Origin of the sequence: Roseateles sp., assembly GCF_019237615.1 — a bacterium.
Lineage (GTDB): Bacteria > Pseudomonadota > Gammaproteobacteria > Burkholderiales > Burkholderiaceae_C > Pelomonas.
Genome location: NZ_JAFAGT010000060.1, coordinates 53933 through 111603, shown reverse-complemented (window position 1 = coordinate 111603; position 57671 = coordinate 53933). Strand labels below are relative to the sequence as shown.

Here is a 57671-nt window from a genome sequence, read left to right as displayed (position 1 = left end):
CCGTCGTCGAGATGGCGACGATGAGGAGGGCCGAGGTGGTGGCGATCTTGACGGAGTTCCACAGCCAGCTCAGCACCGGGAAGGGCGGCTGCACCAGGCTGCCGTCGGCGGCCTGGTACGGGATGCCCAGGGCCAGCTTCCAATGCTCCAGGCTGATCTCGGCCGGGATCAGGCTGCCGGTGGCGAAGTTGCCGGGGCGCAGCGAGATGGACACGACGGCCAGCAGCGGGAACAGCGTGATGGCGATGAAGACCCACATCACCGCATGTGCGGCGAGCGTGCGCCAGCGGGCCTGTTTGCCGAGGACGATTGCCATTATTTTTGAGCCCTTGCAGACAGCCGCAGGTTGACCAGCGACAGCGCCGCGACGAGGAAGAAGATCAGCGTCGAGATCGCCGCGGCCAGGCCGAAGTCCGATCCCGAGTCGCGGAACGCGATACGGTAGGTGTAGCTGACGAGGATGTCGGTCTGGCCTGCGGGCAGCTTGGTGGACAGGAAGTCCGGCCGACCGTCGGTCAGCAGCGCGATCAGCACGAAGTTGTTGAAGTTGAACGCGAACGCGCTCACCAACAGCGGCGCCAGCGGCTTGATGATGAGCGGCGCCGTGATCTTGAAGAAGTTGGTCGCGGGGCCGGCGCCGGCCAGCGCCGAGGCCTCGTACAAGTCCTGGGGGATGGCTTTCAGCAGTCCCGAGCACAGAATCATGATGTAGGGGTAGCCCAGCCAGACGTTGACGATGACCAGCATGGTCTTGGCCAGCAGCGGGTCGGCGAACCAGGCGGGCTTGACGCCGATGAGCGCGTCCAGGATGGCGTTGATCTCGCCGAAGTTCTGGTTGAACAGGCCTTTGAAGACCAGGATGGAGATGAAGCCCGGCACTGCATAGGGCAGGAACAGCAGCGTGCGGTAGGTGGTGCGAAAGCGCATGCCCTCCCAGTTCAGCATCACCGCGAACAGCATGCCGATGGCGGTGGCGAACAGCACCGTCAGGGCCGAGAACAGCACCGTCCACGCGAAGATGGACAGGAAGGGGCCGCGGAACTCGGCATCGAAAAGCATGCGGGCGTAGTTGGCCGTACCGATGAAGGCCTTGAAGCCGGGCTGCAGCGTCTCGCCGCCGCCCGTCTCGACGCGAGACGGGCCGCTTCCGAGCGCCTTGCCCCCCTCGGGGGCATTGGGGGTGCGTTCGAAGAATCCGGTGTCGCGGTTGGGCTTGAACACGGCGCCATCGGCCGTGCGCGTCAGGCTGTTGTCCGCATTCGCCGTCCACTGCGGCCTGACGGGGCCGAACTCGCGCAGGCCCAGGTAGTGCAGCTCGGTCTTGTCGGGCAGCACGAGGACCAGCCGTGCCAGCGCTTCGCGGTGCTTCACCAGCTCGACCAGGGGCAGGGAAGCATCGGCGGGCGAGTTGCCGGCGTTCGCGGCAGCGAGGTCCACGCGCAGCTCCCGGCCGGCGCGCAGCGCCAGCGGCGGCGACACCCAGCGCGGCGCGGCCTCGCCTTCGGCATGCAGCGCAAGGCGGTATCCGGCACCGCTGGCATGCAAGCCGTAGCCCAGCACCTGCGCCTCCACGGCGTCGTGCTGCTCCAGCAGGTAGTCGCGCACGCGGCTCTCGCTGAGCAGATGGGCGCTGGAGTAGTTGGTGAAGCCGATCTGCGCCGTGTAGGCCAGCGGGAAGGCGATAAACACCAGCATGCCGGCCACGCCGGGGAAGAGGTAGCGCCAGGCCATGCCAGCGCGACTGAGGTAGACGTAGAAGCCGGCCGTGAACAGCACCAGCACGCCCGCGGCCCAGGCGGCCTGGCCGGTGGTGTAGATGGCGAAGACGAGGTAGAGCGTCGCCAGGATCGCGGCGGCGGTGGCGGGCCAGCGCAGCCAGGTCGCCAGCTTCTCGGTCAGCGAGGGCGGCAGCGTCGTGTAGCTGCCCCGGCCCAGGGCGGAGGACAGGGCGTTCATTTGTTCAGCAGCATCCGTGCGGCGGCGCCATCCAGCGCGTCCTTGGGGGATTGCAGCCCGTTGGTGATGGCCTCCAGCGCCGCGTCCATCGCGGTCCAGAAGCGGCCCACCTCGGGGATGTTGGGGATGGGGGCGCCGTTGCGGGCGTTGGTCATGCTCGCCTCGATCAGCGGGTTGACCGACAGCTCGGCGTAGAAGGCCTTGTTGGCCGGCACGCCCAGCGAGACATCGGCGTCCAGCACCTTCAGTGCCTCGGGCCGCATCAGGTGGTTCTCAATGAACTCCTTGGCGAGGTCCTTGTTCTTCGATGGCGCCGCGATCATGCAGCCCAGCACGCCGACGAAGCTCTTGCTTGGCTGGCCGGGGATGACGGCGGGAATGGGGGCGACGCCGAAGTCAACCTTGGCCTTGCGCGCGTTGTCCCAGGCCCAGGGGCCGGAGATCATCATGGCCACCTCGCCTCGGGCGAAGGCGGACTCCATCTCGGCGTAGTTGGCGCCCTTGGGCATCTGGCCGTTGCGGATCAGGCCCTCCAGCACCTGCGCGGCGCGCAGCGCCCCAGGCGCGTTGACGTGCACCTGGCGTGCGTCGAAGTCGCCCTGCGCGTCGCGGCCGAAGATGGTGCCGCCAGCGCCGGCCAGCAGCGGCCAGGTGAAGAAGCTCTTGTTGTAATGCCAGAGGATGGCACGCTTGCCCTGCGCCTGCAGCTGCTTGTCCAGCGCCACGACCTCGTCCCAGTTCTCGGGCGGCCGCCTCACCAGCGCCTTGTTGTAGATGAGGCCGGTCGTCTCGATGGCCAGTGGATAGCCCCAGATGCGCCCGCGATAGCTCATCGCGGCCCAGGCCTGATCCTCGACCTCAGCCTTCAGCCGGGCCGACGGGCGCAGCGGCGTCAGCAGACCGGCCTTGGCCCATTCGCCGACGCGGTCATGCGGCCAGCAGAAGATGTCGGGCCCCTTGCCGGCGCCGGCCGCCTGCTGGAACTTGTCCGTCGGGTCCACCGGATGCTCGACGACGACCTTGACGCCCGAGACCTTCTCGAACGCATTGCCGACCTGCTGCAGGCCGTTGTAGGCCTTGTCGCCATTGATCCAGACCAGCAAGCGCGGCGTTTCGGCGAGCGCCGGCGCCGCGGCCAGCATGGCTGCGGCCCACAGTGCGCCCAACTTCATGCCGACAGCTCCGGCGCGGCCAGGCGGCGCATGGCGCGGCCGTCGGCGTCGAACAGATAGAGCGCCTCGGCCGGCAGGTGCAGGTCCAGCGCCTGGCCGCTGCGCAGGCGGTCAACGCCATTGCGGCCTTCGAACTGGCAGGTCAGCGGTTCCTCGAGACCGGGGTAGGGGCAGTAGGCGAAGGTGACGCCGCCCAGCGATTCCACGAAGGCCACCACGCTCTGGAGCCGGTTGCCCTGACCCTCGGTGCGGATGTGCTCGGGGCGCACGCCCACGGTCACCGGGGCGCCGAGCTGCGCGGCGCCAGCGTCCACGAAGGCGCGCAGCACGACGTTGCCGCCCTTGAGCTTCACGTCGACATGGCCCGCGCCGATGGCGACCAGCTCGCCCTGGAGAAAGTTCATCTTGGGGCTGCCGATGAACCCGGCCACGAACAGGTTGCAGGGATGCTCGTACAGCTCCAGCGGCGAGCCGACCTGCTCCACCTTGCCGGCCGACAGCACGACGATGCGGTCGGCCAGCGACATGGCCTCCACCTGGTCGTGTGTCACGTAGATCATCGTGGTCTTCAGGTCCTCGTGCAGCTTGGCGAACTCGTAGCGCATGCGCACGCGCAGCGCCGCGTCGAGGTTGGACAGCGGCTCGTCGAACAAGAAGACCTCGGGCTTGCGTACGATGGCGCGGCCGATGGCGACGCGCTGGCGCTGGCCACCGGACAGGTCCTTGGGCTTGCGGTCCAGCAGGTGCTCGATGTGCAGGATGCGTGCCGCGTTGCGCACGGCAGTCTCGATCTCGGCCTTGGACACCTTGGCCAGCTTGAGCCCGAACGCCATGTTGTCGTACAGGTTCATGTGGGGATAGAGCGCGTAGGACTGGAACACCATCGCGATGCCGCGCTCGGCGGGCGGCACGTCGTTGACGACTCGCCCGCCTATGGTCAGCTCGCCGCCGGTGATCTCCTCCAGGCCGGCGATAGAGCGCAGCAGCGTGGACTTGCCGCAGCCGGACGGGCCGACGAAGACCATGAACTCGCCGTCGCGGACCTCCAGGTCGATGCCATGCAGGATGCGGGTGTTGCCATAGGCCTTCTCCACGCCGGTCAGTCGAACGTCTGCCACTTCCTAACCTTTCTGTCGCCGGTCGTTGTGCGGCCGGCCTGTCTCTTCGAGCGGTCCGAACTTTCTTCTATCCGCCCATGTTTGTAGACAATATACATTTCATCTCGACCTATAACAACAGAGATTGAACGCGTAAATTCTTGTGAAACCGTTTTAAATCAATGAGTTGCAAAACTTGCCGGGTTTTCCCGATGTAGTCAAACTACACAACAGGGCGGAGCTGCCCGATACTTGGGCCAGCGCTGCCGCTCGGGTAGCATTCTTGCCCCCGTCGCTGGGGGTCGGCACTGATGAACACCCCAACCCGCCTCGGCTCCGCGCCGCCCGTGCAGCGCAGGCCCAAGGCTGCCACCGCGATGAAGAAGCCGCCCGCCCTGTCGCCCGAAGACCAGGCCTTGCGCACCGCCTTCGAGGCGGCCTACGAGCGCGAGCTGGCGCAGAGCAGCCATGGCGCCACACCCCAGGCCGCCCTGCATGCCGCGGCACAGGCCTGCCGCGAGACGCTGGCCCGCCGCTGGGCCGCCACGCAGGCCGAAGACGCCCGGCGCGGAGACAAGGCGCCGGTGCGCCGCGTGCACTACCTGTCGATGGAGTTCCTGATGGGGCGCGCGCTGTCCAATGCCCTGAGTGCGTTGCGGCTGGTCGAGCCGCTGGAGGCCAGGCTGGCCGAGCAGGGCCTGGCGCTGGGCGACGTGCTGGAGCGCGAGCCCGACGCCGCCCTGGGCAACGGCGGCCTCGGCAGGCTGGCGGCCTGCTTCCTGGACAGCTTCGCCGAGCTGGAGCTGCCGGCCTTCGGCTACGGCCTGCGCTACCGCTACGGCATGTTCTCGCAGGCCATCCAGCAGGGGCACCAGCTGGAGCAGCCCGACGACTGGATGCGCGACTCGCCCGCCTGGGAGCTGCCGCGCCACGACCTGCGCTATCCCGTCGGCTTCGGCGGTCGTGTCGAGGCCGACGCCTCGGGGGTGCGGCGCTGGATGCCGGCCGACAGCATCGAGGCCCAGGCCTTCGACTTCATCGTGCCGGCCCACCACAGCGCGCGGGTGTCCACGCTGCGCCAGTGGCAGGCCATGGCCGCGCCCATCGAGTTCAAGCCCTTCAGCGAAGGTGACCATGCCCGCGCGGCGCGCCACCAGCTGCAGGCCGACGCGCTGAACTGGGTGCTCTACCCGGACGATTCCACGGAGGCCGGCCGCGAGCTGCGCCTCAAGCAGGAGGCCTTCCTCGTCAGTGCATCGCTGCAAGACCTCATCGCGCGCCATCTGCGCGAGTTCGGCTCGCTGCACAACCTGGGCCGCGCCAACGCCATCCACCTCAACGACACCCATCCGGCTCTTGCGCCCGCCGAGCTGATGCGCCTGCTGCTGGACGAGCATGGCCTGGGCTGGGACGAGGCCTGGAAGATCACCCGCCAGGCGGTGGCCTACACCAACCACACGCTGATGCCCGAAGCGCTGGAGACCTGGCCGGTGCGCATGTTCGAGCAACTGCTCCCGCGCCATCTCGAGATCGTCTACGAGATCAACCAACGCTTCCTGGACGAGGTGCGGGCGCGCTTCCCCGGTGACGACGCGCTGGCCGCGCGCGTCTCGCTCATCGACGAGGGCCGCCATGGCGGCGAGCGGCGCGTGCGCATGGCGGCGCTGGCGCTGGTGGCCTCGCACCGTGTCAACGGTGTGGCCGCGCTGCACTCTGCGCTGATGGTGCAGACCATCTTCGCCGACTACGCCCGCCTCTGGCCCGAGCGCTTCCACAACGTCACCAACGGCGTCACGCCGCGCCGCTGGCTGCAGCAGGCCAACGCGCTGCTGTCCGCGCTGCTGGACGGGCGTATCGGCGACGGCTGGAGACGCGACCTCGCCGAACTGGCCGAGCTCGGGTCGCTGGCTGCCAACCGCGAGCTGGGCGAGGAATTCCTGGCCGTCAAGCGTGCCAACAAGCAGCGCCTGGCCGCCGTGATCCGCCGCGAGCTGGGCCTGGCGGTCAACGTCGACAGCCTGTTCGACGTGCAGATCAAGCGCATCCACGAGTACAAGCGCCAGTTGCTCAACCTGCTTTACGTCATCAGCCGCTACCAGGCCATACGCGACGACCCCGACGCGAACTGGGTGCCGCGCACCGTCATCATTGCCGGCAAGGCCGCTTCGGCCTACCAGATGGCAAAGAGCATCGTGCGCCTGGCCCATGATGTGGCCCGCGTCGTCAACAGCGACTCGCGCGTGGGCGACAAGCTCAAGCTCGTCTTCCTGCCCAACTACGGGGTCTCGCTGGCGGAGAACGTCATCCCGGCGGCCGACCTGTCGGAGCAGATCTCGACGGCCGGCACCGAGGCCTCGGGCACCGGCAACATGAAGTTCGGCATGAACGGCGCCTTGACCATAGGCACCTGGGACGGCGCCAACATCGAGATGGCCCAGGCCATGGGCGTGGAGAACATGTTCGTGTTCGGCCTGCGCGCCGACGCGGTGGCCAAGATCAAGCAGCTGGGCTACGACCCGCGCCTGTATGTCGAAGAGAATCGCCAGCTCAAGCGCGTCATCGATGCCATCGCGGCGGGCGTCTTCAGTAACGGCGACACCGAGCGCTACCGCGCGCTGGTTGACAGCCTGCTGCACCGGGACGTCTACCTGCTGATGGCCGATTTCGCCGACTACGCCGCCACCCAGGCCAAGGTCGATGCGCTGTTTGCCGACCGCGCCGCCTGGGCCGAGCGCGCGCTGCGCAACATCGCCGGCATGGGCCCGTTCTCGTCCGATCGCACGATCGCCGAGTACGTGGAGCATGTCTGGTCCGTGAAGAGTCTGAACCGCTGATGCTCAACGAAGCCGACCTCGACGCCCTGCTGGCGGGCCGCCACGCCGATCCCTTCTCCCGGCTGGGGCTGCACGCGGACGAGGCGGGGAGGCTGTGGGCGCGCGCGCTGCTGCCCGGCGCGACGGACGTGGCGCTGCTCGACGCCGACAGCGGCAAGCGCCTTGTCGAGATGGCGCAGCGCCGTCCCGGCTTCTTCGAAGCCCAGGTGCCGCGCCGCAAGCACCGTTTCGACTACCGGCTGGCGGTGCGCTGGCAGGGCGGGGAGGGTGACGAGGCGGTGTATGCCGACCCCTATGCCTTCTACCCGCAGCTGGCCGACGAGGACCTGACGGCCTTCGCCGAGGGGCGCAACTTCCGCCCCTGGCTGAGCCTGGGCGCGCACCTGGTCCAGCATGGCGAGGTCAGCGGCGTGCGCTTCGCGGCCTGGGCGCCCAATGCACGGCGCGTCAGCGTGGTCGGCAGCTTCAACAACTGGGACGGTCGCCGCCACGCCATGCGGCTGCGGCATGCGGCCGGCGTGTGGGAGATCTTCGTGCCGCATGCGGGCGAGGGCGATCTCTACAAGTTCGAGATCGTCAATGGCAACGGCGCGCTGCTGCCGCTGAAGGCCGACCCCTACGCCCGCCGCGCCCAGCTGCGGCCCGAGACGGCCAGCATCGTCGCACCCCTGCCCGAGCCCACGCCGCTGCCGCGCCAGCGTGAGCGCGCCAACCAGCGCCACGTGGCCATCAGCGTCTACGAGGTGCACGCCGCCTCCTGGCGCCGCGGCGTGGCAGGCGCCAACGAGGGGTTTCCAACCTGGGACGAACTCGCCGAGCAGTTGCCCGCCTACGCGGCCGACATGGGGTTCACGCATGTGCAGCTGATGCCCGTCACCGAGCATCCCTTCGACGCCTCCTGGGGCTACCAGACGCTGGGCATGTACGCGCCCAGCGCCCGTTTCGGCCCGCCCGAGGGTTTCGCGCGCTTCGTCAAGGCCTGCCACGAGCGGGGCCTGGGCCTGCTGCTGGACTGGGTGCCGGCGCATTTCCCCATGGATGCCCATGGCCTGGCCGAGTTCGACGGCACGCGGCTGTACGAGTACGCTGACCCCAAGGAGGGCTTGCATCGCGACTGGAACACGCTGATCTACAACTTCGGCCGCACCGAGGTGCGCGAGTTCCTGATCGGCAGCGCGCTGTACTGGATAGAGCGCTGGGGCGTGGACGGCCTGCGCGTGGACGCAGTGGCCAGCATGCTCTACCGCGACTACTCGCGGCCCGAAGGGCACTGGATCCCCAACCTCCGCGGCGGCCGCGAGAACCTTGAGGCCATCGCCATGCTGCGTGAGATGAACGAGCATGTGGGCGAGATCGCGGGCGCCGTCACGGTGGCCGAGGAGAGCACCAGCTTCCCCGGCGTCTCGGCGCCCACCTATGCCGGCGGCCTGGGCTTTCACTACAAGTGGAACATGGGCTGGATGAACGACACCTTGCGCTACATGGCCGAGGACCCGATCAACCGCCGCTGGCATCACGACAAGATGACCTTCGGCCTGATCTATGCGTTCAGCGAGAACTTCATGCTGCCCATCTCGCACGACGAGGTGGTGCACGGCAAGGGCTCCATGCTCGGCAAGATGCCGGGCGACGACTGGCAAAAGTTTGCCAACCTGCGCGCTTACTACGGCTTCATGTGGGGCCATCCGGGCAAGAAGCTGCTCTTCATGGGCCAGGAGTTCGCGCAGCGCAACGAATGGAACCATGCCGAGGCGCTGCCCTGGGGCCTGTTGGAGGACGATCGCCATGCCGGCGTGCAGCGCCTGGTGCGCGACCTCAACAAGCTCTACCGCGAGCATGCGGCGCTGCACCGGCTGGACTGCGAGAGCGGCGGCTTCGAGTGGATCAGCTCGCACGACGCCGAGCATTCCATCTACGCCTGGGTGCGCCGCGACGGCACGGGCCGCATGGTGCTGGTGGTCTGCAACATGACGCCCGTGCCACGCGAGGGCTATTCGCTGGGCGTGCCGGACGGCGTCACGGCCTGGCGCGAGGCGCTGAACACCGACTCGGCCTACTACGGCGGCAGCAACATGGGCAACGGCGTCGCGGCCGCGGGCCTGCCGGTGCAGGCCCAGCCGGCGCATGGCCGGCGCCTGTCCATCACGATCAACCTGCCGCCGCTGGCCACGCTGTTCTTTGTCCCGATCTAGTCCCGGCTCGAATGGCGCACCTGCCTGACCTGCATCCCGGCTGGCACGAGCCGCTGGGCGCGCTTGCCCGTGATGGCGGCGTCAACTTCGCCGTCGCCAGCGAGCACGCGACGCGCATCGAGCTGTGCATCTTCGATGCCGAAGGCCAGCGCGAGCTGCGCCGCTACGCGCTGTGCGGCCCCTCTGATGGCGTCTTCCACGGCTTCCTGCCCGGCGCGGGCCCCGGCCTGGTCTACGGCCTGCGCGCCCATGGCCCTTATGCGCCGGAGCAGGGCCAGCGCTTCAATCCACACAAGCTGCTGCTGGACCCGTACGCCCGCGAGATCGTCGGCCACTTCGACTGGCGCGCCGAGCACCATGGCTACGAGCTGGGCCATCCCGACGGTCCGCGTTCACTGGACATGCGCGACAACGCGGTGCAGGCGCTGAAGGCGCGCGTGGCGCCAATGCCCGTGGCACCCGCCCGCGCCCACCCGCCGCGCCGCGCGGCCAGCGACATCGTGCTCTACGAGGTTCACGTCAAGGGCTTCAGCAGGCTGCTGCCCGGCGTGCCCGAGGACTTGCGTGGCTGCTACGCCGGCCTGGCCCATCCCGCGGCCATTGCGCACTTCCGGCGCCTGGGCGTCACGACGCTGTCGCTGCTGCCCATCCAGTACTGCATCGCCGAGCCCCATCTCGCCGAGCGCGGACTGCAAAACTACTGGGGCTACAACACGCTGGGCTTCTTCTGCCCGGATCCGCGATGGGCGCAGGCCACCCACCGCGACGACCCGACCGCCGTGACGGCCGAGTTCCGCCACATGGTGGATGGGCTGCACGAAGCCGGCCTGGAGGTGGTGCTGGACGTCGTCTACAACCACACGCCGGAGGGCAACGAGTTCGGCCCCACGCTGTCCTTCCGTGGCCTGGACAACGCGACCTGGTACCGGCTGGTGTCCGAGGACCGCAGCCGCAGCGAGAACCTGACCGGCTGCGGCAACACGTTGAACTGCGCCCATCCGCGCGTGACGCAGTTCGTGCTCGACTCGCTGCGCTACTGGGTCGCCGAGCTGGGCGTGGACGGCTTCCGCTTCGACCTCGCGCCTGTGCTGGGCCGCACCAGCCAGGGCTATGACCCGGGGGCCGCCTTCTTCACGGCGCTGCGGCAGGATCCCGTGCTGGCCGGCGTGCACCTGATCGCCGAGCCCTGGGATGCCGGCCACGACGGCTACCAGCTGGGCCGCTTTCCCGGCCGCTTCCTGGAATGGAACGACAAGTTCCGTGATGCGGTGCGCGGCTACTGGCTCGGTGCGGGCGTCGGCCGCGGTGAGCTGGCGCGGCGCTTCATGGCGTCCAGCGACGTCTTTCACCATGGCCAGCGCAGGCCCGCCGCGTCGGTCAACTTCGTCGCCGTGCACGACGGCTTCACGCTGGCCGACCTGACGAGCTATTCGACCAAGCACAACCAGGCCAACGGCGAGGACAACCGCGACGGCCGCGACGGCGAGCTGTGTGCCAACTTCGGCGCCGAGGGCCCGACGGCAGACGCCGCCATCAACGCCACCCGCGAGCGCGTGCGCCGCGCGCTGCTGGCGACGCTGCTGCTGGCCCAGGGTACACCCATGCTGTGCGCCGGCGACGAGATCGCCAACAGCCAGCGCGGCAACAACAATGCCTATTGCCAGGACAACGAGACGGCCTGGCTGAACTGGCCCGAGGCCGACGACCGCATGACCGAACTGGTAGCCCAGGCGTTGGCCTTGCGCGCCGCCGAGCCGCTGCTGCGCCACCCGCGCTGGTTCGCCAACGCACCGGGCGATGCCGGCATCGCCTGGTACGGGCCCAGCGGCCGCGAGATGGCGCCGCATGACTGGCACGACGCCGGCCAGCGCGCCTTCGGCGCCCAGCTGCGCGAGGCCGGCGCCGACGCGCCGCGGCTGATGATCGTCTTCAACCCCGAGCCCGAGGCCTTGCCCTTCCTGCTCTGCAACGGTCCCTGGCGGCTGGTGCTCGACAGCAGCGGCGAATCGGCCGCGCCCCTCGTCCTTCCCGGCCAGCCACTGAACGTGCCGGCCCGCTCACTCATCGTCTTGCGCCACGTATGAACCTGAACCAACGCTCGTCCGGTGTGCTGCTGCACATCACCTCTTTGCCCGGCCCGCATGGCATGGGCGACTTCGGGCCCGACGCCTACCGCTTCGTCGACTGGCTGCAGGCCGCCGGACAGTCCATCTGGCAGCTGCTGCCCACCACGCCCATTGGCCCCGGCGACAGCCCCTACCAGGGTGTGTCGGCCTTTGCCGGCAGCCCCTGGATGGTGGCGCTGGAGCCGCTGGTCGCCAAGGGATGGCTGGCGCAGCCCGAGGTGCCGCCGTTCAACGGCGAGCAGGTCGACTACGGCCGCGTCACGCCCTGGCGCGAGCAGCAACTGCGCGCTGCCGCCACCGGCTTCTTCGCGGGCGGCAGTGCGGTGGACCGTGACGCCTTTGCCGCCTGGTGCGAGGCGCAGCAGAGCTGGCTGGACGACTACGTGCTCTTCATGGCCATACGCTCGCCGCTGAACGGCCAGCCATGGTGGACCTGGGCCGACGGCCTGAAAACGCGAGAGCCCAAGGCCCTGGCCAAGGCCCGCAAGCAGTACGCCGACGAGATCGCGTTCTGGCAGTTCGTGCAATGGCAGTTCGACCAGCAGGCCGGCGCGCTGAAGGCCTACGCCAACGCGCGCGGCGTACACCTGATGGGCGACCTGCCCATTTTCGTCGCCCACGACAGCGCCGACTGCTGGTCGCGCCCCGATCTCTACGCCCTCGACGAAAGCTTCCAGACCACCGTGGTGGCCGGCGTGCCGCCGGACGACCTCGGCCCGCTGGGCCAGCGCTGGGGCAATCCGCTGTACCGCTGGGACAGGATGGCCGAGGAGGGCTACGCCTGGTGGACGGCCCGAATCCGCCGCGCACTGAGCCAGGCAGACGTGTTCCGCATCGACCACTTCCGCGGCTTCGCCGGCTACTATGAGATCCCCGGCGACAGCCCCGACGCCACGCGCGGCCGCTGGGTCACGGGTCCCGGCATGGCGCTGTTCGACGCCATCAAGGCTGCGCTGGGGCCGCTGCCCATCGTCGCCGAGGATCTGGGCTTCATCACCGACGACGTGCACGCGCTGCGCGACGGCTGTGGCTTCCCCGGCATGAAGATCCTGCAGTTCGCGTTCGGCGCCGAGGCTGACCACGAGTTCCTGCCGCATACCTGGCCTCGCGCGTCCGTGGCCTACACCGGCACGCATGACAACGACACCGTGCGTGGCTGGTGGGACCAGGCCAGGCCCCGCGAGCGCGCATTCGCGGGCTCCTACCTCGCCTGCGGCGAGCACGACGTGCACTGGGCCATGATCCGCGCCTGCGCCAACTCGGTGGCCAACATGGCCGTCTACCCGCTGCAGGATGTGCTGGGCCTGGGCAGCGCCCACCGCATGAACATTCCCGGCGTGCTGGGCGGCAACTGGGGCTGGCGCTTCCGCTGGGACTGGCTGGGCAGCGAGCCCACGCGCGTGCTGGGGCTGATCACGGCGGCGGCGGGGCGGGGGCCGTTCGGGCTGCTGAAACTGCCGGGCTGATTTGCCTGCGCGCCTGCAGTGGATCGGGCGGCGCAGCCGTACGTCCTCACGCCACGCAGGCCGGCAGGTTCTTGCCAGGGCGATGGCCACGCACAAAATAATCATGGCTTCACGTCATTGGGTTGAGTCGCTGCTTCGTGGCGAGGGCGGGGGAAGTTCTTCTTGTTCGTGAGGGTTCCGGGATGCTGAGTGCTGCAAGCCGCGCGGATGCAAGGCTTCGTGGTTGGGGTGATGTCGGTTTTCTCTGACTTCACGTGGGCGCCAGCGATCAAGACGTGTAACACCTGTGCTGCTGCGCCAGGCCGCGCCGTCGCCTAGCCAGCAGCCTGGCCCGTTGACGGGCACCAAGGTGCGTTCTACGCCGGCAAGTAAGGCCCTCTCCAAGGCGATCGAGATCCCTCAGCCGGACCACGCCGCCGGGATCGACAATGGGGCGCAATAGACGCTCAATATCCAACCGCGCTGCAGTCGAGGCTTGATGTCCGCCAAGAAGTCCGTTGCTTCCTTCAAGTGAGAAGCTGACACCGGCAAGTTCGTCGTGAACACCGTCGAGGCGGGGTCCGCCACGTCGACGGTCACATTTGGCGCTTTCAGTGTGAGCGCGGCACGGCCCAGGGTGGTTGAGTTCAGGCGCAACGTCACGACTTGCCGAGCTGCTTTGGCCCGCGCGGTGCCCAAGCTCAGCAAGCCTGGTGTCGTGGTCAAGAAGTTGGGTTCCGTGCCGTTGTTCCGGGCGCTCCCCCAAGACCCGAGCCGGCTCATTCGCGAAGTCAATGGCGAAGCCGTTGTTGGAAGGTTCATCAACGTTGGGCTTGCGCAGCGAGGCGCTCGGAGCTGCCGTGGTTGCCGTCGAACGGCACCGCGTTGGTTGGGTGGGGCGCTCCTGCGCTCCATTTCGGCCTCAGGGCGGCCTGTGTCGCTCACTCACTGGTCGGCTGGGGGGCATCGTGCCAGTGCAGCACCCTCTACAGGTGGAAGTGGCCCTCGGCTTCCGGCTGGTAGAGCAGTTTCCCGATCCGGACCCGGCAAGTCCTGTCGGGCACACGCCAGTCGATGACGTCGCCTTCCCGGTAACCCAGGATCGCGGTGCCTATGGGGGAGCAGACCGACAGCTTGCCGGTGCTGTCGTCGGCATCCTGCGGGTAGACCAGGGTCACTTCCATGTCCTCGTCGTCCAGCCGCAGCCTGGCCCTGGAATTCATCGTGACCACATCGCGTGCCACCTGCTGCGGGGCGACGACGATGGCCCGCTCGACCTCGTGCGCCAGATCGGCATGGCTTGGCTCGCGCGCGATGAGGCTTCGCAGCCGGATCCTGTCGATTTCAGTGATGTAGATGGTGGCCGGATCCGTCGCCGGATCCTCGCGCAGCAGCGGCAGGCAGTGCTCGCGCGTGGCGGCAAATGTCTTCAGCGTCGGAGTTTCGCCGGCGAACTGGAAGCCGCAGCGTTGGAAGGCCTTCAGCGAACGCGTGTTGTCCGCGTGGATCTTGGCGATGAGCTTCTCTGCCCGCATGTCGAAGAAGGCCAGCTTCATGGCCTCGCGGATGGTGCTGGTGCCGAGATGTCGGCCCCAGTTGGCGCGGTCGCCGATGACGAGGACCATCTCCCAGTCGGGGCCTGTCTTGATGAGGCGGACAAAACCCACGGGCACGTCATGCTGGTCGCAGGCCATGAAGAACCGGCCGCCCTGGTTGAACAGATGCGTCAGGATGGGCAGCTGGACCCTGCCCACGAGCTGTTCGATGAACCGCGAGACGTGGCGTGAATCGCTCAGGTAGCGGGTGACGTTCTCGTCCTCCAGCCAGCCCATCAGCGTGAATGCGTGGTCGCGGGTGATCTCGGGGCACAGAGATATGAAAGGCTTGTTCATCTTCACCACATCGGGTTGCAAGAATGAAAGCCTTTCATGGCCATGATGGCGACGACGGTTCTTTCGGGACGCCTGCATTCTAGGCGGTGTGCCCCGACGGCAAGGGTGCTTCAGCGCTCGATGTCCAGGATCAACGGCCTGCGCGCCGGTGCGATCAGGCGTTCGCCCAAGGTCTGCAGCTCGCCGCTGAGCACGTCGCGCGCCCGCGCACCGGCGGCCACGCGCTCCGGGAACCGGGCGATGGGCACGGCCACCGGCCTGTCCGTCTTGTTCAACACCACCATGACCGTGCGGTTCGCGTCGTAGCGGAAGAACACATAGACGCCGTCCACCGGGGCGTACTGCATCAGCGCGCCGTCGTGGATGAGGCGTTCGCCCTTGCGCCAGCTGAAGAGGCGACGCACCCAGTCCTGCATGTCGCGCTGTTCGGCCGTCAGGCCGGCGCCGGTGAAGGCGTTGACCTGGTCGCCGGGCCAGCCGCCCGGCATGTCGCTGCGAACCTTGCCGTCGTCGCGCTCGACGGGGCTCTCCATCAGGATCTCGCTGCCATAGAACAGCTGGGGGATGCGGCGCGTGGTGGCGATGTAGGCCAGTGCGATCTTCGCCAGGCCCACGTCGCGCCTGAGCAGCGAGAACAGCCGCGGCGTGTCGTGATTGCCGTCGAACAGCACGAGGTTGGCCGGGTCGGGGTAGACGAAGTCGTGCGCCAGGCCTTCGTGGAGCCGGGTCAGCCCGGTGAAGGCACCGTCGCCCTCGGTCAACGCGGCCAGCAGGCTCGAATTCATCGGGAAGTCCATCATGCTGGGCGTCGACGACACATAGCCGTCGTGGTTGCGTTTGCCTCGCTGCCAATAGGCAACGACGGCCGGGTGCGCGCTCCATTCCTCGCCGACGATGTTGAGCCGCGGGTACTCCTGCATCACGCGGGCCGACCAGCGGCTCAGGAAGTCGCGGTCGGAGTAGGAGTAGGTGTCGGTGCGCAGGCCCGACAGGCCGTATCGCTCTATCCACCACAACGTCATCTGCGTCAGATAGGTCGCCAGCTCCGGCCGGCGCTGGTTCAGGTCGGGCATGCCGGGCACGAACCAGCCGTCGGTGAAGCGCAAGCGGTCGCTGGGCGCAGCGTAGGGGTCTTGCAGCGTCATGCGCGCGTGGTGCGTCTCCATATAGCCCTGCGGCCATTGGTTGACCCAGTCCGGCGCGGGCAGGTCGGCCATCCACCCATGGTTGATGCCGATGTGGTTCAACACCACATCCTGGATGACGCCCAGGCCCCTGGCCCGAGCCTCGGCCACGAAGGCGCCGAAGTCGTCGTTCGTGCCGAAGCGCGGGTCTATCTTGTAGAAGTCCGTTGCCGCATAGCCGTGGTAGCTGTACTGGTCACTGTCGTTCGCGATCAGCGGCGTGGGCCAGACCTGCGTGAACCCCAGACCGGCGATGTAGTCCAGGCGGCGGCGCAGGCCGGCCAGGTCGCCGCCATGGCGGCCGTTGGGGTTGCCGCGGTCGACGCCTTCCTTCATGCCGGCCCGGCCCAGGTCGGCGCCCTTGGCGAAACGGTCCGGCACGACCAGGTAGATCGCGTCCCCGGGGCCGAAGCCCTGGCGCCCGGCCGAGCCCGGGTCGCGAGCCAGCAGCGGGTAGCGCAGCGTCTGGCTGCCCACGCTCAGCGTCAGCTCCCCCGGCCTGGCGCCGGGCGTGACGTCGAGGTCCACGAACAGGTAGTTGGGGCTGGTCGCGCGGTGGCTGGCCTTCAGCGTGACGCCGGGGTAGGGCGCCAGCACGGGCTTGGCATCGGCGATGCCGGCGCCGTGGATCATCAGCTGCAGCGAGCTGTCGCGCATGCCGATCCACCAGTTGGGCGGTTCGACGCGGTGGGGGGCAGGGCTGGTCTCGGCGGCCAGCGTGGGCAGGGTCATCAGCAGGGCGGTGGCAAGGGTGATCAGGGGCTTCATCGCGCGGCCAGCCGGTAGATGCGCACGGACAGCGGCGGCAGCGTCGTGCGGCCCGGCGCGGCGGCGCCGGGCTTGGGATGCAGCATCCGCGCGCCGGCCGGCAACTCGAGGGCGGCCGGCGTGTCGCCGTAGTTGATGGCGACGAGGACGCGCTCGCCGCCGTGAACGCGCTGGAAGTGCCACAGCTGGCCGTCGACCTGGTCGGCCTCGTAGCGGCCCAGCGTCAGCGCCGGCGACGCGCGGCGCAACGCGATCAGCTTTCGGTAGAAGTTGAACAGCGAGTCCGGGTCACGCTGCTGGCTCTCGGCGTTGTGACGGCTGCGGTTCAGCGACAGCGGGCGGAAGGGCTGGGCCGCGGTGGTGAACCCGCCGGAGGGTGTCCAGCTCATGGGCGCGCGCAGCGGCTCGTCGTGCCTGCCGTCTATGCCGGCCTGGCCTATCTCCTCGCCGTAGTAGACGAAGGGCGTGCCCGGCAGCAGCAGATAGCTCGCCGCCGCCAGCCGGTAGCGGGCCTCGTCGCCGTGCAACTGGTCCCAGACGCGCTGGCCGGTGAAGATGTCGTGGTTGTGCAGGAAGGTCGCCATCGTGGGCGACATGCTCCGGTAGTAGTCGGCCACCTTCTGCACGGCCGTTGCATCGCCCTTTGCCGCCTTCATCAGCTCGTAGTTCTGGTTGAACGCGAAGGCGCCGCCACACAGCTCTGGATTGCCGTAGGCGATGGGCTCGGCCGTGGCCTCGCAGACGACGTAGCGGCCGGGGTAGCTCTTGATGAGGTCCTGGAATTGCCTGGTCAGCGCGCGGCTCTCGGGCTGGTCGTTCCAGTCCTTGGCGCTGTTCTCGATCAGGTGGGGCACGGCGTCCAGCCGGTAGCCGTCCAGGCCGCGGTTCAGCCAGAAGCGCAGCGAGTCCTCGTGATAGCGGACCACCTCCGGGTTGCGCAGGTTGAAGTCGGGCATGTGGGGCCCGAAGGTGCCGAAGAAGATGTCCGGCGAGCCGGGCTTGATGGGCGGCAGGTCCTTCCACTCGCCGGTCCACGTCCACGGCTGCCACGCTGCGTCGTACCAGGGAAACTTGCCCCAGATGTCCCAGCCCGGGCCAGGGTCTGGGTTCCAGACGAACCAGCTGCGCCAGGGGCTTGCGCGGTCCGCCACGGCCTGCTGGAACGGCGGGAACTGCCAGGACGCGTGATTGATGACGTAGTCCATGACGATGCCTATGCCGCGCTTGTGGGCCTCGCGGATCAGCGCGTCGAAGTCGGCCAGCGTGCCGTACTGCGGCTCGATGCCGCGGTAGTCCGTCGTTGCGTAGCCATGATCGTGGTCCGAGCTGGCGGTGATGGGCATCAGCCACAGGCCGCTGATGCCCAGCTTCTGCAGATAGTCCAGGCGCCGGGTCAGGCCGCGCAGGTCGCCGATGCCATCGCCGTCACTGTCCTGGTAGCCGCGCACGAAGACCTCCATGAAGACGCCGTGCTGCCAGTTCGCTGGCAGCGTGCTCGCCTGCGGCTGGGCGGGGACCGCGCGGGTGTCGATCTGGGCCTGCGCGAGACCGGCGGCGGCAAGCGCGAGGGCGGGCAAAAGCATCTTGTGCATGGCGGTGGCGGCAAAACGGCTGTCGAAGTCGTCTGTGTAATCAAACTACCAAACAAATGTCGTCGAAGAATAGCGCCATGCCGAGCATGTTCTACACCATGGTTTCCATTGATGTAGTTTTGCTACTATTGAGGCAATAACAAGGAGACATGCATGCCACTTCGTCACCTGCTGCCGGTGCTGCTGGGCCTGGCACTGGTCGCCGGCGCGGCGCGCGCGGCCGATCTCGACGACTGCAATGCCGAAGTGCCCACGCCGGCCGCCGCCGTGCGACCCGTCGCCGAGGCCTACTGGTTGGACGGTCACCGGCTGCAATGGCCGGGGCTGGTGCTGCAGCCCGGCGAGCAGGTGCGCCTGCATCACGCGCATGCGGCAGGCCTGCGCGCCACGGTGGGCGAGGGGGTGGTGGGGGCCGACGGTGCAGTGGCCTTGCAGCCGAGCGCGGCCGCGCCGCCGGAGCGCCTGCGCTTCATCGGCGCCGGACCGCGCTTCGCGGTGCCGGCCGGCGTGCCGGTCGCAGAGCTGCTGCGCGAGCAGTTGCTGCTGGTACACGAGGCGGAGGACGGCCGTGTCATCGCCGCGACGGGCATCCAGATCGCTGGCGCGCTGGACGATCTCTACGCCGCGGCCGAGCAGGTCGACGACCTGGGCGCCCATCGGGCGCGGGCCCAGACCCGCTTCGCCGTCTGGGCGCCGACGGCCCGGCGAGTCATGGTGTGCCGCCATGCCGATCCCGAAGCGCCGGCCGTCGCCGCCGAGGCGATGCGCCTGGACCCCGCCACGGGTGTCTGGCGCGCCGAACTCGAGGGCGACCTTGGCGGCCAGGCCTACCGCTATCTGGTCGACGTCGTCACGCCCACCCATGGCCGCGTGCTCAATCTCGTCACCGATCCCTACTCCGTCGCGCTGACGGCCGATTCGCGGCTCAGCGTCGTCGCCGACCTGGCTTCGCCCGCGCTCAAGCCCCGCGGCTGGGACCAGGCGCCGCGGCCCGGCCGCGTGAAGGCCGCGACCGACCAGATCATCTACGAGCTGCACGTGCGCGACTTCTCCATCGCCGACGCCAGCGTGCGCCCGGCCTGGCGCGGCAAGTACCTGGCCTTCACCGAAGCCGCATCCCAGGGCATGCGGCACCTGAAGGCACTCGCGAAGGCGGGCCTGACCGACGTGCACCTGCTGCCCGTCTTCGACATCGCCAGCGTGCCCGAGCGCGGATGCAGGACGCCCAAGGTGCCCGACGCGCCTGCCGACAGCGAGGCCCAGCAGGCCGCCGTCATGGCCCTGGCCGCCGAAGACTGCTTCAACTGGGGCTACGACCCCTGGCACTTCAACGCACCCGAGGGCAGCTATGCGACCGACCCGCTCAGGCGCGTCGTCGAGTTCCGCCAGATGGTCATGGCCCTGCACCGGGCAGGCCTGCGCGTGGGCATGGACATGGTCTACAACCACATGGCCGCCGCCGGCCAGGCCCGCAAGTCGGTGCTGGACCGCCTCGTGCCGGGCTACTACCACCGCCTCGACGCCCGCGGCGAGATCGAGCGCTCCACCTGCTGCGACAACACTGCCACCGAGCACCGCATGATGGCCAAGCTGATGATCGACTCGGCGGCGCTGTGGGTGCGCGAGTACCACATCGACTCCATGCGCTTCGACCTGATGGGCCACCAGCCGCGCGAGGCTATGCAGAGGCTGCAGCGGCGGGTTGACGCCGAGGCCGGCCGGCCGGTGCAACTGCTGGGCGAGGGCTGGAACTTCGGCGAGGTGGCCCATGGCGCGCGCTTCGTGCAGGCATCGCAGCTGAGCCTGAACGGCAGCGGCATTGCCAGCTTCAGCGACCGCGCGCGCGACGCGGCCCGCGGCGGCTCGGCGGGCGAGGGCGGCGATGACAGTGTGCGCCGCCAGGGCTGGCTCAACGGGCTGGTCTACGCGCCCAACGCGCTGGCCGCGGCCGGGCCCGAGGAACTGCTCGCGGCGGCCGACATGATCCGCGTCGGCCTGGCCGGCTCGCTGCGCGGCTTCGAGCTGACGACTTGGCGCGGCGAGACCCGGCGCATGGACGCCATTCCCTATGGCGACCAGCCCGCCGGCTTCGCGTCGGAGCCGGGCGAGGTCGTCAACTACGTCGAGAACCACGACAACCAGACGCTTTTCGACGTCAACGCGCTCAAGCTGCCGCTGTCCACCTCGCGCGAGGACCGCGCACGCGTGCAGGTGCTGGGCGCCGCCCTGGTCGCCTTCAGCCAGGGTGTCGCGTACTTCCATGCCGGCCAGGACATCCTGCGCAGCAAGAGCCTGGACCGCAACAGCTACGACAGCGGCGACTGGTTCAACCGGCTGGACTGGAGCTACCGGAGCAACCACTTCGGCAGCGGCCTGCCGCCCCGGCAGGACAACTACGGCAAGGACGGCCACGACTGGGCGCTGGCCCGCGAGCGCCTGGCCAACCCCGCCATAGCCCCCGGACCGGCCGAAATCGTCTGGGCGCGGGACGTCTTCCGCGACCTGCTGAAGATACGCGCCGGCACGCCGCTGCTGCGCCTGCAGAGCGCGGCGGAGATCGGTAAGCGCGTCAGCTTCCCCGGCAGCGGCGCCGGCCAGAACCCGGTGCTGGTCGCCACGCGCATCGACGGCCGAGGCTTGGGTGGGTACCGGGCGGTGCTGACCCTCATCAATGTCGCGCCGACCGCGCAGGCGCTGGCGCTGCCGGCCGAGGCCGCGGCGCGCTGGGTGCTGCACCCCGTGCAGCGCCACGGCGCCGATGCGCGTGTGCGCGACGGGGCGCGCTTCCGGGCCGGCCGATTCGAGGTGCCGGCCCGCAGCGCGGCGGTTTTCGTGCTGGACTGAGCACCCCCGCGAAGGCGTGCGGGATGACTCAAGACAGGCGAGCGGGGCAGGACTAAGCTTGTGTCAGGAGACTGACATGAAACACGTCCATGCCCTGGTCACTGCATTGGCGCTTCTGGGCGCGGTTGCCGGCCTGACGGGTTGCGCATCCGAGCCCAAGGACGCACCTACCACCGACGTTTTCGTCGATACGGCCTTCCGGCCGCCCAGCGTGCGCATCGATGCTCACGAGGCCCTGGCGATGAGCCCGGCGATGCAGCACTTCGCCGAGACCGAGATGGCCAGCGAGATACGCCTCAAGGGCCTGCGCGACGGCCTCATCGACGCCCTCTACACCAAGGGCCGCCTGCAGCTGGACTACGACGCCGAGACCACGCGCACGGCCGCCGAGGCCTTCGACGCCAAGCGCGGCAACTGCATGTCGCTGGTGCTGATGACGGCGGCCTTCGCCCGGCACCTGGGCATGCCCGTGCGCTTCAACAGCGTCTACCTTGAAGAGAGCTGGACGCGCGCCAACGGCATCTTCTTCGTCGCCGGCCACGTCAACATCAGCCTCGCGCGGCCACTGAGCACCCAGTCCCGCGTCGTCTACGGCGACCCCGAGCTGCTGACCATCGACTTTCTGCCGCCCGAGCAGGTGCGCAACAACCGCAGCCGCGTCATCGACGAGTCGACCATCCTCGCGATGTTCCTCAACAACAAGGCCGCCGAGGCGCTGACCGTGGGACAGGTGGACGACGCCTACTGGTGGGCCCGCGCGGCCATCCTGACCGACGCGCGCTGGCTGTCGGCCTACAACACGCTGGCCGTGCTCTACCGTCGCAAGGGGCTGTTCGAGCGCGCCGAGTCCACCCTGCGCCTGGTGCTGCAGCGCGAGCCGGCCAACACCCAGGCCATGTCCAACCTGATCCTCGTGCTCAGCGACACCGGCCGCCGCGAGGAGGCCCAGGTCTACGCCACCCAGCTGGCCCAGCTGCAACCCGTGCCGCCCTACAAGTTCTTCGACGAGGGCGTGGCGGCGATGCGGGCCGGTGAGTTCGCGACCGCTCGCCAGCTGTTCCGCAAGGAGGTGGCGCGCGCGGCGTATGTGCCCGAGTTCCACTTCTGGCTGGGCCTGGCGAACTACGGCATGGGCGACATGGCCGGCGCGCGCGGCGAGATCGCCAAGGCGCTGGAGAACAGTTCGACGGTCAAGGATCGCGAGCTCTACGGCGCCAAGCTGGCCTGGCTCAACGACCTGCGCGAGCAGCAGCGCCAGCAGCAGCGCACACCACTGCGCGGGGCGGCGGGTTCCTGAGGTCCTAAAGCGGCGCCAGCCCGTGCCGGGCCCGGGCCCGAGCGCAGGCCTCGTCGCCCAGGCCCATGGGCGCACGCTCGCCGAACTCGCGGCAAGGCGAGGGTCGCCATTCGTGGATGCCGCAGGCCGCCTTCTCGCCCACCCGGCCCTGCAAGGCCGCGCAGCGCGGTTGGGCGTGGTCGGTGCCGCGCATGCGCACGAGGCGGCCGGTCAGCTCCACCGCCAGCCCGTCCGGCACGCGGCCGCCCTCGCTCTCCAGTTCGCTGCGATCGAAGTCGACGCGGAAACTGGCGCAGCAGGCGCCGCAGCTCAGGCAGGGGTTGGCGGACATTCAGCCCAGCATGCCGGACTCGAAGCCATGGGCCGGCAGGTCCACGCGCGGCGCGGGCGTCCAGCCCGGCTTGCGATGCTCGGCCACGACGTTGGTGTAGATGCCGCCGCGCACATACCATTTGGCCGTGATGCGGATGAAGCGCGGGTCGGTGACCTTGACGATGTCGTCCAGGATCTTGTTGGTGACCTTCTCGTGGAAGGCGCCCTCGTCGCGGTAGCTCCAGAAGTACATCTTCAGGCTCTTGAGCTCGACGCAGAGCTCGTCCGCGATCATGTCGATCGTGAAGTGGGCGAAGTCGGGCTGGCCCGTCAGCGGGCAGTGGCAGGTGAACTCGGGCACCTGGAACTGGATGACGTAGTCGCGCTCGGGATTCGGGTTCGGGAAGACCAGGATGTCCTTGCTGGGCTTGCTCGGCGGATTCTTGGGCACCTCGCGCATCTTGGGCTTCTTCTTGGGGGCGGGGGCGGGGGACTTCTTGGTGGCCATGGTGCAAAGGCTTTCTGAGAGGGGGCGAATGCTATCATCCGACCCCGTCAAAGCGCCCGTGAAAGGCGCTTTTCTTTAGCCAAATCAACGGCTTACGCGCCTCCTTCATGCGGCTGAATTCGATCAAGCTCGCCGGCTTCAAGTCCTTCGCCGAACCCACGACCTTCCAGCTGCCAGGCCAGCTCGTGGGTGTCGTCGGGCCGAACGGCTGCGGCAAGTCCAACATCATGGACGCCGTGCGCTGGGTGCTGGGCGAGAGCAAGGCCAGCGAGCTGCGCGGCGAGTCCATGCAGGACGTCATCTTCAACGGCAGCGGCAACCGCAAGCCGGCGGGGCGCTCCAGCGTGGAGCTCGTCTTCGACAACCAGTCCGCACGCGCCGGCGGGCCGTGGAACCAGTTCACCGAGATCGCCGTCAAGCGCGTGCTGACGCGCGACGGCACCAGCTCCTACTTCATCAACAACCAGCCGGTGCGCCGCCGCGACGTGCAGGACGTGTTCCTCGGCACGGGCCTGGGGCCGCGTGCCTACGCCATCATCGGCCAGGGCACGATCTCGCGCATCATCGAGAGCAAGCCCGAGGAGCTGCGGCTGTTCCTGGAGGAAGCGGCCGGCGTGTCCAAGTACAAGGAACGCCGCCGCGAGACCGAGAATCGCCTCAAGGACACGCGCGAGAACCTGACGCGCGTCGACGACATCCTGCGCGAGCTGAACGCCAATCTCGAGAAGCTGGAACGCCAGGCCGAGGTCGCGGCCAGCTATCGCAGCCTGCAGGACGCCGGCACGCTGAAGCTGCACCAGCTGTGGTGGCTGAAGCTGCGTGACGCCGGCAACGAGGCCACGCGCGTGAAGGCGGCCCACGCCGAGGCGCTGAACGCGCTGGAGTCGCGCACCGCCGAGCTGCGCGCCGTCGAAGCCGAGCTGGAGGAGGTGCGCCAGCAGCATTACGCCGCCGGCGACGAGTTGCATAAGTCGCAAGGCCGTTATGCAGACGCCCAGCTGGAGGTGAGCCGGTTGGAGGAGCGCATCCGCTTTGTCGTCGAGAGCCGTACGCGCGCCCAGGCCCGCCTGGCCGAGCTGCATGCTCAGGACGGCCAGTGGCGCGAGCGCATCGCCCAGTCCCAGGCCGAGCTGGAAGGCATCGCCGAGCAGATCGCTGGCGCCGACGAGCAGAGCGAGATCCTCGCGGCCCAGGCAGAGGAGCAGCAGGCCCAGTTGCCGCAGAGCGAAGACGCGCTGCGCGCCGCGCAGGCGCGTGCCAACGAGCAGCGCGCGCTGGTGGCCCAGGTGCAGCAGCAGATCCAGGTGCTGGCCGCAGAGAGTCGCAGCGTGGACGAGCAGGCCCGCGCGCTGCGCCAGCGCGAGGACCGGCTGACGGCCGAGTCACGCGCCCTGGGCGCGCCGGACCATGAGGCACTGGAGACGCTGAAGGCCCGCAGCGCCGAGGCCGACGAGGCGCGCGACCTGGCGGACGCCCGCCTGCACGAGCTGGCCGAGCATCTGCCCCAGCTCGAGGAGCAGCGCCGTCAGGCCCAGCAGGACGCCAACGCCCAGCTCGCCAGGCAGTCTGAGCTGACCGCCCGCCTGGAGGCGCTGAAGGCGCTGCAGGAGAAGGTGCAGACCGAGGGCAAGCTCAAGCCCTGGCTGGCCAAGCATGGACTGGATGGCTTGCAGGGGCTGTGGACCAAGCTGCACATCCAGCAGGGCTGGGAGAACGCGTTGGAGGCGGCGCTGCGCGAGCGCATGGGCGCGTTGAGCGTGGGCCGCCTGGACATGGTGCGCGCCTTCGAGGCCGACGCGCCGCCGGCCCGCCTTGCTTTCTATTCCACGCCGGCGGGTTCAATAGCCAACACCCACGAGACACTGCCCAAGCTGACCTCGCTGCTGAAGCTGGACGATGCCGGCCTCGTCGCGCTGCTGAACGACTGGCTGGAGGGCGTCTACACGGCGCCTGACCTGGATGCCGCATTGGCGGCGCGCGGCCAGCTGACGCATGGTGAGCTGATCCTGACGCCGCAGGGCCATGCGGTGGGCCAGTTCTCGGTGGCGTTCTACGCGCCCGACTCCGAGCAGGCCGGCCTGCTGGCGCGGGCCCAGGAGATCGAGCAGCTGACGACGGCCCAGCGCGCCCAGAACCTGATCGCCGACGAGGCCCGCCTGTCGCTGGGCCGCGTGGAACACCAGTTCAACGATGCCAACGGCCGCCTCGCCGCGCTGCGCCGCGAGGCCAGCGAGACGCAGACGCGCGCCCACCAGATCCATGTCGAGCTGCTGCGCCTGAGCCAGCAGGCCGAAGCCAGCCAGCAGCGCCGCACGGCGCTGGACGCCGAGCTGGCCGAGATCGCCGCGCAGCAGGAGGGGTTGCAGGAGCGCCGCGCCGTCGGCGAGGCGCGCTTCGAGGAGCTGGACATCCAGCTCGGCGACGCCCAGCAGCGCCATGCGGAGCTGGAGGACGGCACCATCGCCGCCGAGCGCAGATTGGCCGACGCCCGCGAGCAGCTGCGCACGCTGGAACGCCGCTCGCAGGAGGCCCGCTTCGCGACCCAGACGCTGGCCGCCCGCCGCGGCGAGCTGCAACGCGGCATAGCGACGGCCGACGCACAGATCGCAACCATGGCGACGTCCGCCGCCAGCCTGCAGGCCGAGCTGGACACGCTCAACGACGCGGCCGCCCAGGCCGGCCTGCAGGACGCGCTGGCCGTGAGGCTAGAACGCGAGCAGGCGCTGGCCGCCGTGCGTTCCGGCTACGACGACCTCTCGCTGCGGCTGCGCAAGGCCGACGAACAGCGCATGACGTTCGAGCGCAGCCTGGACCCGTTGCGCGAGGCCATCACCAAGCTGCAGCTGGAGGAGCAGGCTGCGCAGCTGGGTGGTGCCCAGTACCGCGAGCAGCTCGAGGCGGCCGAGGTCGACCAGGAAGCACTGGCGAAATCCATCGAGGACGGCGCCGTCAAGCTCTACGGCCTGCAAGGCGAGATCGACCGCATCAACCGCGAGATCGCCGCCCTGGGAGCCGTCAACCTCGCGGCGCTGGACGAGCTCACGGCGGCGCGCGAGCGCAAGACCTTCCTCGACTCGCAGTGCATCGACCTGAACTCGGCGATCAAGACGCTGGAGGATGCGATCCACAAGATCGACCTGGAGACGCGCGACCTGCTGGGATCCACTTTCAACCAGGTCAACGACCACTTCGGCCGCATGTTCCCCGAGCTGTTCGGCGGTGGGCAGGCGCGGCTGGTGATGACGGGCGAAGAGATCCTGGACGCCGGCGTGCAGGTGATGGCGCAGCCGCCGGGCAAGAAGAACAGCACCATCCACCTGCTGTCGGGCGGCGAGAAGGCGCTGACCGCCATCGCGCTGGTGTTCGCGATCTTCCAGCTGAACCCCGCGCCGTTCTGTCTGCTGGACGAAGTGGACGCGCCGCTGGACGATGCCAATACCGAGCGCTACGCGCGGCTGGTGACCAAGATGAGCGCCGGTACGCAATTCCTCTTCATCTCGCACAACAAGATCGCGATGGAAATGGCTGAACAACTGATTGGCGTGACCATGCAGGAGCAGGGCGTGTCTCGCATCGTCGCGGTCGACATGGACAAGGCGCTGGCAATGGCGGAGGCGGCATGAGCCTCACGCTGACAACGCTGCTGGCCATCGTCGGCGGCCTCGTGCTGGCGGGCGTCATCGCCCATGGCGCCTGGACCGCCCGCAAGGCCGGCCCCAAGCGCGCGCTGCCGCCATTGGAGGAGCCGCATTTCGACGCGCCGCCCGTGTCGACCGACGTCGCTGCCGAGGTCGAGGAACTGGAGGTGACGCTGCCTGCGGTCGCCCGGCCGCTGCGTCGCCCGTCGGCGCGCATCGACGCACTGATCGACGCCATCGCCACGATCACCGTCGAGCAGCCGGTGACGGGCGACCTGGCGCTGCAGCACCAGCCGGGCAGCCGCCGTGCCGGCACCAAGCCGCTGCAGATCGAAGGCCTGAATGCCGCGAGCGGCGACTGGGAGCTGCCCGCGCCGGGCCAGCGCTATGGCGAGTTCCAGGCCGGCCTGAAGATGGCCAGCCGCAGCGGGCCGCTCAACGAGATCGAGTATTCGGAGTTCGTGCAAAAGATCCAGGCCTTCGCCGACGGCGTGGGCGGCTTCGTGCAGTTTCCCGACATGCTGGACGTCGTCGCCCGCGCCCGCGAGCTGGACCAGTTCGCCGCCAGCCATGACGCCCAGCTGGCGCTGCTGCTGCGCGCCAAGGCGACGGCCTGGACGCCTGGCTTCGTGCAGCAGTCCGCCGGGCGCCATGGCTTCGTGGTCGGCTCGCTGCCGGGCCGCCTGGTGCTGCCCGCGGGCGAGGAGGGCGCCCCGCCGGTGCTGACGCTGCAGTTCGACGCCCAGGCCGCGCTGGCCGAGGACCCCGAGGCCTTGTCGCTGCGCGAGTTGACGCTGGCGCTGGACGTGCCGCAGACCGCCGCCGAGCAGGAGCCGTTCGCGCTCTGGCAGGAATCGGCCCGCGCGCTGGCCCGCGACCTGGAGGCCGAGGTCTGCGACGACCGCGGCCAGGTGCTGGGCCTGCACGCCTTCGCCGCCATCGACGTGGAGCTGAAGAAGCTCTACGCGGCGCTGGCGGAGCGTGATCTCGCCGCGGGCTCGCCCGCCGCCCGAAGGCTGTTCTCCTGATGGCGATGTCGCTGCTGCTGATCAGCCTGCTGATCCTCGGCAGCGCCTTCTTCTCCATGGCCGAACTGTCGCTGGCGGCGTCGCGGCGGCTGAACCTGCAGCAGCGCGCCGATGCCGGCGATGCGCGTGCCGCCAAGGTGCTGGCCGTTCAGGAGCACCCGGGCGACTACTTCACCGTCGTGCAGATCGGTGTCAATACCGTTGCCATCCTGGCCGGCATCGTCGGCGAGGGCGCCTTCACGCCGCATTTCGAGGCCACGCTGCGCCTGGTGATGGCACCGGAGCCGGCCGCGACGCTGGGCTTCGCTGCGTCCTTTGCCAGCATCACGTCGCTGTTCATCGTCATGGCCGACCTGGTGCCCAAGCGGCTGTCCATGACCGAGCCGGAGCGCGTCGCCATGGCCCTGGTGGGGCCCATGCTGCTGCTGTGCCGCGTGCTGAGGCCGCTGGCCTGGGCCTTCAGCGGCATCACCGAAGGCCTGATCCGCCTGCTGGGCCTGCCGGCCAAGCGCGACGAGACCATCAGCCACCGCGACATCCTGGCGTTGACCGAGGCGGGCTACCAGGCCGGCGTCGTCGCCGACGAGGAGCAGCAGGTGATCGCCAACGTGTTCGAGCTGGACACGCGCACCGTCGAGACGGTGATGACCAACCGCGAGCGCATCGTCTTCTTCTCGCGCGACGACGACGACGCACTGATCCGCAACCGCATAGCCGACGCACCGCATTCCACCTATCTGATCTGCAACGGCGATGTCGACCAGGTCGTCGGCTACGTGGACGCGACCGACCTGTTCCAGCGCGTGCTGCGCGACGAGAGCCTGTCCCTGAGGGGCGATGCCAGCGTGCTGGTCAAGAAGGTGCTCATCGTGCCGGACCGGCTGACGCTGTCGGAGATGCTGACGCAGTTCCGCGAGGCCCACGAGGACTTCGCCGTCGTCGTCAACGAGTACAGCCGTGTCGTTGGCGTCGTCACGCTGAACGACGTGATGAGCACGGTGATGGGGGCACTGGTGGCGCCGCACGACGAGGAGCAGATCGTGCGCCGCGAGGACGGCTCCTTCCTCGCCGACGGCATCACGCCCATCCCCGACGTGGAGCGATCACTGGGCATCGAGAGCTGGCCGCATGCCGGCACCTACGACACGCTGGCCGGCTTCCTGATGGTCATGCTGCGCCGCATCCCGAGGCGCACCGACGTCGTCGAGTGGGAGGGCTGGCGCTTCGAGGTCGTCGACGTGGACAGCCACCGCGTGGACCAGGTGATGATCACCGCCGCGTCGCCCGCCGGCAGGACCTGACGTCACGGTCGCTTGACACGGATCAAGGGACCGGGCGCCGCCAGCCCCCAACATGGGCGCTGCCATGCTCGCCCCCTTCAGCATCCCCAACTTCCTGCGTACGCAGCCGCTGTTCGTTGACGTCGGCGAGGCCGCGCTGCTGCGCCTGGCCGCGGCCTGCCGTCTGATGCATGTGACGCACGCCCAGGCCGTGCTGTGGGCCGGGCGGTCCTGCGAGGCCTTCTTCATCGTCGTTCAGGGCCAGGTGAGGCTGTACATGACGGCGCCCGACGGCAGCGAGACGGTCATCGAGCTCGTCGGCCCTGGGCAGAGCTTTGCGCAGGCCCTGGTCTTCCTGGAGCGCCCCTGTCCCATCAACGCCCAGGCATTCAGCGACACGGTGCTGCTGCATGTGCCGCGCCAGGCGGTGATGGCAGAGCTGCAGCTGGACGCCAGCTTTGCGCTGCGCATGCTGTCGGGCATGTCGCGTCGCCTGCACGGCATGGCGCAGGCCCTGCAGTCCGGCGCGCTGCAGTCGGGACTGCAGCGGGTGGTGGGCTACCTGCTGCGCGACGTGGATCCCGACCGGCCCGGGCCGGCCATCGTCGGCATGCCGGCGGCCAATGCGACGGTGGCGTCGCTGCTGTCGCTGACGCCGGAGTGCTTCTCGCGCGTGCTGCGCGAGCTGGAGGCGGCCGGCCTGCTGGAGGTCGACCGACGCGACATCCGCCTGCCCGACCCCGCGGCGCTGGCGCGGCACGCCGCTGGCAAACACTGAGGGCGGCCTGCAAGGGCGCTGGCCAATCAGCGCCGACGGGCTGCCATCTCCGCACCCATGGCCGCGAGCATGGCGGCATCCAGCTGCCGTGCCGCGGTGGGGAAGGCCTCGCCTTCCTCGGCGGCCATGTGGCCGGCGTACAGGGCCGCGTAGGCCTGGCAGGCCGGGGCGTCCAACCCTTCGTCGCAGCCGTCGCGCAGTGCCTCCAGGGCGGGGCGTAGCGCGGCCCACTGGCGGCCCATCTCGGCATGCTCCGCGGCCAGCCGGTCGGCCAGCTGGCCGCGGCCAGCAGCGCGCAGCTGCGGCAGCACGTGGCGCTCCTCGTCCTCGTGATGCTTGGGGCCGGCGATGTCGAAATAGCGCAGCACGTCGCGGGCCGCGTCGCGTGCCGGCTCGTCGGCGCCCTGCACGGCCACATGGGCTTGCAGGCGAAGCAGCAAGTCCAGGCTGCGCCGCACGCGCTCGTGGCAGGCAAGCAGCATCTCCAGGGGCTGGTCGAAGCCGACCGCCGGGCCGGCGTGGAGCAGAGTAGAGGTGGCCATGCCGACGATTCTCGCCGCGCGGCCCGCGACAATACGCCATGACCGCCGCTCCCGCCATGCGCGCCGCTGAACTGCGCGACCAGCTCAACCGCCACGCCCACCTCTACTACGTGCTCGACGCGCCGGAGCTGCCCGACGCCGAGTACGACAAGTTGTTCGCCGAGCTGCAGGCCATCGAGGCGGCCCACCCCGAGCTGCTGACGCCGGACTCGCCGACCCAGCGTGTCATCGGCGCCGTGCTGGCCGGGCTGACACCGGTGCGCCATGCGGTCCCCATGCTGTCGATCACGACCGAGACCGACACCACCGAGGGCGGCGCCATCGCCTTTGACGCCCGCGTGCGCCGCGAGCTGGGGCTGGCCGAGGCCGATCCGCCGGTGGAGTACGCCGCCGAGCTGAAGTTTGACGGCCTGGCCATGAACCTGCGCTTTGAAGCCGGCGTGCTGGTGCAGGCCGCGACGCGCGGCGACGGAGAGACCGGCGAGGACGTGACGCAGAACGTGCGCACCATCGGCCAGATCCCGCTGCGACTGCGCGGCGACGCCCCTGCGGTGCTGGAGGTGCGCGGCGAGGTCTACATGCGCCGCGACGACTTCGAGAAGCTCAACGAGCGCCAGCGGGAGCGTGGCGAGAAGACCTTCGTGAACCCCCGCAACACGGCGGCCGGCGCCATCCGCCAGCTGGACCCGGCGCTGGTGCGCCAGCGGCCGCTTTGCTTCTACGCCTACGGCCTGGGCGAGGTGCGGGGCTGGGAACTACCCGCCACGCATGCCGGCCTGCTGGACGCGCTGGCGGCCTTCGGCCTGCCGGTCGACGCCGACCGCGTTGTCGTGCAGGGGCCTGCCGGCCTGATCGAGTTCCATCGCGCGATGGCCGCCCGGCGCGACGCCTTGCCCTTCGACATCGACGGCGTCGTCTACAAGGTCAATTCGCGCGAGCTGCAGCTCAGGCTGGGCTTCAAGACCCGCGAGCCGCGCTGGGCCGTCGCGCACAAATACCCGGCCCAGGAGCAGGTGACGACGCTCGTGGCCATAGACGTCCAGGTGGGCCGCACCGGCAAGCTGACGCCGGTGGCGCGGCTGGAGCCGGTATTCGTCGGCGGCACGACGGTCAGCAATGCGACGCTGCACAACGTCTTCGAGATGCGCCGCAAGGGCGTGCGCGTGGGCGATCGCGTCATCATCCGCCGCGCCGGTGACGTCATCCCCGAGGTGGTGGGCCGCGTGCCGGGCGAGCGCCCGGCCTATGTGCCCAACTTCCACATGCCGCGCGAATGCCCCGTCTGCAGGAGCGAGGCCGTGCGCGAGAAGGGCGGCATCGAGTACCGTTGCACCGGCGGCGTGTTCTGCCCGGCGCAGCGCAAGCAGGCGCTGCTGCACTTCGCCGGCCGCCGCGCGATGGACATCGAGGGCCTGGGCGACAAGCTGGTCGAGCAGTTGGTCGACGCCGGCATCGTGCTGAGCCTGCCGGGCCTCTACAAGCTGGGCGTGGCCAAGCTCGCGGCGCTGGATCGCATGGCCGAGAAGAGCGCGACCAACATCATCGACGCGCTGGAGAGGAGCAAGACGCCCACGCTGGCGCGCTTCCTGTTCTCGCTGGGCATACGCCAGGTCGGCGAGACGACGGCCAAGGACCTGGCGCGCCACTTCGGCACGCTGGACAAGCTGATGAACGCCAGCGTCGAGCAACTGCTGGAGGTGCCCGACGTCGGGCCCATCGTCGCGGCCAGCATCCACACCTTCTTCGCGCAGCCGCACAACCGCGAGGTCGTCGATCAGTTGCTGGCCGCCGGCGTGAGCCCGAAGGAGAGCGAAGGCGAGGGCGACGACCGGCCGCGCCCGCTGCTGGGCAAGACGCTGGTGCTGACCGGCACGCTGCCCACGTTGTCCCGCGACGAGGCGCAGGCCCTGATCGAGGCGGCCGGCGGCAAGGTCAGCGGCTCGGTGTCCAAGAAGACCAGCTACGTCATTGCCGGCGAGGAGGCCGGCAGCAAGCTGGAGAAGGCGCGCACGCTGGGCGTCACGGTGCTGGACGAGGACGGGCTGCAGGCTTTGCTGGCAGGCTGAGCAGGGCGGTCCTGGCCCATTCCGGCACTGTCTCGAACAGGTGGTCGATGAAGGCGCGCGTCTTGGCCGGCATCAGCCGACGGCTGGCCGTCAGCAGGTGCACGGGCAGCGGTTCGTAGCGCCAGTCGGGCAGCACGGGCACCAGCGTACCGGCGGCGACGTCGGGCGCCACCATGCCGAAGGGGAAGCTGGCGATGCCGCCGCCGGCCCGGGCCAGCGACAGCACCAGCCCGATGGAGTTGGCCTCCAGCGGCCCGCGCGCCTCCACCTCGACGGTCTGCTGGCCGTTCTGCAGCTTGCGGTGCAGGCCCTTGCCCTGGCTCAGCACGACGAAATCATGCTCGGCCAGGTCGGCCGGCGTCTGCGGCGCGGGTCGGGCCTGCAAGTAGACGGGGCTGGCATAGAGGCCGCGCTCCAGCAGCATGTACTGGCGGGCGACGAGGTCGGGCTCGTCCACCGGGCCCATGCGCACGGCCAGGTCGTAGGGCTCGTTGAACAGGTCGACGCGGCGCGGCGTCGTGTCCACCTCCAGCGTCACCTTGGGATAGCGCCGCACGAAGCGCGCGAAGCTCTCGGCCAGCACCAGCATCGCGAACTCGGCCGGCACGGACACGCGCAACCGGCCCTGCGGCGTCGCCTCGCGCGAGGCCAGCCACTGGCGCGTCTCGGCGATGTCGTCGTCATGCCGGGCGGCGCGCTCGGCGAGCTGCTCGCCCAGCTCGGTCAGCGTCAGCCGGCTGGCGCCCGGCACGAACAGGCGCGCCCCCACCGAGGTCTCCAGCGCCGTCAGGCGCCGGCTCAGCGTGGCCTTGGGGCAGTCCAGCAGGCGGGCCGCGGCGGACAGGGAGCCGGCGCGGTGGACCTGGGCCAGCAGCAGCAGGTCGTCGACCTTCATGTCGTGTTTTCTCGTTTCGTTTTTGGAACAGTGCATTTGAGTTTTGCATCTATTCGCCGGAAATGGAACTCTCTACAGTCGCGGCCAGCATGTCAACTGGCCCTCTTCTTCTCCAACCCCAGAAGCACCGCATCGGCAGCGGCTTCCAGGCCGAGGGCTGGCGCGAGCCGCTGGAGCTGCTGGACCCCTTCATCACGGTCGACCATTTCCGCATGAGCGAGGCGGTGTTCGCGCCGCACCCGCATGCGGGCTTCTCGGCCGTGACCTACCTGTTCGACGACTCGGCCACCGGCCTCGTCAGCCGTGATTCACTGGGCGGCGAGCACGAGATCCCGCCCGGCGGCCTGCATTGGACGCTGGCCGGCCGTGGCCTGATGCACGACGAGTTCCCCATCGAGACCGGCCGCGAGGCCCATGGCCTGCAGGTCTTCGTCAACCTCCCGGCCACGCAGAAGCTGCGCGAACCCGGCGTCATGCGCCTGGACGCGGCGCAGATGCCGCGCCACGCGGGCGAGGGCTGGCGCACCGTGCAGGTGTTTGGCGGGTCCGAGCTGGCGCTGCCGTGGCCCACGGCGCTGTCCATCGTCGACATCGAGGCCGGCGCCGCCTACGAGCCCACGCTGGCGGACGGCGAGCAGGGCTTCGCGATCGTCATCCACGGCCGCGGGCAGGCCGCCGGGCTGTCGATGTCCGCCGGCCAGGCGCTGTCGATGTCCGGGCCGCCCCCCGTTCGCATCCAGGCCGACGAGGCCTTGCGCCTGGCCTGCTTCAGCGGCCGCCCGCTGCGCGAGCCGCTGGTGCGCCACGGCCCCTTTGCCATGAGCGACGAGGGACAGGTCGTTGCCGCGCTGCAGCGCTTCCAGACCGGCGGCATGGGCCGTCTCTGCGCGCTCTCCACCCCCAGAACAACCCCGAACGCTTGAAAGACAGGAACTCGAAATGACCGCAGCCCAGGACAACGCCGCCGTGCCCAAGCCCGCCGAGAACGGCAAGAAGAACGGCCCGCCGCTGCCGCTGCTGATCATCGGCGCGGCGCTGCTGGTGGGCGGCATCTCGCTGGGCGGGCGCATGTGGTGGCGCAGCCAGCACCTGGTGGAGACCGACAACGCCTTCGTCGCCGGTCGCATCCACCCGGTCGCCACACGCGTGGCCGGCGTCGTCACCGAGATGCACATGCAGGACAACGCCGTCGTCAAGACCGGCGATCTGCTGCTGCGCCTGGACCCCGCCGACGCGTCCGTGCAGGTCGAGCGCCTGAAGGCCCAGATCGCCCAGGCCGACGCCGCCATCGCGACCAGCAGCGCGCAGATTGCCCAGGCGAGGGCGCAGGCGGCCGTCACCGCTTCCCAGGTGGCCCAGGCCGAGGCCGTGCTGTCCCGCACCGAGCTGGACGCCAAGCGCAGCCAGGCCTTGTTCGGCGCCGAGCTGCGCGCCACCAGCAAGCAGGAACTGGACGCGGCGCTGGCCGCCCGCGACGTGGCGCGCGCCGACCTGGCTGCCCGCAAGGCCGGCGCCAACGCCGCCAAGGAGGCCGTCGCCGCCGCCGAGAGCGCCCGCCAGTCCGCCAACGCCCAGAAGAGCGCCACGCTGGCCCAGCTCAAGGATGCGCAGAACCAGCTCGGCTACGTCGAGCTGCGGGCATCGAGCGACGGCCGCATCGGCAAGCGCACCGTGGAGGTGGGCCAGCGCGTGCAGCCGGGCCAGCAGCTCGCCGCCATCGTCGAGCCCGAGACCTGGATCGTCGCCAACTTCAAGGAGACGCAGCTCGCCCGCATGAAGCCGGGCCAGAAGGCGCATGTGAAGTTCGACGCCTTCCCGGACCGGGATCTGCTCGCCCATGTCGACAGCTTCTCACCGGCCTCGGGCGCCAGCTTCGCGCTGCTGCCGCCGGACAACGCGACCGGCAACTTCACCAAGATCGTGCAGCGCGTGCCGGTCAAGCTGGTCTTCGAGCCGGCGAGCCTGAAGGCGCTGGGCGAGGCTGCATCGCGCATCGTGCCGGGCCTGTCGGTCCAGGTGGAAGTCGAGATCGCCGGCTGAGTCCGCCATGGGCAACGAGAACTATCTGCCCCCGCCGCCCGACCAGAAGGTCAGCGGCCGCACCTGGCTGGCCGTGCTGGCCAGCCTGCTGGGCGCCTTCATGGCGGTGCTGGACATTGCCATCACCAACGCCTCGCTGCGGGACATCCTCGGCGCGCTGTCGGCCACGCAGGAGGAGGGCTCCTGGATCTCCAGCGCCTACCTCGTCGCCGAGATCGTCGTCATCCCGCTGGCCGGCTTCCTGGCCATGGTGTTCTCCACGCGCCGCTACCTGGTCGTCAACGTCGCGCTGTTCCTGATCTTCAGCACGTTGTGTGGCATGGCCTGGAGCCTGGAGAGCATGATCGCCTTCCGCGCGGCCCAGGGCTTCACCGGCGGCGTCATGATCCCTATGGCGATGACGCTGGTCACGCGCAAGCTGCCGCTGAAGAAGCGCCCCATCGGCCTGGCCCTGTTCGGCATGACCGCCACGCTGGCGCCCACGTTGGGCCCGACGGTGGGTGGCTACCTGACCGAGCTCTACGGCTGGCCCAGCATCTTCTACATCAACTGGATCCCCGGCGTGCTGCTGATGCTGGGCGTCAGCGCCGGCCTGGACAAGGAGCCCATGCAGCTCAAGCTGCTGCGCGACGTCGACTGGTGGGGCATCCTCTTCATGGCCGTGGGCCTGGGCTCTCTCACTGCGATGCTGGAGGAGGGCAATGCCAAGGACTGGTTCCAGAGCCCCTTCATCATCACGGCCGCCGTGCTTGCGGTGGCAGGCATCTACGGCTGGGCCTGGCGCGGCCTGACGCGCAGGAACACCTTCATCGACCTGCACATCCTCGGCCGCCCCAGTTTCCTGATCGCCGGCGTCATCGCGTTCACGACCGGCATGGGCCTCTACGGCTCGGCCTTCATTCTGCCGCTGTACCTGGGCCAGATCGCGAACTACACGCCCATGCAGATCGGCCTGGTCATCATGTGGATGGGCCTGCCGCAACTTTTCATCATGCCCTTCGCGGCCAAGCTGTCCACCAAGCTGGACAACCGCGTGATGATGAGCCTGGGCCTGACGCTGTTCGCCACGTCCTGCTTCATGAACACTCACATGAGCGCCGACACGGCAGGCCCCGAGCTGCTGGCCGCGCAGATCGTGCGCGCGCTGGGCCAGCCGCTCATCATGATCACGCTGACCAACTTCGCAGTGAACGGCATCCCGCCCCAGCTGCTGCCCAGCGCCTCGGGCATGTTCAACATGATGCGCAACCTCGGCGGCTCGGTCGGCATCGCGGTGCTGGCCACGCTGCTGACCAACCGCGAGCACCTGCACAGCGCCCGGGTCGGCGAGGCCGTCAGCCTATACGACCCGGCCACCCAGGCGCGGCTGGACGCACTGACGGCGAACTTCGCATCCAAGGGCTTCGACGCCACGGCGGCGCAGGACATGGCCCTCAAGGCGCTGGACAGCGTCGTGCGCCGCGACAGCTACGTGATGGCCTACAACGATGCCTTCCTGATCCTGGGGCTGGCGCTGTTCGCCTGCGTGGCCATCGTCTGGCTCAGCAAAAAGGTCCTCGGCGGCGCCGCGAGCGCGGAAGCCGCCCACTGATTCGGGAGATCGACATGATCCAACTCAAGACCGTCCTCACCCTTGTCGCCGCGGCAGCGCTCGCCGCCTGCACGACGCTGGGCCCCAACTACCAGGCGCCGGCCGCCAACGCGCCCACCGCCTACCGTGCCGCCGCTCCCGCGGCAGGTGCCGAGCTGCAGCGCGACTGGTGGCTGATGTTCGGCGATGCCCAGCTCGACGCGCTCGAGGCCCAGGCGCTGCAGGCCAGCCCCACGCTGGCCGCCGCCGCGGCGCGCGTCGCCCGCGCCCGCGCCGTCTACGGCGCGACCCGGGCCGACGAGCTGCCGCGCCTGGACATCGGCGCCAACGAGACCGGCCTGCGCACCTCGGCCAAGTCCGTCACGACACCCGTGCTGGGAGGGCAGGCCATCACCTTCGAGGGCTGGCAGGGCACCGTGCAGGCCAGCCTGGCCTGGGAGATCGACCTGTGGGGCCGCGTGAAGCGTCAGGCCGAGGCTGCCCAGGCCCAGCTCGACGGCGCCACGTTGGACGCCGCTGCGGCCCGCGTCGCGCTGACCGCCGACGTCGCCGCAGCCTACTGGCAGTGGCGCGCGCTGGCCGACGAGGCCACGGCGCTGCAGCGCCTGCGCGACAGCCGCGCCAAGGCCTTCCAGGTCGCGCAGACCCGCTTCGACGCCGGCGCCTCCACGACGCAGGACCTGGAGCGCGTGCGCGCCGAGCTGGCGTCCGCCGATGCCGACGTCGCCGACCTGCCGCGCCGCCAGGCCCTGGTGCTGAACCAGATCGCCGCGCTGACCGGCCAGGCCGCCGCCGAGCTGAAGTTGCAGGCCCGGCCGCTGGCGACGCCGCCGCAGATCCGCGCCGGCCTGCCGTCCGAGCTGCTGCAGCGCCGCCCCGACCTGGCCCAGAGCCTGGCGCAGCTGCACGCCGCGACGGCCCAGGTCGGCATCGCCGAGGCAGCCTTCTACCCCTCCATCCGGCTGACCGGCAGCTTCGGCTACCAGAGCAAGGACCTGAGCGACCTGATCTCGGCGCCGGCGCGCCTTTACAACTTCGGCCCCAGCATCTCGCTGCCCATTTTCGAGGGCGGCAGGAACAAGGCCAACCTGGCCGGCGCCAAGGCCCAGGTCGACGAATCCCTCGCATCCTTCCGTGGCCGCATGCTGCAGGCGTTGCGCGAGGTGGACGATGCGCTCGCCGAACTGCAGGGCCGCGCGACGGTGGTGGACGCCCAGAACCTCACGCTGGCCTCCAGCAGCCAGGCGCTGGCCGTGGCCAGGAGCCGCTACGACAAGGGCGCCGTCAGCTACCTCGACGTGACCGAGGCCGAGCGCACGCCGCTGGCGACCGAGCGCGCGCTGGCCCAGTTGCGTGGTGCGCAATGGGCGGCGACGGCCCAGCTCGTGAAAGCGTTGGGCGGCGGCTGGAGCGACGGCAAGGCAGCAGCCAGCGGCGGTTGAACGCGCCGTTATGCTGCGGTCCAGGAGGATCCATGGGCCGCATCACCAGACGCCAGACCCTGCTGGCTACCGGCGCCCTTGCCATTGCCGCGAGCACTCGAGCCAGGGCGGCCGAGCCCTCGCTGCAGGCGCTGTTGGAGGCCCGATTGAAGGGTGGCGGCGTGGCGCTGGCCGCCGGCCGGCTGGCGGGCGGCCAGGCCGAGTTCGGTGGCGCCGCCGTGAGCGGTGCAAGGCCGGATGCCGACAGCGTCTTCGAGATTGGCTCCATCACCAAGACCTTCACCGCGCTGCTGCTGGCCGATGCCGTCGTGCGCGGCGAGATCAAGCTCGACGATCCCGTCGAGGCCGCGCTGCCCGACGGCCTGCGGCTGCGCGACAGCCAGGGACAGCCGCTGCGCTGGGTGGACCTGGCCACGCAGCGCTCCGGCCTGCCGCGCCTGGCCGCCAATATGGCGCCTGCCAACCCCGCCGACCCCTATGCAGACTACGACTGGCCGGCGCTGCGCCTGTTCCTGCAGGGCTGGCGGCCCAAAGTCGCCCGCGACAGCCGCTTCGAGTACTCCAACCTCGGCTTCGGCCTGCTGGGCCATGCGCTCGCGCTGCGCGAGGACACGGACTACGCGACGCTGCTGGCGCGCCGCGTGCTGCAGCCACTGGGCCTGACGGGGCAGGTCGGCTTTGCTCTGCCCGACCTGCTGCCGGGCCATGACGGCAAGGGCCGGCCCGTGCCGGCCTGGCATTTCCGGAGCGTCACGGCCGGTGCCGGCGCGCTGCACGGCACGGCGCGCGGACTGCTGCGCTACGCCGACGCGGCTCTGGGCGGCTATGAACACCCGCTGCGCGAAGCCTTCGCGCTGTGCCTGCAGCGCCGCGCGGCGACCATCGCACCGACCAACCCCATCGGCCTGGCCTGGCTGCTGGCCCCGCTGAACGACCGCACGGTGTTCACGCACGACGGCGCCACCTTCGGTTTTGCCAGTTCGCTGTGGCTGGACCCCGAGCGCCGTCGCGCCAGCGTCGTCCTGGCCAACGCCCAGGTGGCCGTGGACGACCTGGCGCTGCGTGTGCTGGGCGACGCGTCGGTGCGCGACGTGGCCGCCATCGCCGCGACGCATGAGCAACTGCAGCCGCTGGAAGGCGTCTACGCGCTGAACCCGCAGTTCAAGCTGAGCGTGCGCGCCGACGGCACCCAGCTGCTTGCCCGCGCCACCGGCCAGGGCGAATTCGAACTCTTCGCCAAGTCGCCGCGCCGCTTCTTCGCCAAGATCACGCCGCTGGAGATCCAGTTCGACGACGACACCAAGGCCTTGACGCTGTTCCAGGGCGGTGCAACGCTGCGCTTCGTGAGGGAGTGAGGCGGCATGCGCATGGGGGGCGTGCTGCGCCACGACTACGCAGCGAGTGGGCGAGGGCTCCGTTGGCTGGCGAGGCGGGATCTCGTTTGAACCCGTGCCGTTTCCGGAACCTGACGTCCGCCGCCCCCTGGCGTTCGGCTTGGCAGGGCCGGGTCAGCCATGCCGCCGCTGGCGGCTGAGCGCGCGAGGAGGCGCATACTCGGAGCCATGGCAATCCTCCATGCGCTCCCGGGCCAGGCCGTCGACGTGCGGCCGCTGGGCGCAGGCCTCGCTCAGGAGAAGACCAGCGCGCTCTTCAAGTCGGAGGACCTGGAGGTCATGCGCCTGGTGCTGCCGGCGGGCAAGTCCCTGCCGCCGCACAGCGTGCCCGGCGAGATCACGCTGCAGTGCATCGAAGGGGCCTTGCTGATCACGGCCGAGGGGCGGTCGCATGCACTGGGCGCCGGGCAGCTGCTCTACCTCGCTGGCGGTGTGATGCATGGCGTCACGGCCGTCGAGGACGCCTCGGCCCTCGTGACCATCGCGCTGCGCCGCTAGGGGCTGATTCAGCGAGCCAGCGCCAGGATGGCCTCCGCCATCCGTGCCGCCGCCCCGCGATGGGCGGAAGAGAAGGCAAGGGCATTGCGGCTCATCGATTCAAGCGCGGGCAGGTCCGCGCACAAGGCCTGGCCCCGCGATACGGCGTCGGTCAGCGTCGCGCAGCGCTGCGCCGCTCCGGCCGCCAGCGCCAACTCCGTCGCCTCGGCGAAGTTGAAGGTGTGCGGCCCTGCCAGCACCGGACAGCCGCAGGCCGCGGCCTCGATGAGGTTCTGGCCGCCCAGCGGCTCGAAGCTGCCGCCCAGCAGGGCCACGTCGGCCAGGCCGTAGTACAGCGGCATCTCGCGCATGGAGTCGCCCAGCCAGACATCGGCCGTGAAAGCCTCCAGCGGCGGCGCATCGCCCCAGTGGCTGCGGCGCGCGAGCGTCAGACCGGCGGCTTGGACCAGGCCGGCCACCTCGTCGAAGCGCTGCGGATGGCGTGGCACGATGGCCAGCAGCGGGCGAGGGGCAGCTTGCTTCACCCATTCGTCCAGCAGCGCCTTCTCCTCACCTTCGCGGCTGACGGCCAGCATCAGCACGGGCCGCCCGGCCTGCGCCGCCCAGGCCTGGCCGCACGCGATCAGCGCCGCGTCCACGGCGATGTCGTACTTCAGGTTGCCGGCCACCTCGACCCGGGCCGTGCCCATCGCGCGTATGCGTTCGGCATCCGCCTCGGTCTGGGCCAGGGCCAGCGTCATGCGGGCCGCGGCCGGCCGCATCAGCGCCGCCAGGCGCCGGCCCTGGCGCAGGCTCTTCTCGGACAGCCTGGCATTGGCCAGCACCATCTTCACGCCGGCACGCTGGGCCTCGCGCTGCAGCATGGGCCAGACCTCGGTCTCCATCAGCACGCCCATGCACGGCTGCCAGTGGCGCAGGAAGCGCCGCACCGCTCCCGGCGTGTCGTAGGGCAGCCAGGCGAGGGCGTCGCCATCGCGCAGCAGCACCTGCGCGGCCTCTCGACCGGTAGCGGTCGACTGGGTGAGCAGGATGCGCAAGGCGGGGTCGCGTGCGCGCAGCGCATCGATGAGCGCGCCGGCCGCGCGGGTTTCGCCCAGCGAGACGGCATGGATCCACAGCCGGCCGCTCGCATCGCGGCGGCCGCCGTAAAAGCCCAGCCGTTCACCCAGCGCCTGCCGGTAGAGCGGCTCGCTGGCGCCGCGCCGCCACAGGCGCAGCAGGTAGAGCGGGGTCAGCAGCCGCAGCAGGGCGGCATAGACCCACAACGCCATCAGTGCCCCGCGGCGAATGTGGCGTCGGGCTTCACGCGCCTGAGCTGGGCCAGCACGTCGTGCTGGATGCGCTCCAGCGCTTCGGGCGTGTGACCCTCGAAGCGCAGCACCAGCACGGGCGTCGTGTTGGACGGGCGGATCAGGCCGAAGCCGTCCGGGAACTCGATGCGCAGGCCGTCGATGGTGACCAACTCGGTGGCGCCGGGGAAGTCGGCCAGCGTGACCAGTTCCTTGAGCTTCTTGACGACCTCGTGGTGCTCGCCCTCGGCGCAGGGCACGTTGATCTCGGGCGTGTTGAAGCTGTTGGGCAGGTTCTTCAGCGTGGCGCTGGGGTCGGCGTCTCGGCTCAGGATCTCGAGCATGCGGCCGGCCGTGTACATCGCATCGTCGAAGCCGTACCAGCGCTCGTTGAAGAAGATGTGGCCCGACAGCTCGCCGGCCATGGGCGCGCCCGTCTCCTTCAGCTTGGCCTTGGCCAGCGAATGGCCGGTCAGCCACATCAGCGGCTTGCCGCCATGCTCGCGGATCCACGGCGCCAGGCGCTGCGTGCACTTGACGTCGAAGATGATCTCGGCGCCCTTGTTGCGCTTCAGGATGTCGGCGGCCAGCAGCATGATCTGGCGGTCCGGCATGATCATCTCGCCGTCCTTGGTGACGATGCCCAGGCGGTCGCCGTCGCCGTCGAAGGCCAGGCCCAGTTCGGCGTCGCAGGCATGGACGATGCGCTTGAGGTCTTCCAGGTTCTCGGGGCGCGAGGGGTCCGGGTGGTGGTTGGGGAAGTCGCCGTCCACCTTGGAATAGATGTCGATGACCTCGCAGCCCAGCGCGCGCAGGATGGCCGGGGCCGAGGCGCCGGGGATGCCATTGCCGCTGTCGACGACGATCTTCATCGGGCGGGCCAGCTTGCAGTCCTTGACGATGCGGGCCGTGTACTCGGCCACCACGTCCATCCGGCCGACGCGGCCCTTGCCGGTGGCGTAGTCCTCGGCCTCGATGCGGCGCTTGAGGTCCTGGATCTGCTCACCGTAGACGGCGGCGCCCTTGAGGACCATCTTGAAGCCGTTGTAGTCCTTGGGGTTGTGGCTGCCGGTGACCTGGATGCCGGACGTGCAGCCATGCTTGCCGCGCGTGGCGGCCACGTAATACAGCATGGGCGTCGTCACGGCGCCGATGTCGACGACGTCCAGACCCGTCGACTGCAGGCCGCGGATCAGCGCGGCGACGAGGCCGGGGCCGGACAGGCGGCCATCGCGGCCCACGGCCACGGCCTTCTCGCCCAGGGCCTTGGCCTCGGTGCCGAAGGCACGACCCAGGTGCTCGGCGAGCTCCTCGTTCAAGGTCTGGCCGACGACGCCACGGATGTCATAGGCCTTGAAGATGGATGCGTGAACCTGCATGGATGCCTCGGGTATCGGGTTTGAAAAGCGCGGCGGATTGTAGGCAGGGGCCGCCTCGCCATTCATCGCCCCGTCTGTCGAATCGTCGCCAGCCCCGGTTCGGGGGCTGGCCGGCTTCCTACACTGCTGACCATGACGTTCATCGAGGAATTCACCCAGGCACTGCGCCACCAGCGTACGCTGATGAAGAAACGCCCGGGCCGGCGGCGCATCCGCGCGCTGATCTACCTGGGGTGGTTCGTCGGCTTCGGGCTGCTCTTCGCCACGGTCAATGGCGTGCACGGCGGACGGCTGGGGTCCGTCGTCTGGTGGCGCAACGACTTGCCGGGCAACATGCTGATCAGCCTGTGCGTGACGCTGTGCTTCTTCATCGGCTTCCGCGGCTTCGAGCGGCTGGCGCCGCAGCGTTGGCTGGACACCATCACGGGCTGGCGCGATTGGCGCTCCGGCCTGTTCTTCTCGACGCTGTCCATCGCCTGCTCGCTGACGGGCCTCGTCATCGGATTTGCCGTCGTGGCCCGAATCTGGAGCCGCCAGGACATGCTCGGCAAGCTGCTGGCCAAGCCCGGCTTCTGGGCCGAGTTCCTGCTGATCTCCATCGTCGTCACCTTCATCATCGGCCTGCGCTACCGCGCGCGCTGGAAGCAGGAGGCCATGCAGGCCCGCATCACCGAGGCTCAGCTCAAGCTGCTGCAAGGCCAGATCGAACCGCATTTCCTCTTCAACACGCTGGCCAATGTCCAGAGCCTCATCGACTTCGACCCCCAGCGGGCCAAGCAGATGCTGGAGCGGTTCACCGACTATCTGCGCGCCAGCCTGGGCCAATTGCGCGGCGAGTCGACGACTCTGGCCCAGGAGTTCGCGATGCTGGAGGCTTATCTCGCGCTGATGCAATTGCGCATGGGCGAGCGGCTCAAGGTAGAGCTGACGCTGCCGGCCGAACTGGGCGGCATCGAGTTGCCGCCGCTGCTGGCCCAGCCCCTGGTCGAGAACGCCATCCACCATGGCCTTGAGCCGCAGATTGCCGGTGGCACGGTGAGCGTCAGCGCCCGGCGCGATGGCCACCGGCTTCACATCGAGGTGACGGATGACGGCCAGGGGCTGGACGGCCCCAAGTTCAGAGGCCAGCGCCGCAGCGGCAATGGCATGGCCCTCGGCAACATCCGCGCCCGGCTCGAGGCCCGCTTCGGCCCGGGCGCCAGCCTTGAACTGCTGCCGCGCGAAGGTGGCGGCACGCGCGCCTGTCTCCAGATTCCCCTGCCCCACGACACCCCATGACCACTGCCCTGATCGCCGACGACGAACCTCATCTCGTCCAGTACCTGAAGGCCCAGCTCGAACAGGCCTGGCCGGAGCTGAAGATCGTCAAGACCGCCGCCAACGGCGTCGAGGCCGCCGCGGCCATCGCCGAACTGGAGCCCGACCTGGCCTTCCTGGGCATCCAGATGCCCGGCCTCACCGGCCTGGAAGTGGCCCAGGGCATCGAGGGCTCGACGCGCGTCGTCTTCGTGACGGCCTATGACCAGTACGCCGTCGACGCCTTCGAGGCCCGCGCCGTCGACTACCTGCTCAAGCCGCTGAAGGCCGAGCGCCTGGTCGCCTGCGTGACGCGGCTGCGCGAAGCCGCGCCCGCGGACGACACTGCGCTGGCCGAGACGCTGAAGCGGCTGCTGCCCGCCGCCGGCGCCGCGGCGCCGGCCCGGCTGCGCTATGTGCGGGCTGCCCAGGGCGAGCTGGTGCACCAGATCCCCGTCGGCGACGTGCTCTTCTTCCATGCCGACGACAAGTACACCGTCGTGCAGACTGCGACGGCGGAGCACCTCATCCGCACGCCCATCTTCGAGCTGGCCGGCCAGCTCGACCCCGATCAGTTCTGGCAGGTGCACCGCTCCACCATCATCAACCTCGACCACCTGGCCGGCACGCGCCGCGACGACGCGAGCCGGCTGTTCGTCCGCGTCCGCGGCCACGAGCGGGAATTGCCCGTCAGCCGCGCCTACGTCCACCTCTTCAAGGCCATGTAGGAGCGTGCCGCTATCGACGCGTCTCCTTTGCGGCATCGTCAAGCGAGATGCTCAGTTGGGGAAGGCTGGGCGCAGGCCGAGAGCGTAGGCGCGTGAGCCAGGGGCGCCTGTATTTATGCTGGCTTTAGGCTGTCTGGACAGCATTTAAGCGCCGGCCGATCATTCGGTCATGTCAGCAACAAACGAACCCAGGCCTGTCGGGCGACCAACGTTCCGTATCGACCCGGACCGGCTGCGCGGTATCCGCGAGGAAAAATCGTTCTCCCAAGCCCACCTCATCGCGCTGGCGCACGAGCACCGGGGTAGCCAGGCCAACGAAGCTTCGGTCAAGCACTACCAGCGCATCGAGCGCACGGGAAAGACCAGTCAAGCGATGGCAAGCGCCCTTGCTGCGGTGCTCGGAACGACCGTCGCAGTTCTGCAGGGCGAGGCGCCTGAGGACGAGGGTGCGCTGTTCATCGACCGACTGGAGCAGCACATTGCTGAGCAGCTTGCGGGCAACGCCAACCCGGCGCTGGCCGCCGAAGTGGCTCGATACGGCGGCGCAGAGTCGCGCGACGTGGCCATCGACTTGGCTCATCAGATCGAGTCGGCTCGGTTCGATGGCCGCACTGACGAACTGATGGCACTCGCCCAACTGGTCGGCTGGTCAGTGGAAGAGGTGAGCAAGCCGGTCACGCATCGCGGGCACTGGCTAATCAGTTCCAGCCGCTGCACATCGACTGCAGAGGTCGTGTTCGGCACAGACGAGGTCGGTTGGCGTGTCGCCCGGTTCGCCGAGAAGCATGCCCGCTTCCATCAGAGCGACGGCAGCGTCACGCTGCGCGAGGCGCTGCCGAAGCTGTTTGTGGAGATCCAGCATCCCTATCTCGCCGCCATCCGACTGAATATGAGCCTCATGCGGTGCGTCCCCTCGTCGACGGGGCTTCACTGGGTCAATCCGAGTTGGCGTGACAGGTTCTTCTTGAACGACTCGCTGCGGGGATGGGCGTATCGCACCTTCAACTTCGTGACCGACTTCGATGGTCTGCGCCGCCCGACGGACGTCCGTCGGCTCCGCCTGGTGGTCGAGGAGCTCGGGCAGGACAAGGCCTGGAGGCATCTGTCCCTTGTCGACGGTGACCTTGCTGACCTGCATGAGCGCACGTTTCAGGGTTTTCAGGCCGAAGGCTCGTCCCATGACCTCGTGCTCAATTGGCTCATCGCGGACGCCGCAAGCGAGCTCAAGCCGCTCTTTGATGAGTGGCCGGTGGGCTGCTGGGAGTTTCATGCGTACGAGCGTTGCATCTGTCTGCACCTCAATGTGCCCTTGCGCATCTCGCAGGCCCGTGGGCAGGACTTCCAGTGGGGGCAGAAATATCGCGTCGACTTGGTTGAGGAGATGCCGGATGGGGCACTCCAGCCAGCACCTTGGCGCGAGGCCTCCGTCGCCGCTGCACGCGATGAGCTGAAGCGCCGCCTGACCACCGCTCCCGGTTAGCCGGCCGCAGCGACTTCCCAACGAATTTCTCGAGTTCCTCCGGGGGGCCCCGGCTGGGGGAGCTCATCCTTGAATACTGGGGCCGGAGATTGAAGATGAAGCTGAAGCTCGAAAACGCCCCAAGCAAGAACCACAACATGCCCTCTGGTGGAAAGCGAGGCAATAACCCGCCGAAGAGGTAGTCGCGGCTCAAGACAGGGCTGGATGGCGGCCCTGTCGGCCTCGCGCCGCCTGTTTCATCTGCCCCTTCGAGAGCTTCAACGGTTGAGAGCTGGTGCCTCGCTGGCATCGCATTGCATCGACGCGACTCCACCGCCCGCAGCCCTCTGTCCCTCCCTAAGAGCCCCAACGGTTTTGCTTCTCCGTACCATTTCGGTCATGGCCGTTCGTTCAAACATTGCCGCTCCAGGGGCATGTCCGAAAACTGCCAGGATCTGGCAGGGACGAGCCCTAGACTGGTTGCATGGCGTCCGAGATCCTGCCCCCCGACGCGGCCTACGCCGCCCTGCAAGCGCGTGACGCGCGCTTCGACGGGCGGCTCTACGTGGGCGTCACGTCCACCGGCATCTACTGCCGCCCTGTCTGCCGCGTGCGCCTGCCGCGGCGCGAGAACTGCCGCTTCTTCTCGACGGCTGCCCAGGCCGAGGCCGCCGCCTTCCGCCCCTGCATGAAATGCCGCCCCGAGCTGGCACCGCGCCCCCTGCCGTGGACGACGATGGACGCCTCGCGCACGCTGGCGGCCCAGGCGGCCGCCTGGCTGGATGCCTGCGACGACGCCGAGGCCAGCGTCGAACAGCTTGCCGCCTACCTGGGCATCACGAGCCGCCACCTGCGCCGCATCTTCCAGGCCGAGCATGGCGTCTCGCCGCTGCAATACCTGCAGACGCGCCGCCTCCTGCTTGCCAAGGCCTTGCTGACGGACAGCACGTTGCCCGTCCAGGAGGTCGCCTATGCGGCCGGCTTTGCCAGCCTGCGCCGCTTCAACGCCGCCTTCGTCGAGCACTACCGGCTGCAGCCCACGGCCCTTCGCCGTGTCGGGCGCGAGGGCGGCGGGGCAGGGCCGTCCAACCCGGTTTCAAGGCTGCGGCTGGGTTATCGCGAGCCCTACGACGTGGCCGGCGTGCTGGCCTTCCTGGCGCCGCGCGCCGTTGCCGGCGTCGAGGCCGTGGACGGGCATGGCGTCACCCGCACGCTGGCCCTGACCCACGCCGGCCGCCGCCACGCCGGCTGGCTGCGCGTGAGCTTCGACAAGTCCGGCGAGGTCGGCGTGGAGCTGTCGCCCACGCTGTGGCCGGCCGCCGGCTCGCTGCTGCCGCTCCTGCGCCGTTGGCTGGACCTGGATGCCGACCCGCAGGCCATCGCCGCCGCGCTGGGCGAGGGCGCCGTGCCGGGCCAGCGCCTGCCGGGTTGCGTGGACCGGTTCGAGCTGGCCGTGCGGGCAGTGCTGGGCCAGCAGGTCACCGTAGCCGCCGCGCGGACGCTGGCGGGCCGCTTCGCCGAACGCTTCGGCGAGCCCCTGGCCGACGCTCCTGATGGCTGCAGCCGGCTCTTCCCCGCCCCCGAACGCATCGCCGCCGCGACGCGCGACGACATCGCGTCGCTAGGCATCATCGGCCGCCGCGCCGACAGCCTCATCGCGCTGGCCAGTGCTTGGCCCACGCTGGCCTTTGCGCGCCGCGAGGGCACGCCCGAGGCCGCGGCCGAGGCCTTGACGGCCATTCCCGGCGTCGGCCCCTGGACGGCCGGCTACATGCTGATGCGCGGCTGGAGCTGGCCCGACAGCTTCCCGCCCGGCGACGTCGTGCTGCGCAAGGCGCTCAGCGGCGACGGGCCACCGGTGTCGGCCAAGGCCTATCTCGCCGCCGCCGAGCACTGGCGCCCTTTCCGCAGCTACGCCGTCCTGCATCTCTGGAGACATTCATGAACACCCAGCATCACATCCTGCAGCGCCGCATCGCGACGCCACTGGGCGCGCTGACGGCGGCGCGAAGCGCCGCCGGCCTGTCGGGCCTCTGGTTCGACGGCCAGAAGCACCACCCCGGCGCGCTGGACGTGCCCGAGGACGACGGTAGCGACGCCGTGCTGGCGGCGGCCGAGGCGGCGCTCCGGGCCTACTTCGGTGGCAGGCCGTTCACGATGCCGCCGCTGGACCCGGCCGGCACGGCCTTCCAGCGCGAGGTCTGGCAGGCCCTGCTCGCCATCGCGCCGGGCGCGTCCGACACCTATGGCCGGCTGGCCCGGCGCCTGGGCCGCGTGCAGGCTGCGCGCGCGCTGGGCGCGGCCGTGGGCCGCAACCCCATCTCCATCCTCATCCCCTGCCACCGTGTCGTCGGTGCCGATGGCTCGCTGACCGGCTATGCCGGCGGCCTGGAACGCAAGCAGGCCTTGCTGAAGCTGGAGAGCGTCGCAGCATGAAGACTTTCGACATCGGCGAACTGGTCCTGCTCGCGGCGCTCTGGGGCGCGTCCTTCCTGTTCATGCGCCTCGGCGCCCACGAGTTCGGTCCCATCGCGCTGGCCGCCGTGCGCGTGGGCCTGGCCAGCGTCATGCTGATCCCGCTGCTGGCATCGCGGGGGCAGATGGCCGCGCTGCGCACGCATTGGAAGGGGCTGCTGTTGGTCGGCGCGTTGAACAGTGCCATCCCCTTCGCGCTGTTCTCGTTCGCGGCGCTGTCCATCACGGCGGGGCTGTCCAGCATCGTCAACGCGACGACGCCCTTGTGGACGGCCATCGTCGCGTTCGTCTGGCTGCGCCAGGGGCTGACGCCGCTGCGCGTGCTGGGCCTGGTCATTGGCTTTGCCGGCGTTGCCTTCCTGGCCTGGGACAAGGCCAGCTTCAAGGCCGGCGCGGACCACAGCGGCCTGTTCGCCGTGGGGGCCTGCGCGATGGCCACGCTCTGCTACGGCCTGGCCGCAAACGCAACCAGGCGCTACCTCGCCGGCGTATCGCCGCTGGCTGTGGCCACCGGCAGCCAGTTCGCCGCGGCGCTGCTGCTGGCGCTGCCGGCCGCCTGGCTGTGGCCCGCCGCCATGCCCGGCGGCGTGGCCTGGGGCGCCGCGCTGGCGCTGGCGGCGCTGTGCACGGCGCTGGCCTACATCCTCTACTTCCGGCTGATGAGCCGCGTGGGGCCGACCAATGCGGTCTCCGTCACCTTCCTGATCCCGCTCTTCGCCATCCTGTGGGGCGCGGTCTTCCTGGGCGAGGCCGTCACGGCGCAGATGGTGGCAGGCGGCGCCGTCGTGCTGGTGGGCATCGCGCTGGCGCTGGGGCTGGCGGGCCCCAAGGCACGTTGAGGGGATCCCCGGGATTTCCCGGGAGCCGCCCTGACGGCGCAGCGACTGTCACAAACAGTGGTAGGGTGCGTTCCATAAGAATTGGTAGCGCTACCTTTGCGCATATGGAGACCGCATGAGCTTCCTGTTCCACCCGTCCCGCTGGACCGCCGGACTCGGCCTCGTCGCCGCGCAGTTGCTGGGCAGCGCTGCCGTCGCCCAGCCCTCGGGCGGCCCCTATGGGCCCGTGCCGCAACGCTATGCGCTGCCCAAGGCGGCCCACGTCTACTTCGTCGCTCCGGAGGGCAAGGCCCAGGCTTTAGGGAGCTCCATCGGCGAGCCGACGTCCATCGAGGCCACCATGGACCGCGTCGTCAGCGGCGACGCCATCATCATGCGCGGCGGCACCTACCGCACGGGCGGGCTGCAACTCAACCAGGGCATCACCATCCAGCCCTATCAGGATGAAATACCGGTCCTGAAGGGCACGCGCGTGGCGACCGAGTGGGAGAGCCTGGGCAACAACGTCTGGCGCACGAAGTGGGCGACGCTCTTCCCCGCGGCGCCGCTGGGCTGGTGGCGGGCCGAACGCGAGGGCATGCTGACGCCTCTGCACCGCTTCAACAACGACATGGTCTTCGTCGACGGTGAGGCGCTGCAGTCCGCCGGCTGGCCGGGCGAGGTCGGCGCCAAGGGCTTCTTCGTCGACTATGCCAAGGGTCATGTCTACATCGGCGTGAACCCGGCCGGACGCCTCGTCGAGATCACAGCGCACGACGTTGCCCTGCATCGTCCGTCCCGCAAGGTGCACGGCAAGGAATCAGACCGCAAGGGCCCGACGCTGCGCGGCCTCACCTTCACGCAATACGCCTACCGCGCCATCGACATCGAGGGCAGGAAGCCCTCGACACCGGTGTCCGAGGAGCCGACGGACGACCCGGTCGGCCCGTCTGCCGAGGCCGAGCACGGCAAGGAAGTCGTCGGCACGCTGCTGGAGAACGTCACGATCACCCATTGCTCGCGCGTGGCCGGCTATTTCCGCGGCGACAAGCTTGTCATCCGCAACTCGCTGGTCAGCGACACCGGCACCGAAGGCATCTACGTCATCGGTTCGTCCGACGTGCTCCTGGAACGCAACCTCATCCGGCGCAACAACGTCCGGCGGCTGACCGGCTACTACCCGTCGGCGGTGAAGATCTTCAACCAGTCCTACCGAGTCACGCTGCGGGACAACCTCGTCGTCGAGCAGCCGTACTCCAACGGCGTCTGGTACGACGTCGGCAACGTCGACGGCGTCTTCGTCAACAACCACGTCGAAGGCGCGCTCGCCGGCCTGTTCTTCGAGATCTCCAAGGGTGTCACGGTCGCCGGCAACGTGTTCGTGAACAACCAGCAGGGCCTGCGCGTGCTGAACAGCGCGGGCGCCAGGGTGCAGCACAACACCTTCGTCAACTCGCCGGTGCTGATCGACCGCAACGAACGCAGCGCCCAGGGCGACCATTTCGGCTGGCATCCGCAGACGGGGCCGGACGTCAACGAGCGCGTGGGCCATGTCTTCGAGGCCAACCTGGTGGTGGCCGACGCGGCGGTGAAGGGGCCGTTGCTGCGCATCGAACAGGCGCCGGCCATCTGCGGCAAGGTCAGCGAGGCCATGACGGCGCGCATAGACGGCAACGTCTACCTTCGCTCCGGCAGCGGCCAGCCGCTGGTCGGCTGGGCGCCCGTGCCGGGCACGCCCTGCCAGACCCAGTTCGCCAGCCTGGACGAGTTCCGCCAGGCCGTGCCCGGCGTGGAGATCAGGGGCAGGGCGCTGGCGTCCGACGGCGGCGCCGTCTTCCGCAGCCCGGAGCTGCGCCGCTTCGAGCTGGCCCGGGTGCCCGAGGGCGTGCTGCCGCTGCCGGTGCCGGCGGACCTGCGCAAGCTGCTGGGGTGGAGCACTGCCACCCATCTGCCAGGCGCCTACTGACGTGTCATCCAGCGGCGCAGCGCAAAGCTGGCGCCGTCCACCAGCGCGACCAGCACGAGCATGGCGATGAGCACGGTGGCCGTCTTGTCCATCTGGAACAGGCCCATGTGGAACATCAGCAGCTGGCCCAGGCCGCCGGCGCCGACGACGCCCAGCACGGCGGCGGCGCGGATGTTGTTCTCCCAGCGGTAGAGCGTGTAGCTCATCAACTGCGGCAGCACCTGCGGCAGCGTGGCGTAGAGGAACACGCGGGTCGCGCCCGCGCCCTGCGTGCGCAGCGCGGCGCCGGGGCCGGGTGGCGCGTTCTCGATCGCTTCGGCAAACAGCCGGCCCAGTACGCCGCTGGTATGGATGGCCAGGGCCAGCGTGCCGGCGAAGGGGCCCAGGCCGGCGCTGATGAGCAGCATGGCCGCCCACACCAGCTCGGGCACCGAACGCAACGCATTGAGCAGCAGGCGTGCCGCAGCGCGGCCGCGCTTCAGCTGGCTGGCCGGCAGGGCCAGGGCCAGACCGGCCAGCGCCGCCAGCAAGCTGCCCAGGGCCGACATGGCCAGCGTTTCCCAGGCACCGTCCACCACCTTGCGGACAAAGCTGGGGCTGAAATCAGGCGGAAAGAACTCGCGCATGAAGCGGCCCATGCTGGCCAGCGCCTCGCCTGACGCGAAGTTAGCCAGCTTCAGGTCCAGCGACGCGAAGCTGGCCACGACCAGGGCCAGCACGCCGGCCACCAGCCAGCAGGCACGGCAGCGGGCGCTGAACAGCGGCGGCGGGAGCTTGTGCGATGGCTTCATCGCGTCAACCCAGCGCACGCCGCAGTGCGGCGCTGAGGCGGTCGGCCAGCGCGACCAGGGCCACGAAGACCAGCAGCATGGTCGCCACCTCGCCGCCGGCGAACATCTTCATCGAGCTGTCCATCTGCTGGCCCAGGCCGCCCGCGCCGACGAAGCCCAGCACCACCGAGCTGCGGATGGCACATTCCCAGCGGTAGACGGTGTAGCTGGTCAGCTCGGCGGCGTTCTGCGGCAGCAGGCCGTAGGCGAAGGCCTGCATCCGGGTGGCGCCATTGCGCAGCAGCGTCTGCGAGGCCTGTGCGTCGCCGCTCTCAAGGATCTCGGCATAGACCTTGCCCAGCATGCCGCCGTAGGTGAGCGCGATGGCCAGCACGCCCGACGTGGGTCCCAGGCCCACGACGCGCACGAATACCAGGGCCCAGACCAGCTCCGGCATGCTGCGCAGCCCTATGAGCAGGCCGCGCACGAGCTGGCGCGCGGCGTAGGGCAGGGGCGCCATCGCTCCGGCCAGCGCCGAGACCGACAGCGCCCGCGTGGCCGCCAGCGTCAGTGGCAGCGCGACCAGCAGCGCCAGTGTCACGCCGGCCGTCGCAATGGCCACCGTGCGCCAGGTCTCGCGAGCCAGCATCCAGAGGAAGTCGCTGCCGAAGGCAGGCGGGAAGAAGCTGCCGACGAAGCGGCCGGTGACGCGCAGCGAGTCGGGCTCCAGCAGCAGCCAGGGCTTGAACTCGGTGGCGACCAGCAGCGGCCACAGCAGCACGGCCCCGGCGGCGGCCAGGCCCAGGCGGCCCAGCCAGGCGGGGTCACGGCGCGCAGCGGCGTTCAGCGGCATTGCATCACCACGGGCGGGGCGGGCCGGGGCCGGTCGTCGGCCGGTGCTGGGCCGCCGAGCAGCTCGTCCTCGTGCTGGGCATACAGGCGTGCCAACAGCTCGGGCGTGACCTCGGCGGCGGGCAGGTCGAACACCAGCCGACCCTCGCGCAGGCCCAGGATGCGTGGGAAATGAGCCAGCGCGGCGTCCACCTGGTGCAGCGTGGCCACCAGCGTCACGCCGCGTGCACGGGCCTCGCGCACCAGGGCGGCAATGGCGCGCTGGGCGCGGGCAGGGTCCAGGGCCGACAGCGGCTCGTCCACCAGCCACAGCCGCGCCGGCGCGACCAGGGCGCGGGCCAGGCCTACGCGCTGGCGCTCGCCACCAGACAGGCGGTCCACGCGCTCGAACAGCTTGTCGCTCAGCTCGAAGACGTCCAGCGCCGCATCGGCCGCGGGGATGTCGACCGGGTAGAACAGTGAGCGCAGCGCCGTCCACAGGCTCCAGCCGGGCAGCCGCCCGGCCAGGACGGCCGTCACGACGCGCTGGCGCGGCGGCAGCGGCGGCACCTGCGGCACCAGGATGAGCCGCCCGCGCAAGGCCTGCAGCGCGCGGCGCGGCAGCGACCAGGGCGTTGCGCCGTCCACCGCCAGGCGGCCCGAGGCCGGCGGGCGGGCGCAGGCCAGCACCTCCAGCAGCGTCGTCTTGCCCGCGCCCGAGGGACCGATGACGGCCAGTTGCTCGCCCTCGGCGATGTCGATGCTCAGGCCGGTCAGCGCAGCGGCCGCGTCGCGCCTCGCCGTCGCGTGGCGGGCACTCAGGTCTAGCAGGGAGATCTTCACCGGCCGCACTCTAGCCGGCCGCGCAACTGCGGAAGCCGGCCGGCACGTCGCTGCGCGCGGCCGGGAAGAAGTTGCGATAGCGCGGATGGCGCATGCGCGGCTGGGTGCAGTGGGAGGCGCCGCGCAGCACGGGGCGGCCGTCGAACCAGGGGGCGGAATAGTCGCCGTAGGGGTGGGGCTCAAAGCCGGGGAAGGGCGCGAAGGGGCTGGCTGTCCATTCCCACACGTCGCCCCAGCGGAAGTCCTCGGGTCGAGTGCAGGCGGCCAACTCCCATTCGGCCTCGGTCGGCAGGCGCCGGCCCGCCCAAAGGCACCAGGCCTGGGCCTCGTCGCGGGTCAGATGGCAGGCGGCGAGGGAGAGGTCCAGCGGCTGCCATTGGCCGTGGCGCCATGACTGCCAGCGGCCATCGTCGCGGCGCAGATAGCGCGGCGCAGGCTGGTCGCAGGCTTCGACGAAGGGCAGGTATTCGGCCCAGCGCACGGCCTGGGCGTCGATGCTGAAGGGCTGCAGCGCGACGTCGAGGCCGGCCAGCTCGTTGTCGAAGGCAAAGCCGGCGTCGGTGTCGCTGCCCAGCCGCCATTGGCCCGCGTCGAATTCCAGGGCTGCCGGCGGTGCAGGCAGGGGCAGTGGCTGCCAGCGCGCATCGACGACGGGCAGGCCCAGGCCGCGCGCCATGTAGAGGGCGGCCTCGTGGTGCATGTCCTCGTGCAGCAGCGCGAGGCGGAAGAAGTAGAGCGCGTCGTCGCCGTCGCCGGCCTCGCGCAGCAGGGCCTGGGTCTGGGCCAGTTGGCGGGCGAGGTCGTCGCGCGTCGCGGCGGCATCGGGCAGGGGGAGCTGCCAGCGGCTGTCGTGCGGCACCTCGCCGGAGTTGTAGAGGGCGTCGGCATTCGCGCGCAGCGGCGCCCGGCGCGGGGCACGGGCGTCGGCGCGCGGCCCCAGCCCCCGCTCGGGATTGCGTCCGACCCAGAACTCCTGGAACCAGCCGACATGGCCCAGCTCCCACAGCGGCGGGTTGATCTCGGCGCGCAGCGGCACGGCGAGCCGGGGCAGGGCCTGCGCCAAGGCGGCGAAGGTGGCCAGCGTGTCGGCGCGGCTGGCTTCCAGCGCCCGGGCGAGCACTTCGGGGCCGCCCCGACGGGCATCCAGGGCGACCCGGGTTAGGCTGCTGTCGTGCATCGTGATTCCCTCGTCATCGTGACGCCGGCCCTGGCCCAGGCCCACAACGGCAACTGGCAGACGGCCCACCGCTGGGCGCGGCTGCTGCGACCAGCTTACCGCGTGCGCCTGGCCGAACGCTGGGACGGGGGCGACGAGTCCTTGCTGATCGCGCTACATGCGCGCCGCTCGGCGGCGTCCATCGCGGCCTGGCACGCGGCCCATCCGGCGCGTCCCCTGGTGCTGGTGATGACCGGGACTGACCTCTACCGCGACATCGGCAGCGATGCCGGCGCCCAGCGCTCGCTGGTGCTGGCCGACGCCCTCGTCGTGCTGAACGAGCTGGGCCCGCGCCAGTTGCCGGCGGCGCTGCAGGCCAAGGCCCATGTGGTGTTGCAGTCCTGCGCGGCGCGCGCGCCGCGGGTCCATACCCACCGGCATCTGCGTGCCGTCATGGTGGGCCATCTGCGCGACGAGAAGGACCCTCGCACCTACTGGCGTGCTGCTCGCCGCCTTGCCGGGCGGTCCGACCTACGGCTCGACCACATCGGCGCCGCGCTGGACCCGGCGCTGGGCGCGGAGGCCGCCGCGCTGGCGGCCGGGCAGTCGAACTTCCGTTGGCTGGGCGGCATGGAGCACGCAGCCGTGCGACGGCACATCCAGGCCGCCCATGTGCTGGTGCATGCCAGCCTCATGGAGGGGGGCGCCCATGTCGTCATCGAAGCCATACGCAGCGGCACGCCGGTGCTGGCTTCGCGCATAGACGGCAACCTGGGCCTGCTGGGCGAGGGCTACGAGGGCCTCTTCGAACCCGGCGACGACGAGGGCCTGGCGGCCCTGCTTGCCCGTGCCCGCGACGATGCCGATATGCTTCCCCGACTGACCACCCTGCTCAGCCCGCGCGCCGCCCTGTTCGCGCCCGAGGCCGAACAGGGCACGCTGCGCCGCCTCGTCGGTGCGCTGCTTGCCAAGACCTCCCAGCCATGAATGCTCCCATCCCCTCCAACGAACCCCGCCTGACCTCGCTGTCCCACGGCGGCGGCTGCGGCTGCAAGATCGCGCCGGGCGTGCTGTCCGAGATCCTGAAGGGCACGACGGCCCTGCCTATCCCCAAGGAGCTTCTGGTGGGCATAGAGACGGCCGACGACGCCGCCGTCTACCAGCTCAACGAAGAACAGGCCCTGATCGCGACGACGGACTTCTTCATGCCCATCGTCGACGACCCGTTCGACTTCGGCCGCATCGCAGCGACCAATGCGATCAGCGACGTCTACGCGATGGGCGGCCGGCCCATCCTGGCGCTGGCCCTGGTGGGCATGCCCATCAACGTGCTGTCCACTCAGACCATAGGCCGCGTGCTGGAGGGAGGCGCCTCGGTCTGCCGCGCGGCGGGCATCCCCATCGCCGGTGGCCACACCATCGACTCGGTGGAGGCCATCTACGGCCTTGTCGCGCTGGGCCTGGTGCATCCCAAGCGCGTCAAGCGCAACGCCGATGCGCGGCCCGGCGACATGCTGGTGCTGGGCAAGCCGCTGGGCGTGGGCATCCTGAGCGCGGCGCTGAAGAAAGAGCAGCTCGACGCCGAGGGCTATGCCCGCATGATCGCGACGACGACGCGGCTGAACACGCCGGGGCCGGACCTCGCGGCGCTGCCGGGCGTGCATGCGCTGACCGACGTGACCGGCTTCGGGCTGGCCGGCCATGCGCTGGAGCTGGCGCGCGGCGCCGGCTGCACGGTGGAGCTGGACTGGCGCACGGTGCCGCTGCTGGCGGGCGTGCGCGAGCTGGCGGAGCGGGGCTTCGTCACCGGCGCGTCGGGGCGCAACTGGGCCGGTTATGGCGGCGACGTGCAACTGCCCGAGAGCTTCGCCGCAGAGGATCGCGCGCTGCTGACCGACCCCCAGACCAGCGGTGGCCTGCTGGTGTCCTGCGAGCCGGGCGCCGTGGATGCGGTGCTGGCCACCTTCGCCCGTCACGGATTCGATGCGGCGGCTGTCGTGGGCCGTGTCACGCCGACCGGCGAGCGGCCGCTGCGAATCCAGGCCTGACTACTTCGGCGGACGAACCTCCGCCGCCCCGTCCAGGCGGATCACACGCCGCGACCGGCTCTCCGTGTCGTCCAGCGACTCGCTGACGAGGCGATTGTGCTGCTCCCAGTCCTCCGCGCTGCGGATGATGCTGGGCTTGAGGAGGACCACCAGCTCGCGCTTGCGGCCGTTGTTGGCGCGGTTGCCGAACAGCATGGACGTC

Annotated in this window: 45 protein-coding genes (2 of these 45 running past the window's edge); 26 read left to right on the top strand and 19 right to left on the bottom strand. The window is 69.8% G+C overall.

The genetic code is table 11. The features are described from left to right. The 4 genes in view from malG to JOY88_RS12075 are tightly spaced (each overlapping or abutting the next) and all read right to left on the bottom strand, a layout consistent with a single transcriptional unit that may run on beyond the window. Positions 1 to 316, bottom strand: partial view of a maltose ABC transporter permease MalG gene (malG, locus tag JOY88_RS12090; protein WP_293502704.1) — the 5' end (the start) only. 575 nt of this gene lie to the left of the window's left edge; the window shows 316 of its 891 coding nt (coding positions 1–316); its start codon is at positions 314 to 316; its stop codon lies off the left edge, out of view. Beyond that, entirely contained in the window at positions 316 to 1956 is a 1641-nt protein-coding gene (gene malF / locus JOY88_RS12085) for a maltose ABC transporter permease MalF (protein ID WP_293502702.1), read from the bottom strand. The genes malG and malF overlap by 1 nt, the downstream gene beginning before the upstream one ends. Continuing rightward, positions 1953 to 3128 (bottom strand): maltose/maltodextrin ABC transporter substrate-binding protein MalE, encoded by a 1176-nt coding sequence (malE, locus tag JOY88_RS12080; RefSeq protein WP_293502700.1) that lies wholly within the window; start codon positions 3126 to 3128, stop codon positions 1953 to 1955. Before malE ends, malF begins: the two co-directional genes overlap by 4 nt. Then, positions 3125 to 4246 (bottom strand): ABC transporter ATP-binding protein, encoded by a 1122-nt coding sequence (locus JOY88_RS12075; RefSeq protein WP_293502699.1) that lies wholly within the window; start codon positions 4244 to 4246, stop codon positions 3125 to 3127. Before JOY88_RS12075 ends, malE begins: the two co-directional genes overlap by 4 nt. Positions 4247 to 4536: 290 nt before the next feature. Between JOY88_RS12075 and JOY88_RS12070 the strand changes: the two genes are divergently transcribed. Genes JOY88_RS12070 through malQ form a run of 4 tightly spaced genes read left to right on the top strand, consistent with a single transcriptional unit; the run spans position 4537 to position 12843 of the window. Further along, positions 4537 to 7059: a glycogen/starch/alpha-glucan phosphorylase gene (locus JOY88_RS12070; RefSeq protein WP_293502697.1), complete on the top strand. Its 2523-nt coding sequence runs from the start codon at positions 4537 to 4539 to the stop codon at positions 7057 to 7059. Continuing rightward, on the top strand, positions 7059 to 9251 hold the full coding sequence (gene glgB / locus JOY88_RS12065) for a 1,4-alpha-glucan branching protein GlgB (RefSeq protein WP_293502695.1): 2193 nt from the start codon (positions 7059 to 7061) through the stop codon (positions 9249 to 9251). The genes JOY88_RS12070 and glgB overlap by 1 nt, the downstream gene beginning before the upstream one ends. A gap of 11 nt (positions 9252 to 9262) precedes the next feature. Beyond that, positions 9263 to 11335: a glycogen debranching protein GlgX gene (gene glgX, locus JOY88_RS12060; RefSeq protein WP_293502693.1), complete on the top strand. Its 2073-nt coding sequence runs from the start codon at positions 9263 to 9265 to the stop codon at positions 11333 to 11335. Then, positions 11332 to 12843, top strand: a complete 1512-nt coding sequence (malQ, locus tag JOY88_RS12055) for a 4-alpha-glucanotransferase (RefSeq protein WP_293502691.1) — start codon at positions 11332 to 11334, stop codon at positions 12841 to 12843. Before glgX ends, malQ begins: the two co-directional genes overlap by 4 nt. A 399-nt stretch (positions 12844 to 13242) precedes the next feature. Here malQ and JOY88_RS12050 read toward each other — a convergent pair whose 3' ends face one another. The 4 genes from JOY88_RS12050 to JOY88_RS12035 form a co-directional block, all read right to left on the bottom strand. Then, positions 13243 to 13548: a hypothetical protein gene (locus JOY88_RS12050; protein WP_293502689.1), complete on the bottom strand. Its 306-nt coding sequence runs from the start codon at positions 13546 to 13548 to the stop codon at positions 13243 to 13245. 260 nt (positions 13549 to 13808) lie between these two features. Next, positions 13809 to 14714 (bottom strand): bifunctional GNAT family N-acetyltransferase/nucleoside diphosphate kinase regulator, encoded by a 906-nt coding sequence (locus tag JOY88_RS12045; RefSeq protein ID WP_293502688.1) that lies wholly within the window; start codon positions 14712 to 14714, stop codon positions 13809 to 13811. Between the two features lie 110 nt (positions 14715 to 14824). Beyond that, complete coding sequence (locus tag JOY88_RS12040; protein ID WP_293502686.1) at positions 14825 to 16666, bottom strand: glycoside hydrolase family 13 protein; 1842 nt, start codon at positions 16664 to 16666, stop codon at positions 14825 to 14827. Continuing rightward, entirely contained in the window at positions 16663 to 18258 is a 1596-nt protein-coding gene (locus JOY88_RS12035; protein ID WP_293502685.1) for an alpha-amylase family glycosyl hydrolase, read from the bottom strand. Before JOY88_RS12035 ends, JOY88_RS12040 begins: the two co-directional genes overlap by 4 nt. Before the next feature lie 153 nt (positions 18259 to 18411). Between JOY88_RS12035 and JOY88_RS12030 the strand changes: the two genes are divergently transcribed. Beyond that, positions 18412 to 21102, top strand: coding sequence for an alpha-1,6-glucosidase domain-containing protein (locus JOY88_RS12030; RefSeq protein WP_293502684.1), 2691 nt, complete (start codon positions 18412 to 18414; stop codon positions 21100 to 21102). A gap of 76 nt (positions 21103 to 21178) precedes the next feature. Continuing rightward, positions 21179 to 22399, top strand: a complete 1221-nt coding sequence (locus JOY88_RS12025; RefSeq protein WP_293502683.1) for a tetratricopeptide repeat protein — start codon at positions 21179 to 21181, stop codon at positions 22397 to 22399. A gap of 4 nt (positions 22400 to 22403) precedes the next feature. On the opposite strand, the gene JOY88_RS12020 is transcribed toward JOY88_RS12025, so the two are convergent. Next, positions 22404 to 22730, bottom strand: coding sequence for a YkgJ family cysteine cluster protein (locus tag JOY88_RS12020; protein ID WP_293502682.1), 327 nt, complete (start codon positions 22728 to 22730; stop codon positions 22404 to 22406). Beyond that, the gene (queF, locus tag JOY88_RS12015) at positions 22731 to 23171 is read right to left on the bottom strand and encodes a preQ(1) synthase (protein WP_268166466.1); all 441 of its coding nucleotides are present in this window, start codon (positions 23169 to 23171) and stop codon (positions 22731 to 22733) included. 155 nt (positions 23172 to 23326) lie between these two features. Between queF and smc the strand changes: the two genes are divergently transcribed. The 4 genes from smc to JOY88_RS11995 all read left to right on the top strand — a co-directional run bounded on the left by smc (position 23327) and on the right by JOY88_RS11995 (position 29943). Further along, complete coding sequence (gene smc / locus JOY88_RS12010; RefSeq protein WP_293502681.1) at positions 23327 to 26842, top strand: chromosome segregation protein SMC; 3516 nt, start codon at positions 23327 to 23329, stop codon at positions 26840 to 26842. After that, positions 26839 to 27885 carry a cell division protein ZipA C-terminal FtsZ-binding domain-containing protein gene (locus JOY88_RS12005; RefSeq protein WP_293502679.1) on the top strand — a complete coding sequence of 349 codons (1047 nt, stop codon included), beginning with the start codon at positions 26839 to 26841 and terminating at the stop codon, positions 27883 to 27885. The genes smc and JOY88_RS12005 overlap by 4 nt, the downstream gene beginning before the upstream one ends. Beyond that, positions 27885 to 29186, top strand: coding sequence for a polyamine export protein PaeA (paeA, locus tag JOY88_RS12000; protein ID WP_293502677.1), 1302 nt, complete (start codon positions 27885 to 27887; stop codon positions 29184 to 29186). Before JOY88_RS12005 ends, paeA begins: the two co-directional genes overlap by 1 nt. Before the next feature lie 64 nt (positions 29187 to 29250). Then, complete coding sequence (locus tag JOY88_RS11995; protein ID WP_293502675.1) at positions 29251 to 29943, top strand: Crp/Fnr family transcriptional regulator; 693 nt, start codon at positions 29251 to 29253, stop codon at positions 29941 to 29943. Between the two features lie 26 nt (positions 29944 to 29969). Here JOY88_RS11995 and JOY88_RS11990 read toward each other — a convergent pair whose 3' ends face one another. Continuing rightward, a complete protein-coding gene (locus JOY88_RS11990; protein WP_293502673.1) occupies positions 29970 to 30485 on the bottom strand; it encodes a hemerythrin domain-containing protein in 516 nt (171 codons plus the stop codon). A 38-nt stretch (positions 30486 to 30523) separates the two neighbouring features. Here JOY88_RS11990 and ligA point away from each other — a divergent pair, with 38 nt between their 5' ends. Further along, positions 30524 to 32551, top strand: coding sequence for an NAD-dependent DNA ligase LigA (ligA, locus tag JOY88_RS11985; RefSeq protein ID WP_293502672.1), 2028 nt, complete (start codon positions 30524 to 30526; stop codon positions 32549 to 32551). Here ligA and JOY88_RS11980 read toward each other — a convergent pair. Next, positions 32505 to 33446, bottom strand: a complete 942-nt coding sequence (locus JOY88_RS11980; RefSeq protein ID WP_293502670.1) for a LysR family transcriptional regulator — start codon at positions 33444 to 33446, stop codon at positions 32505 to 32507. The two genes, ligA and JOY88_RS11980, sit on opposite strands and share 47 nt — an antisense overlap. Positions 33447 to 33535: 89 nt before the next feature. Between JOY88_RS11980 and JOY88_RS11975 the strand changes: the two genes are divergently transcribed. From JOY88_RS11975 to JOY88_RS11950, 6 genes are all read left to right on the top strand, one after another. After that, positions 33536 to 34369 carry a pirin family protein gene (locus JOY88_RS11975; protein WP_293502668.1) on the top strand — a complete coding sequence of 278 codons (834 nt, stop codon included), beginning with the start codon at positions 33536 to 33538 and terminating at the stop codon, positions 34367 to 34369. Between the two features lie 16 nt (positions 34370 to 34385). After that, positions 34386 to 35486 carry an HlyD family secretion protein gene (locus tag JOY88_RS11970; RefSeq protein ID WP_293502666.1) on the top strand — a complete coding sequence of 367 codons (1101 nt, stop codon included), beginning with the start codon at positions 34386 to 34388 and terminating at the stop codon, positions 35484 to 35486. A gap of 7 nt (positions 35487 to 35493) precedes the next feature. Then, on the top strand, positions 35494 to 37077 hold the full coding sequence (locus tag JOY88_RS11965; RefSeq protein WP_293502664.1) for a DHA2 family efflux MFS transporter permease subunit: 1584 nt from the start codon (positions 35494 to 35496) through the stop codon (positions 37075 to 37077). Between the two features lie 14 nt (positions 37078 to 37091). Further along, the gene (locus tag JOY88_RS11960) at positions 37092 to 38519 is read left to right on the top strand and encodes an efflux transporter outer membrane subunit (RefSeq protein ID WP_293502662.1); all 1428 of its coding nucleotides are present in this window, start codon (positions 37092 to 37094) and stop codon (positions 38517 to 38519) included. A 32-nt stretch (positions 38520 to 38551) separates the two neighbouring features. Then, entirely contained in the window at positions 38552 to 39874 is a 1323-nt protein-coding gene (locus tag JOY88_RS11955) for a serine hydrolase domain-containing protein (RefSeq protein ID WP_293502660.1), read from the top strand. Positions 39875 to 40081: 207 nt separating this feature from the next. After that, positions 40082 to 40411, top strand: coding sequence for a cupin domain-containing protein (locus JOY88_RS11950; protein ID WP_293502658.1), 330 nt, complete (start codon positions 40082 to 40084; stop codon positions 40409 to 40411). A gap of 8 nt (positions 40412 to 40419) precedes the next feature. Here JOY88_RS11950 and JOY88_RS11945 read toward each other — a convergent pair whose 3' ends face one another. Next, positions 40420 to 41682 (bottom strand): 3-deoxy-D-manno-octulosonic acid transferase, encoded by a 1263-nt coding sequence (locus JOY88_RS11945; protein ID WP_293502656.1) that lies wholly within the window; start codon positions 41680 to 41682, stop codon positions 40420 to 40422. Next, the gene (locus tag JOY88_RS11940) at positions 41682 to 43079 is read right to left on the bottom strand and encodes a phosphomannomutase/phosphoglucomutase (RefSeq protein WP_293502654.1); all 1398 of its coding nucleotides are present in this window, start codon (positions 43077 to 43079) and stop codon (positions 41682 to 41684) included. Before JOY88_RS11940 ends, JOY88_RS11945 begins: the two co-directional genes overlap by 1 nt. Positions 43080 to 43211: 132 nt before the next feature. Here JOY88_RS11940 and JOY88_RS11935 point away from each other — a divergent pair, with 132 nt between their 5' ends. From JOY88_RS11935 to JOY88_RS11905, 7 genes are all read left to right on the top strand, one after another. Then, positions 43212 to 44357: a sensor histidine kinase gene (locus tag JOY88_RS11935; RefSeq protein WP_293502652.1), complete on the top strand. Its 1146-nt coding sequence runs from the start codon at positions 43212 to 43214 to the stop codon at positions 44355 to 44357. Further along, positions 44354 to 45103, top strand: a complete 750-nt coding sequence (locus JOY88_RS11930; protein ID WP_293502650.1) for a LytR/AlgR family response regulator transcription factor — start codon at positions 44354 to 44356, stop codon at positions 45101 to 45103. The genes JOY88_RS11935 and JOY88_RS11930 overlap by 4 nt, the downstream gene beginning before the upstream one ends. A gap of 169 nt (positions 45104 to 45272) precedes the next feature. After that, positions 45273 to 46583, top strand: a complete 1311-nt coding sequence (locus JOY88_RS11925; protein ID WP_293502648.1) for a hypothetical protein — start codon at positions 45273 to 45275, stop codon at positions 46581 to 46583. Positions 46584 to 47046: 463 nt separating this feature from the next. Further along, on the top strand, positions 47047 to 48507 hold the full coding sequence (locus tag JOY88_RS11920; protein ID WP_293502646.1) for an Ada metal-binding domain-containing protein: 1461 nt from the start codon (positions 47047 to 47049) through the stop codon (positions 48505 to 48507). Beyond that, the gene (locus JOY88_RS11915; RefSeq protein WP_293502645.1) at positions 48504 to 48998 is read left to right on the top strand and encodes a methylated-DNA--[protein]-cysteine S-methyltransferase; all 495 of its coding nucleotides are present in this window, start codon (positions 48504 to 48506) and stop codon (positions 48996 to 48998) included. Before JOY88_RS11920 ends, JOY88_RS11915 begins: the two co-directional genes overlap by 4 nt. Next, a complete protein-coding gene (locus tag JOY88_RS11910; protein WP_293502643.1) occupies positions 48995 to 49876 on the top strand; it encodes a DMT family transporter in 882 nt (293 codons plus the stop codon). The genes JOY88_RS11915 and JOY88_RS11910 overlap by 4 nt, the downstream gene beginning before the upstream one ends. A 115-nt stretch (positions 49877 to 49991) precedes the next feature. Beyond that, positions 49992 to 51821 carry a right-handed parallel beta-helix repeat-containing protein gene (locus JOY88_RS11905; protein ID WP_293502641.1) on the top strand — a complete coding sequence of 610 codons (1830 nt, stop codon included), beginning with the start codon at positions 49992 to 49994 and terminating at the stop codon, positions 51819 to 51821. On the opposite strand, the gene phnE is transcribed toward JOY88_RS11905, so the two are convergent. The 4 genes from phnE to senA are packed head-to-tail and all read right to left on the bottom strand — an operon-like array spanning position 51815 to position 55442. Beyond that, the gene (phnE, locus tag JOY88_RS11900; protein ID WP_293502639.1) at positions 51815 to 52612 is read right to left on the bottom strand and encodes a phosphonate ABC transporter, permease protein PhnE; all 798 of its coding nucleotides are present in this window, start codon (positions 52610 to 52612) and stop codon (positions 51815 to 51817) included. The genes JOY88_RS11905 and phnE overlap by 7 nt on opposite strands. A gap of 4 nt (positions 52613 to 52616) precedes the next feature. Beyond that, positions 52617 to 53444, bottom strand: coding sequence for a PhnE/PtxC family ABC transporter permease (locus JOY88_RS11895; RefSeq protein WP_293502638.1), 828 nt, complete (start codon positions 53442 to 53444; stop codon positions 52617 to 52619). Beyond that, the gene (locus JOY88_RS11890; RefSeq protein ID WP_293502637.1) at positions 53435 to 54265 is read right to left on the bottom strand and encodes a phosphonate ABC transporter ATP-binding protein; all 831 of its coding nucleotides are present in this window, start codon (positions 54263 to 54265) and stop codon (positions 53435 to 53437) included. Before JOY88_RS11890 ends, JOY88_RS11895 begins: the two co-directional genes overlap by 10 nt. 10 nt (positions 54266 to 54275) lie before the next feature. Beyond that, the gene (gene senA, locus JOY88_RS11885; protein WP_293502636.1) at positions 54276 to 55442 is read right to left on the bottom strand and encodes a selenoneine synthase SenA; all 1167 of its coding nucleotides are present in this window, start codon (positions 55440 to 55442) and stop codon (positions 54276 to 54278) included. On the opposite strand from senA, the gene senB reads away from it, so the two are divergent. Both senB and selD read left to right on the top strand, forming a co-directional pair. After that, entirely contained in the window at positions 55437 to 56408 is a 972-nt protein-coding gene (senB, locus tag JOY88_RS11880) for a selenoneine biosynthesis selenosugar synthase SenB (protein WP_293502635.1), read from the top strand. The genes senA and senB overlap by 6 nt on opposite strands. Further along, positions 56405 to 57469, top strand: coding sequence for a selenide, water dikinase SelD (gene selD / locus JOY88_RS11875; RefSeq protein ID WP_293502634.1), 1065 nt, complete (start codon positions 56405 to 56407; stop codon positions 57467 to 57469). Before senB ends, selD begins: the two co-directional genes overlap by 4 nt. Here the strand turns inward: selD and JOY88_RS11870 are convergent, their stop codons facing one another. Next, positions 57470 to 57671, bottom strand: partial view of a pilus (MSHA type) biogenesis protein MshL gene (locus tag JOY88_RS11870; RefSeq protein WP_293502632.1) — the 3' portion only. 1559 nt of this gene lie beyond the right edge of the window; 202 of the gene's 1761 nt are visible here — the last part of the coding sequence; the start codon falls outside the window, past its right edge — the gene reads right to left on this strand; the stop codon is at positions 57470 to 57472.

Bases quoted from the DNA above. Each gene is read 5' to 3' on its own strand.
- malF (WP_293502702.1), bottom strand. From the start codon at position 1,956: ATGAACGCCCTGTCCTCCGCCCTGGGCCGGGGCAGCTACACGACGCTG.
- malE (WP_293502700.1), bottom strand. From the start codon at position 3,128: ATGAAGTTGGGCGCACTGTGGGCCGCAGCCATGCTGGCCGCGGCGCCG.
- JOY88_RS12070 (WP_293502697.1), top strand. From the start codon at position 4,537: ATGAACACCCCAACCCGCCTCGGCTCCGCGCCGCCCGTGCAGCGCAGG.
- glgB (WP_293502695.1), top strand. From the start codon at position 7,059: ATGCTCAACGAAGCCGACCTCGACGCCCTGCTGGCGGGCCGCCACGCC.
- glgX (WP_293502693.1), top strand. From the start codon at position 9,263: ATGGCGCACCTGCCTGACCTGCATCCCGGCTGGCACGAGCCGCTGGGC.
- malQ (WP_293502691.1), top strand. From the start codon at position 11,332: ATGAACCTGAACCAACGCTCGTCCGGTGTGCTGCTGCACATCACCTCT.
- JOY88_RS12045 (WP_293502688.1), bottom strand. From the start codon at position 14,714: ATGAACAAGCCTTTCATATCTCTGTGCCCCGAGATCACCCGCGACCAC.
- JOY88_RS12040 (WP_293502686.1), bottom strand. From the start codon at position 16,666: ATGAAGCCCCTGATCACCCTTGCCACCGCCCTGCTGATGACCCTGCCC.
- JOY88_RS12035 (WP_293502685.1), bottom strand. From the start codon at position 18,258: ATGCACAAGATGCTTTTGCCCGCCCTCGCGCTTGCCGCCGCCGGTCTC.
- JOY88_RS12030 (WP_293502684.1), top strand. From the start codon at position 18,412: ATGCCACTTCGTCACCTGCTGCCGGTGCTGCTGGGCCTGGCACTGGTC.
- JOY88_RS12025 (WP_293502683.1), top strand. From the start codon at position 21,179: ATGAAACACGTCCATGCCCTGGTCACTGCATTGGCGCTTCTGGGCGCG.
- JOY88_RS12020 (WP_293502682.1), bottom strand. From the start codon at position 22,730: ATGTCCGCCAACCCCTGCCTGAGCTGCGGCGCCTGCTGCGCCAGTTTC.
- queF (WP_268166466.1), bottom strand. From the start codon at position 23,171: ATGCGCGAGGTGCCCAAGAATCCGCCGAGCAAGCCCAGCAAGGACATC.
- smc (WP_293502681.1), top strand. From the start codon at position 23,327: ATGCGGCTGAATTCGATCAAGCTCGCCGGCTTCAAGTCCTTCGCCGAA.
- JOY88_RS12005 (WP_293502679.1), top strand. From the start codon at position 26,839: ATGAGCCTCACGCTGACAACGCTGCTGGCCATCGTCGGCGGCCTCGTG.
- paeA (WP_293502677.1), top strand. From the start codon at position 27,885: ATGGCGATGTCGCTGCTGCTGATCAGCCTGCTGATCCTCGGCAGCGCC.
- JOY88_RS11995 (WP_293502675.1), top strand. From the start codon at position 29,251: ATGCTCGCCCCCTTCAGCATCCCCAACTTCCTGCGTACGCAGCCGCTG.
- JOY88_RS11990 (WP_293502673.1), bottom strand. From the start codon at position 30,485: ATGGCCACCTCTACTCTGCTCCACGCCGGCCCGGCGGTCGGCTTCGAC.
- ligA (WP_293502672.1), top strand. From the start codon at position 30,524: ATGACCGCCGCTCCCGCCATGCGCGCCGCTGAACTGCGCGACCAGCTC.
- JOY88_RS11980 (WP_293502670.1), bottom strand. From the start codon at position 33,446: ATGAAGGTCGACGACCTGCTGCTGCTGGCCCAGGTCCACCGCGCCGGC.
- JOY88_RS11975 (WP_293502668.1), top strand. From the start codon at position 33,536: ATGTCAACTGGCCCTCTTCTTCTCCAACCCCAGAAGCACCGCATCGGC.
- JOY88_RS11970 (WP_293502666.1), top strand. From the start codon at position 34,386: ATGACCGCAGCCCAGGACAACGCCGCCGTGCCCAAGCCCGCCGAGAAC.
- JOY88_RS11965 (WP_293502664.1), top strand. From the start codon at position 35,494: ATGGGCAACGAGAACTATCTGCCCCCGCCGCCCGACCAGAAGGTCAGC.
- JOY88_RS11960 (WP_293502662.1), top strand. From the start codon at position 37,092: ATGATCCAACTCAAGACCGTCCTCACCCTTGTCGCCGCGGCAGCGCTC.
- JOY88_RS11955 (WP_293502660.1), top strand. From the start codon at position 38,552: ATGGGCCGCATCACCAGACGCCAGACCCTGCTGGCTACCGGCGCCCTT.
- JOY88_RS11950 (WP_293502658.1), top strand. From the start codon at position 40,082: ATGGCAATCCTCCATGCGCTCCCGGGCCAGGCCGTCGACGTGCGGCCG.
- JOY88_RS11945 (WP_293502656.1), bottom strand. From the start codon at position 41,682: ATGGCGTTGTGGGTCTATGCCGCCCTGCTGCGGCTGCTGACCCCGCTC.
- JOY88_RS11940 (WP_293502654.1), bottom strand. From the start codon at position 43,079: ATGCAGGTTCACGCATCCATCTTCAAGGCCTATGACATCCGTGGCGTC.
- JOY88_RS11935 (WP_293502652.1), top strand. From the start codon at position 43,212: ATGACGTTCATCGAGGAATTCACCCAGGCACTGCGCCACCAGCGTACG.
- JOY88_RS11930 (WP_293502650.1), top strand. From the start codon at position 44,354: ATGACCACTGCCCTGATCGCCGACGACGAACCTCATCTCGTCCAGTAC.
- JOY88_RS11925 (WP_293502648.1), top strand. From the start codon at position 45,273: ATGTCAGCAACAAACGAACCCAGGCCTGTCGGGCGACCAACGTTCCGT.
- JOY88_RS11920 (WP_293502646.1), top strand. From the start codon at position 47,047: ATGGCGTCCGAGATCCTGCCCCCCGACGCGGCCTACGCCGCCCTGCAA.
- JOY88_RS11915 (WP_293502645.1), top strand. From the start codon at position 48,504: ATGAACACCCAGCATCACATCCTGCAGCGCCGCATCGCGACGCCACTG.
- JOY88_RS11910 (WP_293502643.1), top strand. From the start codon at position 48,995: ATGAAGACTTTCGACATCGGCGAACTGGTCCTGCTCGCGGCGCTCTGG.
- JOY88_RS11905 (WP_293502641.1), top strand. From the start codon at position 49,992: ATGAGCTTCCTGTTCCACCCGTCCCGCTGGACCGCCGGACTCGGCCTC.
- phnE (WP_293502639.1), bottom strand. From the start codon at position 52,612: ATGAAGCCATCGCACAAGCTCCCGCCGCCGCTGTTCAGCGCCCGCTGC.
- JOY88_RS11895 (WP_293502638.1), bottom strand. From the start codon at position 53,444: ATGCCGCTGAACGCCGCTGCGCGCCGTGACCCCGCCTGGCTGGGCCGC.
- senA (WP_293502636.1), bottom strand. From the start codon at position 55,442: ATGCACGACAGCAGCCTAACCCGGGTCGCCCTGGATGCCCGTCGGGGC.
- selD (WP_293502634.1), top strand. From the start codon at position 56,405: ATGAATGCTCCCATCCCCTCCAACGAACCCCGCCTGACCTCGCTGTCC.